Genomic DNA, 57,049 nt, shown 5'->3' with positions numbered 1-57,049 from the left:
ATCGGTGACGAAGTCGACGAGCCGCTCGACGGCCCCGATCAGATCGGACTCCAGATCACGGAACGAGCTGACCGAGGAACGCACGTGGATCCAGCCGTCCTGCGGCGTCCCCCAGCCAAGGGAGTCGCAGATCCCGGTCTTCCAGTCCTGCCCCATCGGGATCACCGGCCATTCCTTGATGCCGACCGCGCGCGGCCGCACCGCTTGCCAGATATCGACGAAAGGATGCCCAGTGACCATGACGTGCGGTCCGAGGTTCTGGGTCAGCCGAGCTTCCTTCGACCCGGACACCAGATGGTCGACGAGCACACCGACCTTGCGTTCCGGGCCGGGTCCGAACTCCGCGAGCCTCTCACCAAGGTTGTCCAGGCCGCTCAGCGGCTCGACGACGACACCCTCGATGCGCAGATCGTGGCCCCAGACCTTCTCGACGAGCTCGGCGTCGTGCACGCCCTCGACCCAGATCCGGCTCGCTCGCGCCGTCCGGGCCCGGGCATTCTCCACCCGCACCGAACCCGAAGCTGTGCGGCGCGGCCCCGCTGGACTCGTCGCGACGGGCCGCGTGAGGGTGACGCGCCGACCCTCGAACAGGAACCCGCCCTCGCGCATCCGGAACAGCCGCGTGCAGCGGGCCGCATCCTCGAGACGCACGAAGTCACCATCGTAAGTGCGCTCGAGCGCGACGATGGCGCCGCAGTATCCCGTTACCGGATCCTCGACGACCAAGCCCTTCTCGGCAGGCATCGTGGGGTAATCAGGCTTCTTCCGGCGCGCGTGGCCGCCCAGGATGTCTCCCGCGTATCTGTTGTCCACCACGAGGCCACACGGTAGCGGCCTGGCGGGAAATGGTGGAGGCTGCCACGCCGAACTATGCTGGTTTGTCATGTCCTCCCCCAGCGCTTCACTCGCCGTCTGGGCGTCGCACTGGCTCGCCGGTAGCGCCGCGCCCGATGATGTCGTGGATGCGCTGCACCTGTGGGCACCGCTGCATTTCGTCACCGCTGGCGAGCTCGTCGCGGGCGAGCGGATTCCGGGGGCTCCCGTCGCCGAGAAGTGGTTCGACGAGTCCGATGGCTCGGTGGTGCATCTCTTGCGAATGATGCGCACCGTTGGCGGGCGCTTCACCGTGGCGCTGCCGGTTCCTGGCGATGTTCGAGGCATCCCCGCTGGTGGAGACCTCGCGGCTGCCGCGCTTGAAGCCGGGGAGGCCGTCCTCATCGACTCGGCGGGCGGCGCGTTCGGGCTAGTGCCTGCCGAGGCCGGGGACGAGGCCCTCACGTGGACGGTCTATCCCCTTGCCGCCGGGTTGCCCCACGCGGACGCGATGCCTCTCGGCGAGGCCGAGTACTTGCTGCGCCAGGCCACTCGTGACGCAGCGGCGGCGCTGGCCACCTTGCAGTTCACCGATCTCGCCGGGCCACGGGAGGTCCGCCCGCTCATCGTCGAGGCGCTAGCGGACCTGACCATGCACCGCTTCCCGGATGCCATCCCCCCGCGCGCGGCCCGAGTGCTCGATACCGCCAACGAGGTCGATGCGATCCTTCGCGTCGCCGGCGAGCATGGCGCCCTGCAATCACTTTCGGCGACGGGCATCTCGCACCGCGACGAGGTGCTGCGCCCCCTCCTCGATACTGTGCGACAGGCCCGGATCGCGGCATTCACCGCGTGCGTGGCACCGCCGCGGGGGTAGGTTCCGTGGGCCCCACCGCCGGGGTAGGTTCCGTGGGCCCCACCGCCGGGGTAGGTTCCGTGGGCCACACCGCCGCCCCACCGCCGGAAGTGTGCAGTTTTGCACCCCATTCCGCGCTCGGGAGGGTGCAAACGTGCACACAACCGGCGGGGCGGGGCGGCAAAGAGGGCGGCACTGAGCCGGAGCGCAGTCCTACCCGCCAGAGCCAGAGCCAGAGCCCCGCACCGGCCGCGCAGGCATCTCGCAGCAGCCCACCGCGCAGGGTGCGCCGTTGGTGCTGGAGCCGCGCAGGGGGGCGCCGCCGCAGCGGGTTGGCGCTCGACCGCTCAGCGCCTCGTCGATGAGGTCGGCGATCATGGTGGTGAATCGCTCGTCGGTGCCGGGTGTGGCGGCGCGGGCGAGGGCGATGCCAAGCTTGTCGGCGGTCTCGCGGGCCTCGGTGTCGAGGTCCCACACGACCTCGAGGTGGTCGGAGACGAACCCGACGGGGCAGACGATGACGGCGGTCTCGCCGGCCTTGGCGAGTGCCTCGATGTGGTCGCAGATGTCGGGCTCGAGCCAGGGGATGCGGGCGGGCCCTGACCGGGATTGCCACACCACGTCGAACTCGTTGCGGCCAACCGCCCCGGCGCATAGCGCGGCAGCCTCGTGGACCTGCCGGCTGTAGAGGTGTCCACCTTCTTCTGGCAGGCCCGCGGCAGCGTCGGCGCTCTCGGGCACCGAGTGTGCGGTGAACACCAGCCGAGCCGTCTCCCCCAGCCCGGCGGGCAGCTCGTCGCGGGCGGCGCGGATGGCATCGGCGAACGCGTCGACGAGCAGGGGGTGGTCGTAGTAGTGCCGCAGCTTGACCAGTTCGATCCCGGGGCCAGCGGCGGCGAGGGCTCGTGCGATGTCCTCGTGGTACTGCCGGCAGCCGGAGTAGCCGCCCCATGCCGAGGTTGGGAAGACCAGCGCCCGCCGCACCCCGTCCTCGACCATGCGGGCCACGGCGTCCTCGGCCATGGGGTGCCAGTTGCGGTTGCCGAAGTACACCGGCAGATCGTGGCCGCGCCGCTTGAGCTCGCGCTCCACCCTGGCGATGATGTCGCGGTTGAGCGCGTTGATCGGCGAGATGCCCCCGAAGTGCAGGTAGTGCTGCTCCACCTCGTCGAGGCGCTCCGGGGGCACGTTGCGGCCGCGGGTCACGTTCTCGAGGAACGGTCGCACGTCCGCAGGCTTCTCGGGCCCGCCGAAGGAGAGGTAGAGCAAGGCATCGAAGGGCCCCGCGGAGGATTCATCCATGCCCACCAGTATCAGAAAGCCTGGGTGCTCGCGCCACCATCGACGTAGATCACGGTGCCGGTGGTCTTGGGCAGCCAGTCCGACAGCACTGCGCACACGGTCTGCGCGACAGGGGTGGGGTCGTCGGCATCCCAGCCGAGAGGGGCGCGCTCGTCCCACTTCTCGTTGATCTGCCGGATCTCCTCCCCCACTCCCGTGGCGGTGCCGGCGATGGCCTTCGCGGCGAGCGTGCGGACCGGGCCTGCCGCCACGAGGTTGGAGCGGATGCCCTGGGGACCGAGCTCGCGCGCGACGTAGCGGTTGATCGATTCGAGCGCCGCCTTGGCCACGCCCATCCAGTTGTAGAACGGCATCGCGTTGCGCGGGTCGAAGTCCATGCCCACGATGGAGCCTCCGGGCGACATGAGCGGCTGCACGGCCTTCGCGAGCGATGCGTAGGAGTAGGCGGATACCTCCGTGGCGACGGCGACGTCCTTCCACGGGGCATCGAGGAAGGGGCTGCCCAGGCAGGACGGGGGCGCGAAACCGATGGAATGCACCACGCCGTCGAGGCCGTCGACATGCTCGCGCACGCGGTCGGCCAGCGTCGCGAGATGCTCCTCGTTCTGCACATCGAGCTCGATGACCGGCGCGGGCTTGGGCAAGCGCTGCGCGATGCGCTCGATCAGCCGCATCCGCGCGAACCCGGTCAGGATCACCTCCGCGCCCTGCTCCTGCGCCGCCTTCGCGACGTGGAACGCGATCGAAGAATCGGTGATCACACCGGTGATGAGTAGGCGCTTGCCTGCGAGCAGACCGCTCATGTGTACCTCCAGGTAGGGATAAAGAATGGTTGCCGGGCCGGGGAGCCCGTGCGGTCGGGCTGGCTCAGTGCCCCATGCCGAGTCCACCGTCGACGGGGATCACTGCGCCCGAGACGTAGCGCGCATCGTCGGAGGCGAGCCAGCTCACGACGCCAGCGACTTCCTCGGGCTGCCCCGCGCGGGCCAGCGGCACCGCTCCCGTGATCATCTTCTTGTGGTCGTCGGCGAGTTCAGCGGTCATGTCTGTCTCGATGAATCCCGGCGCCACGACGTTCGCGGTGATGCTGCGCGAGCCGAGCTCGCGCGTGAGCGATCGTGCTATGCCGACGACTCCCGCCTTCGACGCGGCGTAGTTCACCTGGCCGGGACCACCGGCGAGCCCTACCACCGAGCCGAGGAAGATGAATCGGCCGAACCTAGCCCGCAGCATCGACCGCGTCGCTCGCTTGGCGACCCGGAACGCACCGGTCAGGTTCGCGTTGATGACGCGCTCGAACTGCTCGTCGCTCATCCGCATCAGCAACGTGTCGTCGGTGATGCCGGCGTTGGCCACGAGCACTTCCACTGGCCCCTGGTGCTGCTCGACCTCCGTGAACGCCGCGTCCACCGATGCCGTGTCCGTCACATCGCACTGCACCCCGAACAGGCCGTCGGGCACGCCCGAGCCGCGATGCGTCACGGCAACCTTGTGGCCGTCGGCTTGCAGGCGGCGCGCGATCGCCAGCCCGATGCCGCGATTGCCCCCCGTGACAAGAACCGAGCGCGCGACAAAACCCGAAGATGAATCACTAGACATGCCTGCCAACCTATCCCCTCGCCCGCGCGCGCGTGCCGCCGGCACGCGAATTCGCGCATCGCGCTGCTCACGATTCTTGTCGGTGCCGGGGTCGAGAATGAAGGCATAGTTGGTTCGGGCTCGTGAGGAAGCTGGTGGGTCATGGATCGGTCACAGCGATCCCCCGCAGCAGGGTTGGCGCGCAGGAGCGGCGAGGTGATCGGCGCGATCGTGCTGCTGCTCCTGACGACCACGATCATCGCGATGGGGGCGGGCGCGGCGAGGGAATGCGTGCCTGTCCGGGAGCAGGCGTTGCCCGGCCTGCTGTCTGTGTCGATGCGTGTCGGCACGAGCAATGGGGTGGTCGTTAACGCTGGCGGATCGCTTGGTGGGCCCCCGCGGGTGCTGAGGGTGGACGGCATGACGTATGTGCTCGCGGACGCTCCCTTGCGGGCGTGGCGACCAGATGAGATCGCGGGCTTGCGGCCAGGCGGCCTTGCCCGGGCGGGCGATGTCCTGGACTTGCCCGGTGGATCCAGCACGGCGCCGACCCTGCTTGATCCGCATCGTATCCTCCGCGTCGTGCGGCAGGAGGTGCCGTCTCGCAGGGATTTCTGGGCCTACGAGGTCCAGCCCGTCTCGATGAGCGAGGCGTTCGATGAGCTCATGGTGTCGGTCGGGCTCGATGAGGGCGCGGTGCGGGCGGCGATGCCGGTGCTGGATCGGGTCAATCCATTCCTCGACGGGTGCGTGACGGTCCTCGGATCGGCTCCCGATGCTTCCGGGGCATTCGACGCGACAATGGTCTCGGTGCGCAAGCTCGATGCGCGGTTCGACCTGGTTCGTGGTGTCTCGCGTGTCAACGCGCTGGTGAGCAGCGAGTGCACGAACTGCGGTGAGCTTGCCGTTCCGCTGGACGTCGGTCCGGACCTGTCATTGCGCATACTCCCTGGTGGCAGCAGCGCGGACAGCGAAGCAGGGCGCCAAGCGAGCTCCGGAGAGGCTTCGTCGCTCGAATGGTCGCGCGCTGCGGTGGCAGTCTCGATCGGGAACCTGTTGACCGTCGTGTCCGGGCCTGGTGAGGCTGCTTGGTCGACTGGTCCCGCGAACATTCTTGACGACGCCTAGCACTGGTCCCGGCCTCCGCCGGCCCGTGCCGCCTAGGGCTCAGGGGATGCGGCGACTGACGACGAGCGCGATGCCACCGGCGATGGCGATGAAGATGGTGCCGAGGATCAACCAGGGCTGGCTGGCGTCACCGCGCCGGATCTCGTAGCCGATCTGGGATTCAAGCGTCTCGTAGACCGCGGCCAGCTCCTCCTGCGACGCCGCGGCGTAGAACTCGCCCCCACTGATCGCGGCGATGTCGCGCATCGATGCCTCGTCCACGGGCACGGGGATGACCTGGTCCTCGATGACGACAGATCCGATCATGGTGCCGAAGGAGATGGTCGAGACGGGGATGTCGCGCTCCCCGGACAACCGTGCCGCGGTGAAGGCGCCGCGGGGCGCGTCAAGGTCGGCGGGAACGGTTTGCTTGCCGTCGGAGATCAGCACGATATGCGCCGGGGGTGGCTCGTCCTCGCCGGGGATGATCGCAGCGATGCTCTCGATGGCTTGCAGCGAGGTGAATATCGCTTCCCCGGTGGCGGTGCGCTCGGAAAGCTCGAGCCGGTTGATCGCGCTGGTCACCGGTGCTCGGTCAGTGGTGGGCGGGACGAGCACCGACGCCGTTCCGGCGTAGCTGACGAGTCCGAGATTGAGCCCCTCGGGCAGGCCCTCGGCGAAATCGACGGCGGCTTCCTGCGCGGCGACGAGTCTGGACGGCGTGACATCGGTGGCCTCCATCGACAGGGATGTATCGATGGCGAGGATCACGGTGGCCCGGTCGCGGGGGACGCGCTGCTCCTTCGTCGGCGAGGCCAGCGCGACGGTGAGCAGCGCGAGACCGACGAGCATGAGCACGGCGGGGATATGTCGTTCGGCGTGGGGCCGCCGGGGCGCGACGGTATTGAGCAGCGCGAGGTTGGTGAACTTCATGATGTTGCGCTCGCGGGCGCGCAGCGCGATCAGGTAGCCGACGACCAGGGCGGCGATGACCAGCAGGAAGAGCAGCCACCAGGGGCTGGTGAATCCGGTGAGGCTCACAGTGAACCTCCAGGCCGGCGACGGGCGGCACCGGCGGCGGGCGCGGAGAACTGGTAGCGGCGAGCGGCGACGAAGCGCACGATGTCGGCGATCCAGTCACTATCGGTGCGCAGGGTCAGGCGCGGGCAGCCACAGCGGCGCAGGGCGGTCTCGACCGCGGCGCGTTGTTGCTCGGCGGCGAGGGCGAAGTCGCGCCGGATGCGTCGGGTGGTGACGATCTCACGGGTCTCGCCCGATTCCGGGTCCTGCAGCACGACATGCCCGACATCGGGCAGTGACAGGTCACGGGGGTCGATGACCTCGATGGCGAGCAAGTCATGGCGGTGCGAGACGGCCCGCAGGGATCGTTCCCAATCGATGGGGCCAAGGAAATCACTGATGACGACGGCAAGGCCACGGCGGCGGGGCGGGCGGCGCAGGGCGTCGATGACGGCATCGAGGCTGCCGCGGGTGCCAGAGGGCGCGCGGGGGGTGGTCGCGATGCGCCGCAGTAGGACCTGCCGGTGGTGCAGGCCCGATCGAGCGGGGATGCGCGTGGTGGTCGCGCCATTGGAGACGAGCGCGCCGATGCGGTTCGCTCCCCCGCCGGTGAGGTAGGTGACAGCCGCGGCAGCAGCGACGGCGAGGTCCCGCTTGTCACTGCCCACGGTGCCGAAGTCGAGGCTCGCGGAGAGGTCGAGGATGATCCATGTCTCGAGCTCACGGTCGGCGACGGTTTGCCGCACATGCGGATGGGTGGTGCGGGCGGTGACGGACCAGTCCATCTGGCGCACATCGTCGCCTGGCTCGTAGGGGCGCGCGTCGCCGGGCTCGGAGCCAGGGCCCGGGATGAGGCCGAGGTGCTCGCCGTGGAGGATGCCGTCGAGCTTGCGCTTGACGGTGAGCTCCAGGGTGCGCAGCGCCGCGGCGAGCCGGGGGTCGCGCAGCTCGCCGCGCGCGAACGATGGCGGCGCTGGATGCTGGCCATGCTGCTCGCCGGAGGGAGGGTTAACCATCAAAGTCCTCGTGGCTGCCGGTTCACTGGCGGGCCGACGGTGGCTGGGCCGACGGGGGCTGGGTCATCGCGGGCTGGCTCGGCATCGACTGCGAGGTGACCTGGGGCAGCCCCACGGTGTGCAGGACGCGCTCGATGATCGTCTCGGTGGTGATGTCGTCGGCCAGAGCATCAAAGCTGAGGACCAGCCGGTGCCGCAGCACGTCGGGAATGATCTCCACGACATCCTGCGGGATCACGTAGTCACGGCCGCGCATCAGCGCGAGAGCACGGGCCGCAGCGATGATGCCGAGGGTCGCACGAGGCGATGCGCCGTAGGCGAGCCAGTTCGCGACGTCGTCGAGCCCGAGCGATCGTGGGTCGCGCGTGGCGGTGATGACGCGGACGACATAGTCGATGAGCGCGTGGTGGACAAAGACATTGCTCGCCGATCGCTGCAGGCGCAGGACGGACTCGGGGTCGAGGATCTGGCGTGCCGTGGGGGTGGTGACGCCCATCCGGTAGACGATCTCCCGTTCCTCCTCGACCGACGGGTAGTCGACGAGCACCTTGAACAGGAAGCGGTCGCGCTGCGCCTCGGGGAGCGGGTAGACGCCTTCGCTCTCGATGGGGTTCTGGGTGGCGAGCACGAGGAACGGCTCGGGCACCGGGAAGCGCTTGCCACCGATGGAGACGTGATGCTCGGCCATGACCTCGAGCAGCGCGGACTGCACCTTCGCGGGGGCACGGTTGATCTCGTCGGCGAGCACGAAGTTCGCCACGACCGGCCCGAGCTCGGTGTCGAACTGCTCGCGGCCCTGGCGGTAGATGCGGGTACCGATGAGGTCGGTGGGCACGAGGTCAGGGGTGAACTGCACGCGCGAGAAGCTGCCACCGATAACGGTCGAGAGCGTGGACACCGCGAGGGTCTTGGCCACGCCGGGCACGCCCTCGAGGAGGACGTGGCCCTTGGCGAGCATGCCGACGAGGAGCCGCTCGACAAGCCGGTCCTGGCCGACGATCACCCGCTTGATCTCGTGGGCGGCACGCTCGAGGAGCTGCGCGTCCTCCCGTGCCGAGGCCGCGCTGGGCCCTGCATCCGCCCCGGTCGGCGCGCGCCCGTCCTCCGGGTTGCCTGTCTGCTCGAACGTCACTGTCGCTGACCACCGTTGTCGCTCGTGCCGGGCGGGGCCCGGCGTGTCCAGTACTCCGACCACTATTGCAGGTTCAGCGGGGGAATGCCCGTGCCCTGGGCACGGAAGCGTCAGATCATGCGGACAGCGAACGGCAGGAGCCCCTCGCGGTCGAGCGAGGCGATCCGGACGTGACCTCCGGAATAGGGCGCCTCGAGCACCATCCCATCACCCAGGTACAGGGCAACGTGGTCGCGCCCCCCGTCGCCCCAGAACAGCAGGTCGCCGCGCTGCGCGGCCGCCACCGGCACCCGCGGTCCCGCATGGAGCATGTGGCCGCTGTAGCGGGGCAGTCGCACCCCTGCCCCGGCGAAGGAATACACCATCAGGCCCGAGCAGTCGAAGCCGATCTTCTCGAAGTCGCCATGCTCGTCGGCGATGCCTCCATCGCGCACGCCGAGGCCGGGCCCGTGCGCGCCGCCACCGCCCCAGGAGTAGGGGATGCCGATCTGGGCGCGTGCTCGCTCGACCACAGCCTCGGTCCGCCCGGCCCGCTCCGGCGATGACCACGGATCGGAGACCTCGATCGCCGAGAGCGCCGGGGGCGGATTGGCGATCGCGGTGCCTGCCGCCGGGCCCGCAAGAAGAAGCGCGGCGGCCACCAGCACGCGCATCGCCTGGTAGAGGATTCCTGTATTCCGCGCAGCACTATTGATCGGGCATCCTCGGGGCATCCGCGGCTTCCATTCGTCACGAGGTCAGGTATTGCGCGCGGAATCCTGGAAGCATTCAGGCAAGGGGCCAGCCGGGGATCCGTGCGATGTCGCTGCCCAGGCTAGGAGCCCCCGGCCTCGCGCGATCATCGATTCACCTAATCGTATCGAAGCTGAAATAGTGACACGACATTTTACGGTCTTGGCATGCGCTGATCGCCATTAATCCGCAATCTCGCGCTACACGAACCGCACCGCTACGGGCTGGATCCCGGACCAGTTGATCGGTGCAATACGTACGGTGGCACCCGAATAGGGCGATTCGATCACCATTCCGTTGCCGATATAGAGGGCGGCATGGTGGCTGCCGCCGGGGCCATAGAACAGCACATCGCCGGGCTTGCGCTGCGCGAGTGGCACGTGGGCCCCGGCCCGGAAGATGTCGCCACTGGTCCGGGGCAGGAATACCCCGGCTCCGGCGAAGGAGTACACGAGCAGGCCCGAGCAGTCGAAACCGATCTTGTTGAAGTCGCCATGCCGGTCCGCGACGCCTCCGTCCCGGATTCCCCTGGTGGGGCCATGGATATTGCCGCCACCCCAGGCGTAGGGCACGCCGACCTGGGATCGCGCGCGGTCGATGACCATCTGCGCGCGGGTTTGCGAGATGGGCGGCTGCTCGACGACCGGGGGCGTCACGGGCTTCTCCGCAGCGGGCGTCTCGGGTGGCGCGAGCGGAGTCTGCGGCGCGGGGCTCGACGGCGCGGGGGCGGGACCGGTGATGCTGCCGAACAATGGGTTGGCGACGGCGACGGGAGCGGCCGCCAGCAGCAGGGATGCGCTGGCCACCAGGGGCCAGAGTATTCGCGAAATGCGCACGCGCTTCTCCTCCTCGAACGTCAGTGGCGAGCGCCCGGGAAGAAGCACCGATAGCACAACAGCGCTAGCGGCGCATAGGTTTTCTCGTTCCCATGGATGTCCCACAAGCAGCCCGGTAGAAGGCAGGGCCAGGGATGCATCCATTGCGCACAACTTGGAAGGTACGTCACTTGAGGATTAAACGGACCATTTTTGAAGTATCACAAGCGGATAACTTCAGATCCGATCAACATGTGCACTGATGCGCATGATAGAACCGCACCCGTATACCTAATATGTACGCGGGATTGGCGGAATGGGGCGCGACCGCCCCGCTAACGCGTTATTGCTGGGCGAAGTACCCGCGCCGCGTCCACCAACGGAGCGCTGTGAGGCCGACCACAAGGGAGAGCAGGACCACCAGGGTCACGGTGGTCCACGGGAACCCCTCATCGGTCAATCCTTCGAGGAATGTCGACGCGGCGACGACCGGATCGCCCGGGTCCACCTCATGCTGGGCACCCTCGAGGGTGAAGCGATCAACATCGTCGCTGTAGGTTCCGACCGCGAACGGGCTCAGCGCCAGCACGGTGCCACTGTCGGCAGCTCCGATATCGTTGGCGAGATCACGCAGGCCGCTGCCATAAACGGGGTGGTAGGGAACGGCGACGATCTTGAGGTCGATGCCCTCTCCCGCCGCCTCGGCAACAATCTCCTGCAGCGCGTCGACGTCCGCTTCCGGGGCCCAGACGTTGTCATCGGACAGCCCTTCGAGCACCGCGCCGAGATCGAGCCCTGGTGGCACCTGCGCGTGCACTGCACCGATTCCCATGTGATGCCTGATCCTTCCACCCGTCCGAACCGTCCCAGTGAGGGTACTCGACACCACTCGCAGAACCCCGGGACCAGAGGCCTCGCGCCGGGGCCAGGAGATCCAGGCGCACCGGAACAGACCCGCCTGGTTCACAGTACGACCGTACTGTTAGACTAATTTCCGCCACCTAGCAGCGAACCGCACAACGGCCTGGCATCGTCTCAGATGGCGCGTTGTGCAGCAGCCCTGCAGATGGCGCGACCCGCCGGCTCAGCCCAGCTGGCGGAAGACTTATCGACGAGTGGAGCTGACGTGAGCACCAGCATTGATTCCTTTGGAGCGCGCGGAACACTGGAGGTTGGGGACAAGTCCTACGAGATCTTCCGCCTCAACCAGGTTCCCGGCACCGAAAAACTGCCCTACGCCCTCAAGGTCCTCGCGGAGAACCTCCTGCGCACCGAGGACGGGGTCAACATAACCAAGGACCACATCGACGCGCTCGCCAACTGGGACCCCAGTGACCAGCCGAACGTCGAGATCCAGTTCACCCCCGCCCGCGTGATCATGCAGGACTTCACCGGCGTGCCCTGTGTCGTTGACCTTGCCACCATGCGCGAGGCCGTCACCGCCCTCGGTGGCGATCCTGACAAGGTCAACCCGCTCTCCCCCGCCGAGATGGTCATCGACCACTCCGTCATCCTCGACGTCTTCGGCCGCGCCGACGCGTTCGAGCGCAACGTGGAGCTCGAGTACGAGCGCAACGGCGAGCGCTACCAGTTCCTGCGCTGGGGCCAGGGCGCGTTCGACGACTTCAAGGTCGTCCCGCCCGGCACCGGCATCGTGCACCAGGTCAACATCGAGTACCTCGCCCGCACGGTGATGGTCCGCAATGGCCAGGCCTACCCCGACACCTGTGTCGGCACCGACTCGCACACCACCATGGTCAATGGCCTCGGCGTGCTCGGCTGGGGCGTCGGCGGCATCGAGGCCGAGGCGGCCATGCTCGGCCAGCCCGTCTCCATGCTCATCCCCCGCGTGGTGGGCTTCAAGCTCACCGGCGAGATCCACCCCGGCGTCACCGCCACCGATGTCGTCCTCACCGTCACCGACATGCTGCGCCAGCACGGCGTGGTCGGCAAGTTCGTCGAGTTCTACGGCCAGGGCGTCGCCCAGGTGCCGCTCGCGAACCGCGCGACGCTGGGCAACATGAGCCCCGAGTTCGGCTCCACCGCGGCGATCTTCCCGATCGACGAGGAGACGATCAACTACCTGCGCATGACCGGTCGCGATGACGATCAGCTCGCCCTCGTCGAGGCCTACGCCAAGGAACAGGGCATGTGGCACGACGCGGACCACGAGCCGGAGTACTCCGAGTACATCGAGCTCGACCTCAGCACGGTCGTCCCGTCGATCGCCGGGCCCAAGCGCCCGCAGGACCGCATCGCGCTGACCGACGCGAAGACCGCGTTCCGCAAGGACATCCACAACTACACCACCGACGGCGACCACCAGGCCGACGCGACGCCGCACACCGACCTCGACGAGGCCATCGAGGAGTCGTTCCCGGCATCGGACCCGGCCGTCCTGTCGTACGCCGATGATGGCGCGGTGAGCGTTGACTCCGCCGCCAACGGTTCCACGGGCCGTCCCTCCAAGCCGGTGACCGTGAAGTCCGACGAGCTCGGCGAGTTCGTCCTCGACCACGGTGCCGTCGCTGTCGCGGGCATCACCTCGTGCACCAACACCTCCAACCCGTCGGTGATGATCGGTGCGGCGCTGCTCGCCCGCAACGCCGTCGAGAAGGGCCTCGCTTCCAAGCCCTGGGTGAAGACCAACATGGCACCCGGCTCGCAGGTCGTTTCGGACTACTACGAGAAGGCCGGCCTGTGGCCGTACCTCGAGAAGCTCGGCTTCCACCTCGGCGGCTACGGCTGCACCACCTGCATCGGTAACACCGGCCCGCTGCCCGAGGAGATCTCCAAGGCGGTCAACGACAATGATCTGACCGTCACCGCGGTGCTCTCGGGCAACCGCAACTTCGAGGGCCGCATCTCGCCCGATGTGAAGATGAACTACCTGGCCTCGCCGCCGCTGGTCATCGCCTACGCGCTCGCGGGCACGATGGACTTCGACTTCGAGACCGATTCCCTCGGCAAGGACACCGACGGCAACGATGTCTTCCTGAAGGACATCTGGCCCGCGCCGCAGGAGATCGACGACACCATCAAGTACGCGATCAACAAGGAGATGTTCGTCAACTCCTACGCTGACGTGTTCAAGGGCGACGAGCGCTGGCGCAACCTGCCCACCCCGGAGGGCAACACCTTCGAGTGGGGCGAGAACTCCACCTACGTGCGCAAGGCCCCGTACTTCGACGGCATGACGATGGAGACCACCCCGGTCTCCGACATCAAGGGCGCCCGTGTGCTCGCCCTGCTCGGCGACTCAGTCACCACCGACCACATCTCCCCGGCGGGCCCGATCAAGCCGGGAACCCCGGCGGCCCAGTACCTCGACGGCCACGGAGTGGCGCGCAAGGACTACAACTCCCTGGGCTCGCGCCGTGGCAACCACGAGGTGATGATCCGCGGCACCTTCGCCAACATCCGCCTGAAGAACCAGCTCCTCGATGATGTCTCCGGTGGCTACACCCGCGACTTCACCCAGGAGGGCGGCCCCCAGGCGTTCATCTACGACGCATCGATGAACTACCAGGAGGCGGGCATCCCCCTCGTCGTCATCGGCGGCAAGGAGTACGGCTCGGGCTCGTCGCGCGACTGGGCGGCCAAGGGCACGCGCCTGCTGGGCGTCAAGGCGGTCATCGTCGAGTCGTTCGAGCGCATCCACCGCTCCAACCTCATCGGCATGGGCGTCATCCCGCTGCAGTTCCCCGAGGGCGAGAGCTCCAAGTCGCTCGGACTCGACGGCACCGAGACGTATGACATCTCCGGCATCGAGGAGCTCAACAACGGGAGCACTCCGCGGACCGTGCACGTCACCGCCACCAAGGAAAGCGGCGACAAGGTCGAGTTCGATGCGGTCGTGCGCATCGATACGCCCGGCGAGGCGGACTACTACCGCAACGGCGGCATCCTGCAGTACGTGCTGCGCAACATGATCAAGGGCTAGCAGCTCCCGGTCCCCGCAGCAGCCAAGGGCCCGGGCAACCGATCCACGCATCGGTTCGACCCGGGCCCTTCGCGGCCCCACCGCGACGATCGAAGGGCTAGCAGTCGTGCCCAGAGTCAGTGAAGTCCACCTCGCTGCCCGGCGGGCCCAGATCCTCGACGGAGCCCGCCAGTGCTTCGCCAAGTTCGGCTACGAGGGCGCCACCGTCCGCAGGCTCGAGGAGACCACGGGGCTGTCCCGTGGTGCGATCTTCCACCACTTCCGCGACAAGGACGCCCTGTTCCTCGCGCTCGCCCACGAGGATTCCCAGCGCATGGCCGATACGGCCGCGGAGCAGGGCCTCGTCCAGGTGATGCGCAACCTGCTCACCCACCCGGAGGAGTTCGACTGGCTCGGCACGCGCCTCGAGATCACGCGCCGCCTGCGCACCGATCCCGATTTCCGCCGCGAGTGGGCCAAGCAGGCCGCTGAGCTCACCGAAGCGGCCACGCTGCGGCTCGAGCGGCAGCGCGCAAAGGGCCGCATCCGGGATGACATCCCGACGGCGGTCCTGCTGCACTATCTCGACCTGGTCCTTGATGGCCTCGTCGCGCATGTGGCCTCTGGCCAGGCAACCACGCATCTCGACGCGGTGCTCGATCTCGTCGAGGATTCTGTCCGCCGCAAGCCCTCGGGCGGCCAGGTGGCGGACTAGGCGGTGCGCTTGCGACGGTTGGCGCCGCCGCGCCCGCGCAGCGGCACATCCGATTCCACGAGCATCTTGTGGACGAATCCATAGCTGCGCCCGAGTGATTCGGCGAGCGAACGGATGCTCGCCCCGGACTCGTAGCGCTCACGTATCTCCGAACGGATCACATCCCGCGATTCCCCGGTTATCCGCGCCCCTTTGCTGATCCCCGCTGATGCTGCCATCTCCTCGACCTCCATTGAGCTCGGCACCGTGCGGTTCACCCGCATACACGCAGGTAAATCACTGATAAACTTCAGCGTAGACAATCGCGGGTCAACTATCCACAGGCACAAGGGCTCAACCTGCGCGGCACCACCTTTGACCGACCACCAGGGTGGCACGGGCAGCCGTGCCCACGGGATCATGCCAACGGGATCATGCCAGCGAGATCAGCTCCAGGTATTCCTCGGACCAATGATCCTCCGCGCCATCGGGAAGCATGATCACCCGCTCCGGGTTCAACGCCTCCGCCGCGCCCGGATCATGTGTCACCAGCACCACCGCGCCCTCGTAGGTGCGCAGCGCGTCGAGCACCTGCTCGCGCGAGACCGGATCCAGGTTGTTCGTCGGCTCATCGAGCAGCAGCACGTTCGCCGCCGAGGACACGAGCCCCGCGAGCGCGAGGCGCGTCTTCTCGCCGCCCGACAAGGTGCCCGCGGGCTGCTCGAGCTGCGGGCCAGTGAACATGAAGGCGCCCAGCAGGCTGCGCAGCTCCTGCTCCCCCGCGTCCGGCGACGCATGGCGAATGTTGTCCCACACCGAGGCAGCATCATCGAGCGTGTCATGCTCCTGCGCGAAGTAGCCCCGCTTGAGCCCCCGCCCCGGCTCGATCTCCCCAGTGTCCGGAGTCTCGACGCCCGCAAGGATGCGCAGCAGCGTGGTCTTGCCCGCGCCATTGAGGCCCAGGATCACCACACGGCTGCCCTTGTCGATCGCGCAATCGACGCCGGTGAAAACCTCCAGCGAGCCGTAGGACTTCGATACGCCGGTCGCGTGCAGAGGAGTGCGCCCGCACGACGCGGGCGACGGGAACTTGATCCGCGCCACCTTGTCAGCCACGCGCTCATCGTCGAGCTCCGCCATCATCCGGTCCGCGCGACGCATCATGTTCTTCGCCGCGGCAGCCTTCGTGGCCTTCGCGCCGAGCTTGTCCGCCTGGACCTTCAACGCGGCTACCTTCTTCTCCGCGTTGGCCCGCTCCCGGCGACGCCGTGCCTCATCGGTCGCGCGCGCGTCGAGGTAGCGCTTCCAGGTCATGTTGTACACATCGGCCTCGCCGCGCACCGCGTCGAGGAACCACACCTTGTTCACCACATCATCGAGCAGATCCACATCGTGGGAGATCACGATGAGCCCGCCATCATGGTTCTGCAGGAATCCCCGCAGCCAGGTGATCGAGTCCGCATCAAGGTGGTTAGTCGGCTCATCGAGAAGCAACGTCGTGCCGGACTTGCCGCCCGCGCCATCCGAGGCGGAGAACAGGATCCGCGCGAGCTCCACGCGCCGCCGCTGGCCACCCGACAACGTCCGCAATGGCTGCTCGAGGATGCGATCCTCCAGGCCCAGCGCGTTGCAGATCCGCGCCGCCTCGCTCTCGGCGGCGTAGCCACCCAGCGAGGAGAACCGGTCCTCCAGGTTGCCGTACTTGCGGATGGCCTTGTCGCGCTCGGCGACATCGCCCAGCTCCGCCATCTGCACCTGCAGCTTCTCCATCTTCGCGAGCAGCGTGTCGAGCCCCCGCGCGGACAGCACCCGGTTCTTCGCCAGCACCTCGAGATCGCCCTCGCGCGGATCCTGCGGCAGGTAGCCCACCTCGCTGGAGCGCGATACGGACCCTGCGTAGGGCTCGCCCTCCCCGGCGAGGATGCGCAGCGTGGTGGTCTTGCCCGCGCCATTGCGGCCCACGAGTCCGATGCGATCACCCGGCTGGACCCGCAACGCCGGGCCAGGTGCGCTCAGCAAGGTGCGCACCCCGGCCCGGACTTCCAGATCAGAAGCGGTAATCACATGAACTCCAAACAGCTCGACAACAAGACCTCAGGCATCGTGACCATCGCCAGGTCCGCGTCCACGCGTCACGCGATCAGCAGGTACCTGCCCCCGGTGCAAGCGCGGATGACCATCATGGCCCGCAGGCCGCCATCGGACGCGCGGCACGCACCGTGTCCTTCGAGCGCCAGGCCAGAGCGGCCAGCACCCGTCAGGGGCTCCGGCGGAACCGGGCTTGCATCGCGGAACACCACGCGGCAAGCCCGTGCGATATCAACCCATGACTCTACCGGTTCGCGCGCCAGGACGCGATGTCACGAAAACCACACGTCATGGCGACGAGCGCGACTCGAGCAGGCCGCCGATTGCCGGGCAACGCGCCCGCACCGCTACGGTGGTGGGATGACCACTCTCGATCTCGCTGGCCGCACCGCACTCATCACGGGCGCGAGCCGGGGCATCGGCAAGGCCATCGCCGCCGAGCTGCTCCGGCGCGGCGCCAACGTCGCCATCACCGCGCGCAAGCCTGGGCCGCTCGAGGAGACCGCCCACGAGCTCGCCGAGGTCGCGGGCCAGGCCGGGGTCGTCGCCTTCCCCAGCAACACCGGGGACCTCGAATCACGGCACGGCGTGGTCGCCGCCACGCTCGACCGCTTCGGCACCCTCGACATCCTGGTCAACAACACCGGCATCAATCCGGTCTACGGCTCCTTGATCGATGCGGATCTCGCCGCGGTGTCGAAGATCTTTGATGTGAACGTCGTCGCCGCTCTCGGTTTTGTCCAGGAGGCGCACGCGGCATGGATGGGCGAGCATGGCGGATCGATCCTCAACATCGCCAGCGTGGCGGGCCTGCGATCCACCGGCGTGATCTCGGCCTACGGCGCCTCCAAGGCGGCGCTGATCCGTCTCACCGAGGAGCTGGCCTGGCAGCTCGGCCCCAGCATCCGCGTCAATGCGATCGCGCCCGGAGTGGTCAAGACGCAGTTCGCCGAGGCGCTCTATGCGTCCGGCGAGGACAAGGCTGCCGCTGGATACCCGCTGAAGAGGCTGGGCACGCCCGAGGACATCGCCCGCGCCGCGGCGTTCCTGCTCTCCGATGACGCGTCCTGGATCACTGGAGAGACGCTACGCGTCGATGGCGGCCTCCTTGCCACCGGTGGGCTCTAGCAGCAGCACTGCGCCCGGTGGACCGCACGTGATCGCTGACCTCCTCGTCGCTGGCCTCGGCCCCGCTGGGCGAGCCCTCGCGCACCGCGCCTCGATGGCGGGCCTCTCCGTGGTGGCCATCGATCGGAACCCCGAGCGGGCTTGGACCGCGACGTACGGGGCGTGGCTCGACGAGCTGCCGTCATGGCTTCCACGGACAGCCATCGCGGCGCGGGCCCCGCAGCCCGTTGCCTGGGGACATCGGCAGCACACGATCGACCGGACATACGCCGTATTGGATACGCCCGCGCTGCAACAGCACCTCGCGCTCGACAGCACCACCGTGATCCGGGGCACCATCCACCAGCTCCATCGCCGTGGAGCCCAGCTCGGCACCGGCCAACAGGTCCGCGCGCGTGTGGTGGTGGACGCGCGCGGCATCCCGCGCTCCCCCCGGGCCGCGGAACAAACCGCGTATGGCCTGCTCGTGCCCGCCGCGACCGCCAAGCCTCTGCTGGATGGCGCGACGGCGCTGTTCATGGATTGGCGCGACCCCGGGCAGCGGATCGCTGGCGCGCCATCGTTCCTCTATGCCGTGCCCGTGGGCGGGGGCCGCTGGTTGCTCGAGGAGACGTGCCTAGCGGGGCGGCCCGCGCTCGGTATCAGCGAGCTGCGCCAGCGCCTCCAGGATCGCCTCGCGGGGCACGGCATCGGCCTTGATGGCACGGAACCCACCGAGACTGTGCGATTCCCCTTGCAGCCGGGCCGTGGCCTCGTCCCGCAAGGGGTGCTCGGGTTTGGCTCACGCGGTCGTCTCGGGCATCCGGCCACGGGCTACAGCGTGGCCGAGAGCGTGCAAGCCGCCGATGTGGTGACCAGGTCGCTGCTCGAGAGGTCCGATCCGTGGCGGGCGCTGCACCCGTGGCGAGCCCGGGCTGTCGCGGCGCTCCGGTCCAAGGGGCTCGCGAGCCTCCTCGCGCTTCCTCCACGCGAGCTGGTCGCGTTCTTCGACGTGTTCTTCGAGCTACCGATCGAGCACCAGCGCGCGTACCTCTCGGGCCGCGCTGATCTCACCGGCATGACCCGGGCAATGACCGCCCTGTTCACGCGGGTGCCACCCGGCACGCAGGCCCGGCTCGCACGATCGGTGCTCGCCTATCGCTAGCGTTGGCGGCGGTAGGCGCGGCGAGGCTCGCGAGCGCGGCGCCAAAAGCACTAGAAACAGCCAAACGCGATAGAAACCACGTGGTTTCCACGAGGGCTTCTATCGCGTTTGCGGTTGCTGTTCCAAGGTCCGGCGCCGCGGCGTGCTCAGACCGGGCAGAACTAGACGGTGAAGCCCAGCGCCCGCAGTTGCTCGCGGCCATCGTCGGTGATCTTCTCCGGCCCCCACGGTGGCATCCACACCCAGTTGATCTTGAGCTCCTCGACGAGGCCGCTCTTGATCAGCGCGGACCGTGACTGCTCCTCGATCACGTCGGTGAGCGGGCAGGCCGCGGAGGTGAGGGTCATGTTGAGGGTGGCGACGTTCTCCTCGTCAACGGTAATGCCGTAGACAAGTCCGAGGTCGACGACGTTGATGCCGAGCTCGGGGTCCACGACGTCGCGCATCGCTTCCTCGAGGTCGGCGAGGAACGCGTCGTCCGCGACGTTCACGGCTTCATCAGCGGCGGCCGTCTCCTCGGCGGGAGCCTCATCGGCAGCCAGTTCATCAGTGGCAGGGGTGGGAGTTTCGTTCTCGCTCATGCGTGCAGTTCCTTGGTCGAAGCGGTGTTATCGATGCGAACAACGGCGTCCTTGAATGCCATCCATCCGAGCAACGCGCACTTCACACGGGCGGGGTACTTGGCCACGCCAGCGAAGGCGATGCCGTCCCCGAGCAGTTCCTCGTCGCCCTCCACGGTGCCGCGGCTGCCGACCATCTCCTGGTAGGCGTCGACGATGCGCATGGCCTCGTCGATCGGCTGCCCGATGAGCTGGTCGGTGAGCACCGAGGTGGAGGCCTGGCTGATGGAGCAGCCCTGCCCGTCGTAGGAGATGTCGGCGACGACGCCGTCGGCGAGGTGCACGCGCAGGGTGATCTCGTCGCCGCAAGTCGGGTTGACGTGGTGCACCTCGGCGCCGTAGGGCTCGCGCAGCCCACGATGGTGCGGATGCTTGTAGTGGTCCAGGATCACTTCCTGGTACATCTGCTCGAGCCTCATGAAGCCGTCCCGAAGAATCGCTGGGCCCGGCGGATCGCGGCAGCGAGGGCCTCGACCTCGTCGAGCGTGTTGTACAAGTAGAACGAGGCGCGGGCGGTCGCGGCGATCCCGTAGCGCTGGTGCAGCGGCCAGGCGCAGTGGTGGCCGACCCGCACCGCTACGCCATCGTCGTCGAGGACCTGGCCGAGATCATGCGCATGGATCCCGTCCACGACGAAGGACACCGCAGCGCCACGTCGAGTGGCTTCGCGCGGGCCGACGATCCGCACGCCCTCGATGTTGCCGAGCGCATCAAGCGCTGCGGCGGTGAGCTGGTGCTCGTGCGAGGTGATCGCGTCCATGCCGATGCGCTGGAGGTAATCGACGGCCGCCCCGAGGCCTACGACCTGCGAGGTCATGGGCACGCCCGCCTCGAAGCGTTGCGGCGGCGGCGCGTAGGTGCTGGCGTCCATGCGGACCATCTCGATCATCGAGCCACCCGTGATGAACGGTGGCATGCTATCGAGCAGGTCAGCCTTTCCGTACAGCACTCCCACACCGGACGGCCCGAGCATCTTGTGCCCGGAGAACGCGGCGAGGTCGACGTCGAGCGCGGGGAAATCCACGGACATGTGCGGCACCGACTGGCAAGCATCGAGAACCACGAGCGCGCCGACCGCGCGAGCGCGGGACACCAGCTCCTCGACGGGGCTGATGGCCCCGGTGACGTTCGACTGATGGGTGAAGGACACCACCTTGGTGCGCTCGGTCAGCTCGAGGGAGTCGAGGTCGATACGACCATCGTCGGTGACGCCGTACCAGCGCAGCGTCGCGCCCGTGCGGCGGCACAGCTCCTGCCAGGGCACGAGGTTCGCGTGGTGCTCGAGCTCGGTGATGACGATCTCATCGCCCTCGCCCACCGCATGCGGGAAGCGATCGTCCCCAAGCACATGGGTAACGAGGTTCAGAGCCTCGGTGGCGTTCTTGGTGAAGACGATCTCGTTGTCGCGCGCGCCCACGAACTCCGCGATCAGCGCGCGTGCGCCCTCGTAGGCGTCGGTGGCTTCCTCGGCGAGCTGGTGCGCGCCGCGATGCACCGCCGCGTTCGAGGTAGTGAGGAACTCACGCTCCGCGTCGAGCACGTGCAGCGGGCGCTGCGAGGTGGCCCCGGAATCGAGATAGACGAGCGGTTTCCCGTCCCGCACCGTGCGGTGCAGGATGGGGAAGTCCGCGCGGATCGCGGCGACATCGAGCGCCGCGGGCCGCACCGCCGATGCCGTCATGCTCAGACCGCCGCTCGGGTGAACCGCTCGTATCCGTCCCGCTCGAGCTCGTCGGCAAGCTCGGGACCGCCGGACTCGACGATCTTGCCCGCCGCGAACACGTGCACGAAGTCAGGCTGCACGTAGCGGAGGATGCGCGAGTAGTGGGTGATCAGCAGGATGCCACCGTTCTCGCGCTCCTTGTAGCGGTTGACGCCCTCGGAGACCACGCGCAGGGCATCGACGTCGAGGCCGGAGTCGGTCTCGTCGAGGATGGCGATCTTGGGCTTGAGCACCGTCAGCTGGAGGATCTCGTGGCGCTTCTTCTCGCCGCCGGAGAATCCCTCGTTGACCGAGCGCTCGGCGAAGGACTTGTCGATGTCGAGCTCGTTCATCGTTTCCTTGACCTCCTTGACCCAGTGGCGCAGCTTGGGGGCCTCGCCACGGACCGCGGTGGCGGCGGTGCGGAGGAAGTTCGACATGGACACGCCCGGCACCTCGACGGGGTACTGCATGGCGAGGAACAGCCCGGCACGGGCCCGCTCGTCCACGCTCATCTCGAGGACATCCTTGCCATCGAGGGTGATGCTGCCCTGGACGATGGTGTACTTGGGGTGGCCTGCGATCGCGTAGGACAGGGTGGACTTGCCCGAGCCGTTGGGTCCCATGATGGCGTGGGTCTCGCCCGACTTGATGGTCAGGTTCACGCCGTTGAGGATCTTGATGGGCTCGGCCTCGCCGGTGTTGATCTCTACGTGGAGATCACGGATTTCCAGAGTCGACATGTGTTTCCTTTTGCGCTGAATGAGTTCTTGGGCTGGCGTCAGGCACCGACGGCCGCGAGCTCGGCCTCGATGGCGGCGTCGATGCGCTCGCGAAGCTCCGGGATGGTGATGCGGTTGATGAGCTCATGGAAGAAGCCCCGCACGACGAGTCGTCGGGCCGTGTCCTCCGGGATGCCGCGGGAGAGCAGGTAGAACAGTTGCTCGTCGTCGAACCGCCCGGTGGCGCTGGCATGGCCAGCTCCGAGGATCTCGCCCGTCTCGATCTCGAGGTTGGGCACCGAGTCGGCGCGCGCTCCATCGGTGAGGATGAGGTTGCGGTTCAGCTCGAAGGTGTCGGTCCCCTCCGCGGCAGCGCGGATGAGCACATCGCCGATCCACACCGTGTGGGCATCGCCCTTGCCGAGGCCGGCATCGCCCTGCAGCGCGCCCTTGTAGACGACGTTGGACTTGCAATGCGGCACCGCGTGGTCCACGAGAAGGCGATGCTCGATGTGCTGGCCGGCGTCGGCGAAGTACAGGCCGAGCAGCTCGGCATTGCCGCCTGGTCCGGCGTAGCGCACGTTGCTCGTCACGCGGGAAAGCTCACCGCCGAGGCTCACCGCGAAGTGGCGCAGCTCGGCATCGCGGCCCACCTGGAGGTGCTCGGTGCGGACGTGCACGGCATCCTCGGCCCAGTCCTGCACGGTGACGACGGACAGCTTGGCGCTGTCACCGACGATGATCTCGACGTTGTCGGCCATGATGCCGCTGCCGTGATGGTCGAGCACCAGGGTGGCGCGCGCGAATGGCTCGACACGGACCTGGATGTGCGTGTACGCGGTCTTGCCCTCGCCGGGACCGTTGAGGGTGATCGTGACCGGATCCGGGAGCTCCTGCTCCTTGCGGACGGTCACGATCGTGGCCTCGGTGAACGATGAGTAGGCCTGCGCGGCGACCCGGTCGGCAGGCGTTCCTGCCTCGCCGAGCCGCTGGTCATCGCGGCCGACCGTCTCCACGGTGATGCCCTCGACGCCAGTGACGTCGATGCCGACCCGGCCGTCAGCGGCATCGGTTCGGTTGTGCAGGCCGCGGAGCCGGCGCATCGGCGTGAAGCGCCAGATCTCATCGCGCCCCGAGGGGATCTCGAAGGCGTTGACGTCGAAGGAGGCGAAGAGCTCCCCCTTGTTGACCGCAGGGGTCAACGGGGCGGCCTCGCGGTTCTCCCCGGCGATAGCGTCCCGGACCCCAGCGGCTCCGGCACCAGCGGGTGTACTGGCAGTCACTAGCCCACGGCCCCTTCCATTTGAAGTTCGATCAGTCGGTTGAGCTCGAGCGCGTACTCCATGGGGAGCTCCTTCGCGATGGGCTCGACGAAGCCGCGCACGATCAGTGCCATGGCCTCGTCCTCGTCCAGCCCGCGGCTCATGAGGTAGAAGAGCTGGTCCTCGCTGACCTTCGACACAGTCGCCTCGTGGCCCATCGTGACGTCATCCTCGCGGATATCGACGTACGGGTAGGTGTCCGAGCGGCTGATCGTATCGACGAGCAGTGCATCGCACTTGACCGTTGATCGCGAGCCATAGGCGCCCTTGGCGACCTGCACCAGTCCGCGGTAGGAGGCACGGCCGCCACCACGAGCGACGGACTTGCTGATGATCGTCGACGACGTGTGCGGCGCGAGATGCAGCATCTTCGCACCGGTGTCCTGGTGCTGGCCCTCGCCCGCGAACGCCACCGAGAGAACCTCGCCCTTGGCGTGCTCGCCGGTCATCCACACGGCCGGGTACTTCATGGTGACCTTGGAGCCGATGTTGCCATCGATCCACTCCATGGTCGCGCCCGCCTCGGCCTTGGCGCGCTTGGTGACGAGGTTGTAGACGTTGTTCGACCAGTTCTGGATGGTCGTGTAGCGGCAGCGGCCGCCCTTCTTCACCACGATCTCGACCACTGCGGAGTGCAGGGAGTCGGTCTTGTAGATCGGCGCGGTGCAGCCCTCGACGTAGTGCACGTAGGCACCTTCGTCGACGATGATCAGCGTCCGCTCGAACTGGCCCATGTTCTCGGTGTTGATGCGGAAGTATGCCTGCAGCGGGATGTCCACATGCACGCCCGGCGGCACATAGATGAAGGAGCCACCCGACCACACCGAGGAGTTGAGCGCGGAGAACTTGTTGTCACCGGCCGGGATGACCGAGCCGAAGTACTCGCGGAACAGCTCCGGATGCTCGCGGAGCCCGGTGTCGGTGTCCATGAAGATGACGCCCTGCTGCTCGAGGTCCTCGCGGATCTGGTGGTAGACGACCTCGGACTCGTACTGGGCGGCGACGCCGGAGACCAGTCGCTGCTTCTCCGCCTCGGGGATGCCGAGCCGGTCATAGGTGTTCTTGATGTCCTCCGGCAGGTCCTCCCACGAAGCAGCCTGCTTCTCGGTGGAGCGCACGAAGTACTTGATGTTGTCGAAGTGCACGCCGGACACGTCCGCGCCCCAGCTCGGCATCGGCTTGCGCTCGAAGATCCGCAGGGCCTTCAGGCGCAGGTCGAGCATCCACTCGGGCTCGCTCTTCTTCGAGGAGATGTCGCGCACGACAGCCTCGGAGAGGCCACGCTTGGCGGCGGCACCCGCATCGTCGCTATCGGACCAGCCGTAGCTGTAGTGGCCGAGCGAGGCGATGGTGTCCTCTTGGCTCATCGGTTCCTGGCCAGGCTTCTGCGCGATGGCAGCATCTGGCAGGGCCGACTCGGATGTGACGGTCATGCGTGCTCCTCCCGGAGTCGTTGGGGGCCTGCTGCGGGCTGTGCAGCAGGACTCGACTGGGTCTGGTGAACGAGCTCTTCCTCGATGCCTGCGGGCTCCGATCGATCGCTGGCGCGCGCTGGCAGGGGTACGTGGGTGGTGCATGCGCAATCGCCGTTGGCGATCGTAGCGAGCCGCTGGACGTGGGTGCCGAGCACCTCGGCGAACACGGCCTGCTCGGCCTCGCATAGCTCGGGGAACTCCGCCGCGACGTGCGAGACAGGGCAATGGTGCTGGCAGATCTGCACCCCCGAGCCCACGCGGCGCGTCGATGCCGCGTAGCCGGCCGCGGTCAGCGCCTCGGCGATGCGTCCGGCCGTGTCCTCCACGGCCCCGGCACCGTCCCTATTGCTGATCGAGCCGATGATCGACCGCACGCGGCGATCAGCGAACTGCTCGATGACCTCGTTGCCTCCCACGGCGCGCAGCTCGCGCATCGCGGCGGTGGCAAGATCATCGTAGGCGTGGGAGAGGCGTTCCCGGCCCGCGGCGGAGAGCATGTACTGCTTGGCGGGCCTGCCTCGACCGCGCTGCTGGTACCGCGTGGTGGCCGCGACCTCGGCATCGCCGTTCTCGAGCAGTACATCGAGGTGACGGCGCACGCCCGCGGCGCTGAGGCCGAGGGTAGCGCCAATGGCTGACGCGGCGATGGGGCCTTGCTCGAGCAGCAGGCGGACCACCTCGGCCCGCGTCCGGCTCTCGTGCGCGAATCCGCCGGAAGACACCACGGCACTCGTGGCGCTGCCCGCGCCACGTCCTTGCCCTGGTAGTGCTCCCATTGTTTTCACAACACTAGTGTGACGGAATTCGACCAAGGCGTCTACCCAGGGCACCCTTAGCACGCCAGGGGCGCCCACGCGGGGCCCAGCGCCCAGTAGGCTGCTCTACTGTGCCGGCGAAAACCCCCGCGCCCCGCGACGATCCTGCCACGCCGCCCGTGCCCCCACCACGGCGACGGGGCCTCGCGCGCTTCGACGACCGGCTCGCCCACCTCCACGGCGACGAGGCTCCCCGCCCGGCGCTTGACGCCGCCGAGACCGCCCAGTTCCGATCCGTCCGCCGCTTCGGCGCGGCGGGCGCGATCCTCATGGCGATCGCCGCGCTTGGCGCCGGCGCGCAACCGGTCCTCCAGAACCCAGTGGCCGGGCTTCGGCTCCTCGGCCTGCCCGCCCGCATGCCCGCCGTGGCGCTGACCCTCGGCATCACCGGAACCGCCATGGTCATGCTGGCCTGGCTGATGCTCGGTCGGTTCGTCATCGGCAACTTCGTCACCCACAACGCTCCTCGCCGGCTGTCCCGCCCGCAGCTCGACCACACCTTGCTGCTGTGGATCGCGCCGCTGCTCATCGCCCCGCCCATGTTCAGCCGGGACGTCTACTCATACCTCGCGCAGAGCGAGATCGCCGCGCGCGGCCTCGACCCCTACGCCCTTGGACCAGCCCAGGCCCTTGGCGTCGACCACGTGCTCGCCCGCACCGTGCCCAATATCTGGCGCGAGACCCCTGCCCCCTACGGTCCCCTCTTCCTCTGGATGGGCGAGGGCATCGCCTCCATCACCGGCTACAACATCGTCGCCGGGATCCTGCTGCACCGCGCGCTCGCCGTCGCCGGGGTCCTCATGATCATCTGGGCCCTGCCCCGGCTCGCCCGGCGGTGCGGCGTCGATCCCGTGATCGCCCTCTGGCTCGGCGCCGCCAACCCCCTCCTGATCTTTCATCTCGTTGCCGGGGTCCACAACGAGGCACTGATGATCGGCATGATGGTCGTCGGCGTCGAGGTCGCCCTCAAGGCGATCGAGGGCACGGCGCCACTGCGCGGCCGGGCGCTGCTCCTGCTGCTCGGCGGCTGCATGATCATCGTCCTGTCCTCCACCATCAAGATTCCCTCCATCCTCGCCCTCGGCTTCGTCGGCATGGCCCTCGCTCGGCGCTGGGGCCGCGGATTAAGCTCCATCGCCGCGGCCGCGATGTTGCTCGCCATCCTCGCGGCCGCGGGAATAGCCGCGGCGTCCCTGGCGAGCGGGCTCGGCTTCGGCTGGGTCAATACGCTTGGCACCGCCAATGCCGTGCGCAGCTGGATGTCCATCCCCACCCTGCTGGGGCTCGGCACGGGGCAGGTGGGCGTGCTGCTCGGGCTCGGAGACCACACCACGGCCATCCTCAACGTCACGCGGCCCATCGCTGCGGTCGTCGCCGCGGTCATCGTGGTCCGGATGCTCTTCGCCACCCACGCCGGCCGCCTGCATCCCGTGGGCGCGCTCGGCGTCTCGCTCGCGGCGATGGTGTTCCTGTTCCCCGTAGTCCAGCCGTGGTACCTGCTCTGGGCGCTCATCCCGCTCGCGGCCTGGGCGACCCGGCCCGTGTTCCGCATCCCCGCCATCGCCATCTCCGCGATCATCAGCGTCATCCTGATGCCCAACGGGGCGGAGTACGAGCCGTGGGTCATCGTGCAGGCAGTCTTCGGCGCGCTCCTCATCCTCGGGGTGCTCGTCGCGGTGCTGCGCAGGCGCCCGGTATGGCGAGACGCACTGCCCGTTTTCCACAAACCCGCCCCGAGCGCCTAACCTGAGACGTCGTGAGCCACCCAGCACCGGAATCCCCAGAACCCGCCGTGGCCCTGCGCGGCGCGCGCAAGAGCTTCGGTGCCACGCAGGCCGTCGACGATCTCGATCTCACCGTCCCGCGCGGCAGCGTGCTCGCCCTGCTCGGGCCGAACGGCGCTGGCAAGACCACCACCGTGGAGATGTGCGAGGGATTCCTCGCCCCCGATTCCGGAACAGTGCGCGTCCTCGGGCTTGATCCCGTGACCCAGCGGGCTGAGCTAGCTCCCCGGATCGGCGTCATGCTCCAGGGCGGCGGCGCCTACCCCGGCGCGAGGGCCGCTGAGATGCTGCGGCTCGTCGCGCGCTACACCCGCAACCCGCTCGACCCGGACTGGCTGCTCGCCACGCTCGGTCTCACCGACGCCGCCCGCACGCCCTACCGCCGCCTCTCCGGCGGGCAGCAGCAACGCCTCGCCCTTGCCTGCGCGCTGGTGGGCCGCCCCGAGCTCGTCTTCCTCGACGAGCCCACAGCCGGGCTCGACGCGCAGGCCCGCCGCCTGGTGTGGGAGCTCATCGAGGCGCTGCGCCGCGATGGCGTCACCGTCCTGCTCACCACGCACATGATGGACGAGGCCGAGCACCTCGCCGATCACATCGTCATCATCGACCACGGCCGCGTCATCGATCGCGGAACCCCGCGCGAGCTCACCAGCCGGGGCGCCCATGGCCAGCTCCGGTTCACTGCCCCGCCCGGGCTCGACACGCTGCTGCTGCTCGCTGCCCTGCCGGAGGACTACCACTGCCACGAGCCATCCCCCGGCATCTATCTCGTCGAGGGAGACATCACACCGCCCGTGCTCGCCACCGTCACGAGCTGGTGCGCGCGCATGAACGTGCTCGCCACCAACCTGAGGGTCGAGCAGCGCTCGCTCGAGGATGTCTTCCTCGAGCTCACCGGACGCGAACTACGAGGCTGATATGACATCGACCCCAGCACGATCCAACCCAGCTTCAGCTGCCCCTGCCCCGTCCACCTCGGTGGGAGCCAGGTTCCCCGTCGGCACGTTCGCCCCCGCGCCCCAGGCGGCCCGGGCTCTGCCCATGCTAGCCGCCCAGGCCCGGCTCGAGCTGTTGCTCCTGCTGCGCAACGGCGAGCAGCTCCTGCTCACCCTGCTGATCCCCATCACCCTGCTCATCGGGTTCGCCATCCTGCCCGTCGGATCAGTCAGCGAGCCCCGCGCCGCAGCCATCATCCCGGGCATCCTCGCCCTTGCCATCATGTCCACCGCGTTCACCGGGCAAGCCATCGCCGTGGGGTTCGACAGGCGCTACGGCGCCCTCAAGCGACTCGGGGCGACGCCGCTGCCCACCTGGGCCATCATCGGAGGCAAGTCCGCTGCTGTCGTCATCGTCGTGGCGCTCCAGATGGTGGTGCTCGGCGCGATCGCCCTCGCGCTCGGATGGCGGCCCGCCCCGCTCGACCTGCTCGCCAGCATTCCCGCCGTCGCCATCGGCACGGTCGCCTTCGCCGCGCTGGGGCTGTTCCTCGGCGGCTGGCTGCGCGCCGAGATCGTCCTCGCCCTCGCCAACCTGCTCTGGTTCGTGCTCGCTGGCATCGGTAGCATCGTGCTCGCCGCGAGCATCTCCCCCAGCGCTGCCCCTGCTAGCAATGCCACCACCATCGCGGAGCTCACGCCGTCGGGCGCGCTCGTGGCCGCTCTCCAGGGCGGCCTGACCGGCCAGGCCGGGCCGCTCCCCTTGCTGATACTCGTCGGCTGGGCCGTGCTGTTCACCCTCGGCGCCGCCCGCACCTTCCGTTTCACCTGACCGGCGGCTGGCCCCGAGGCGAGCAGCTGGGCTGGACCGCTGGGGGCGAGGCGGCGATCACCCCGCCGGACCCTCTACCATCGTCATCGTGATACGTGCATACCTGAGCCTGGTCGAGCGCCTTCCCCTGCCGTCGCTGCGCGCCCAGAGGATCATCGCGATCCTCGTCATCCTCACCCAGGCAGGCATCGCCGTTACCGGCTCCATCGTGCGTGTCACCGCATCGGGCCTCGGCTGCCCGACCTGGCCACAATGCTTCCCGGGCTCGTTCACCCCTGTGGCTGTCGAGGAAGTCGCGACCGTCCATCAGGTCGTCGAGTTCGGCAACCGCCTGCTCACCTTCATCGTGGTGGCCGTCGCGATCGCTATCGTTCTCGCCGTCACGCGCGCCCACCGCCGGCGCGAGATCCTCGTCTACGCCTGGGTGATGCCGCTATCGACTGCCCTGCAGGCCGGCATCGGTGGGATCACGGTGCTCACCGGCCTGCTCTGGTGGACCGTAGCGATCCACCTGCTCGTCTCGATGGCGATGGTGTGGATCGCCGTGATTCTCTACGGCAAGATCGGCGAGCCCGACGACGGTGTGAACAGGGCCGTCGTGCCGGGGCCGTTGCGCGCGCTCACGGCGGTATCCGGCGCCGCGCTCACCGCCACGCTCCTTGCCGGCACCATGGTCACCGCAGCGGGCCCGCACGCCGGGGACAACTCCGTAGCGCGGCTCGAGATCGAGATCGTCAACCTCGCGCACGCCCACTCGCAGTTCACCGTGGCATACCTCGCCCTTGTCGTCGGGCTTGGCTTCGGCCTCGCTGCGGTCCGCGCGCCGCGGAACGTCCTCCGTGCGCTCGGGATCCTCATCCTCGCGATCATCGCGCAGGCGCTGCTCGGGGTAACCCAGTACGCGCTGCAGGTGCCCGCTCAGCTCATTCCGTTCCACATCGCGGGTGCCGCGCTCTGCACCGCCGCCACCGCCGCGCTCTGGAACACCATGACGGCACGAAAGGCACCGCTCCCCGCGCGTCCCGGCACCGGGGAACGCATCGCGCAGCCCGCCTAGCCGCCGTTGCGGCGGTCGACGGCGCTCCCCGGGTGCCGGACGACTAGGAGTTCGCCACCCAGCCAGCCATCCGCAACGCATGCCCGGGAGCCGGCGTCGCGACGGAGGTGAGCTCACGATCCCACTCGGCCTCCTCGAGGTCCGCGGTCTGTTCCACCAGCGCCTTCGCCGTCGCCATATCCGCCACGACCTGATCGCCGAGAATGCCGTCGGCGCCCACCAGCGTCACGCGCACGCCTATGCGGCCTAGCGGCTGGAGCACAGCCTTTGCGGAACCACCATGGGCACCGATGAACTCCTTCACCGCTGACGCCGCGCTACCGGGCACCGTGGCCTCATCCTGAATCTGGTTCTCACTCATAGCCACAGGTTACCGGCAGGCCCGTTCGCATGGACATCCGGAAGGGTGTAGAACACAGTTCATGCGCGCAATCCAGGTGAACCGGCACGGTGGTCCAGAGGTCCTCGAGCATCAGGAGCTGGCTGACCCGGCTCCGCGCTCCGGGGAGGTCCTCGTCCGGACCGACGCGATCGGTGTGAATTTCATCGACGTGTACTTCCGCACTGGCACCTACCCCACCGAGCTTCCCTACATCCCGGGGTCGGAGGCCACCGGCACCATCATCGAGGTCGCTGACGGCGTGCAGGGCCTCGCCATCGGCGACCGCGTCGCCTGGGCCGCGGCACCGGGCAGCTACGCCGAGCTCGTCCGCGTCCCGGCCAGCGCCGCGGTGGCCGTGCCCGATGCTGTGGAACCCGCCGTGGCCGCTTCGATCCTCCTGCAGGGCATGACGGCGCATTACCTCATCAACTCCGTGCACCCGGTCGAGGCCGGCGAGACCCTCCTCGTCCATGCCGGCGCCGGTGGCGTTGGCCTCCTGCTCACCCAGCTCGCCACCGCTCGCGGCGCGACCGTGATCACCACGGTCTCCACGGACGACAAGGAGCAGCTCTCCCGGGGTGCCGGTGCTGCACACGTGCTCCGATACGGGCCGGATCTCGCCCAGCGCGTGCGCGACCTCACCGACGGACGAGGTGTGGATGCCGTGTTCGACGGGGTGGGCCGCGATACCTTCGATGCCAGCCTCGCCAGCGTGCGGATACGCGGCACGGTCGCGCTCTTCGGCGCCGCCAGCGGTCCTGTCCCGCCGTTCGATCCCCAGCGCCTCAATCAGGCCGGATCAGTGTTCCTCGCCCGCCCCTCCCTTGGGCACTTCCTGCGCACCCGCGAGGAGCTCGAATGGCGGGCCGGGGAGATCCTCGGCGCGATCGCGGACGGCACCCTGGCGCCCCGCGTTGGCGCGACCTATCCCCTCGCGGAGGCGGCTCGGGCGCACGAGGATCTCGAGGGACGGCGCACCACAGGTTCGATCGTCCTGCTGCCGTAGCCGCGGTGGCCGGGCGGAAAGGCGCCGCGGTGGCCTGGCGGAAAGGCGCCGCGGTGGCCTGGCGCAGGCAAAAGCACCGGAAACGGTCAAACGCGATAGAAAATACTCGGCCAAATCAGCATCTTCTATCGCGTTTGCGGCCACCCCGGCCGTCCCGGCCACTCCGGCCGTCCCGGCCGTCGCGAGCTATCCGGTGAGGAGCTCGCTCATGGTGGCGAAGCCCAGCACGGAGTCCACGGCGAGGGCAAAGAACACGGCCGCGAGATAATTGTTCGACATGAGGAAGAGCTTGAGGGGCTTGACCGGCTCGCCTGCCTTGACGCCCGCGTAGAGGCGGTGGGCCATCACGAGGAACCAGATTCCCACGACGAGCGCCGCGATCGCGTAGATCACACCGGTCCACCATGCCAGCACCAGCGTGGTCAGCACGGTCGCCCAGGTGTAGAGCACGATCCGCTTGGTCACCCCGGCCTCGTCCATGACGACGGGCAGCATGGGCACCCCGGCGACGCGGTAGTCCTCCTTGTAGCGCATCGCGAGCGCCCAGGTGTGCGGTGGCGTCCAGAAGAACACGATGAGGAACATGACGAGGGCGGGCCATTCGAGGGTGCCGGTGGAAGCGGCCCAGCCGATCATGACGGGCATGCACCCGGCGGCGCCGCCCCACACGATGTTCTGCGACGTACGGCGCTTGAGGATCATCGTGTAGATGAAGATGTAGAACAGGATCGTCGCGACCGCGAGCACGCCCGCGAGCAGATTGGTGGCCCACCAGAGCCACGCGAAGGATCCCACGCCAAGCAACAGGCCGAATACCAGGGCGTGGGAGGTGGGGACCGCATCGCGGGCCAGGGGCCGCCGGGCGGTCCGCTTCATCACCTTGTCGATGTCGGCGTCGACCACGCAGTTGAGGCTGTTGGCGCTCGCTGCTGCCATCGTTCCGCCGAACAGCGTGGCGAGGATCAGCAAAGGATCAACGGTGCCGCGAGAGGCGAGCAGCATCGCCGGGATGGTCGTGACGAGAAGGAGCTCGATTACGCGCGGCTTGGTCAGCGCCACGTAGGCCATGACCTTGCTGCGAGCCTGGCCAAGCATGCCGCGAGGCGCCCCGGCGTGGTCGGAGCCCGATTCTCCGGGTGCCTCGTGCGCGCTCTGGGCGAAGCCATGCCCGTTGCCTGCTTGCGCCCTCATCCGCACTTTGTCTCCTAGCGATACCTGGACTCACATTGCGTGATGGCGTGCCCGCGCGCAGGGGCCGCTCGCCAGGATCCTCGTTTCGTTCCGGTGCCTACAGACCATGATGGTAGTCGGAGCGGTCGAACCTGCCGAATCACGGTATCCCATGATCCTGTCCCGCGACTCGCTGGCTCGGGATTCGCCGCTAGGGTGGCGGGGATGGCACCATTGAGCAGGGATACCATCGGTCCACAACTGTTCCAGCATTCCAGGAGAAGCCAACCAGTGTCGGCAGCAGACGAGATCCGCACCTTGACAACCCCTCACCTACCTGATGACTGGACCGAGCTCGACACTCGTGCCGTCGACACGATCCGGGTGCTGGCAGCCGACGCCGTGCAGCACTGCGGGAGCGGGCACCCCGGCACCGCCATGAGCCTCGCCCCGCTTGCCTATGTCCTGTACCAGCGGATCATGCGTCATGACCCGACCGACCCCGAGTGGGTCGGCCGCGACCGGTTTGTCCTTTCCTGCGGTCATTCGAGCCTCACCCAATACATCCAGCTGTATCTCTCGGGCTACGGCCTCGAGCTCGATGACCTCAAGCAGCTGCGCAAGTGGGGAAGCCTCACCCCCGGCCACCCGGAGCACGGGCACACCGCGGGAGTCGAGATCACCACCGGCCCGCTCGGCCAGGGCCTCGCGTCCGCCGTGGGCATGGCCATGGCGGCTCGTCGCGAGCACGGCATGCTCGATCCGTCCACCCCGGTCGGCGAGAGCCTTTTCGATCACAACGTCTACGTTATCGCCTCCGATGGCGACATCGAGGAAGGCGTCACCTCCGAGGCTTCCTCGCTCGCGGGCGTCCAGCAGCTCGGCAACCTGATCGTGTTCTACGACGCCAACGAGATCTCGATCGAGGATGACACCGCCATCGCGCTCGGCGAGGATGTGGCCAAGCGCTACGAGGCCTACGACTGGCACGTCGAGCAGGTCCAGGGCGGCGAGAACGTCACCGGCATCCTCGAGGCGGTCGAGCGCGCGCAGCAGATCACCGACAAGCCGTCCATCATCATCCTGCGCACCATCATCGGCTACCCCGCGCCGAACAAGATGAACACGGGCGCGTCCCACGGTGCCGCCCTCGGCGCGGACGAGGTCGCAGCGGTCAAGACGGCGCTCGGCTTCGATCCCGAGGCGAGCTTCGACGTGGATCCCGCGGTGATCGATCACGCCCGCGAGGTGGTCAAGCGCGGGCAGCAGGCCCACACCGAGTGGCAGCAGCAGTTCGATGCGTGGGCCGCCGCGAACAGCGAGGCCAAGGATCTCTTCGACCGGCTGCATGCCGGTCGCTTCCCCGAGGGCTGGGAATCGCACCTGCCGACCTGGGAGCCCGACGAGGCTGGCATTGCCACCCGCAAGGCCTCCGGCAAGGTCCTCGCAGCGCTCGGCCCGATCCTCCCCGAGCTGTGGGGCGGCTCCGCGGACCTCGCCGAGTCGAACAACACGACCATCCCCGGCTCGCCCTCGTTCGGCCCGGAGAGCATCTCCACCAGCCATTGGAAGGCGCAGCCGTTCGGCCGCACCCTTCACTTCGGAGTGCGCGAGCACGCGATGGGATCGATCCTCAATGGCATCGTGCTGCACGGGCCCACCCGCGCCTACGGTGGCACCTTCCTCGTGTTCAGCGACTACATGCGCCCCGCCGTGCGGCTCGCCGCGCTGATGCAGGTGCCCGCGCTGTACGTGTGGACGCATGATTCCATCGGCCTCGGCGAGGACGGCCCCACCCACCAGCCGATCGAGCATCTTGCCGCCCTTCGCGCCATCCCGAACATGTCGGTGGTGCGGCCCGGCGACGCGAACGAGACCAGCTTCGCGTGGAAGGCCGCTCTCGAGCACCGCACCGGCCCCACCGCGCTCGCGCTGACCCGCCAGAACGTGCCCGTCCTGCAGGGGACCAGCGAGAAGGCCGCCGCCGGAGTTGCCCGCGGAGCATATGTGCTGCACGATGCCGAGGCATCGGACCTGCAGGTGGTCCTGCTGGGCACCGGTTCCGAGCTGCACCTCGCGGTGGCTGCCCGCGCCGCCCTCGAGGCCGAGGGCATCGGCACCCGCGTTGTCTCGGTGCCCTGCCTCGATTGGTTCGAGCAGCAGGATGCCGACTATCAGGAAAGCGTGCTGCCCGCTGCGGTTCGCGCTAGGGTCACGGTAGAGGCAGGCATCGCGATGCCCTGGCATCGTCACCTCGGCTCCTATGGCAAGGCCGTGTCGATCGAGCACTTCGGTGCCTCGGCCGACTACAAGACCTTGTTCCGCGAGTTCGGGATCACCACCGAGGCTGTCATCGATGCGGCTCGCGCCTCGCTTGCCGCTGCCCGATAACCACACATCAGACTCCCCACCGCGGTGCCACGGTCTGCCTGGGCTCCGGCCGAGGCAGCACGTGGCACCGCTTGATTTCCAAGGTTGGCTACCGTGCCCGATACCCAGAACAGCAACCTGGCCCAGCTCAGCGCCGCTGGTGTCTCCGTCTGGCTCGACGATCTCTCCCGCGAGCGGCTCGATTCGGGGAACCTCGCCGAGCTGATCGACACCCGCAGCGTCGTCGGCGTCACCACCAACCCCACCATCTTCCAGGGCGCGCTCACCAAGGGCGATGCCTACCAGGCACAGTTCACCGAGCTCGTCGGCCGGGGCGCCGACGTCGACGAGGTCATCCGTGTGCTGACCACCGATGATGTCCGGCGCGCCTGCGATGTGCTCGCCCCCGTCTATGAGGCAAGCGGAGGCATCGACGGCCGCGTCTCCATCGAGGTCGATCCGCGGCTCGCTCATGACACCATCTCCACCGTCGCGCAGGCCCTCGAGCTGTGGAAGATCGTTGATCGGCCCAACGTGCTGATCAAGATCCCCGCCACCGAGGCCGGGCTGCCCGCGATCACCCGTGTCATCGGCGAGGGTGTCAGCGTCAATGTCACCCTGATCTTCTCCGTGCACCGCTACGAGGCCGTCATCGGCGCTTTCCTCGCCGGGCTCGAGAAGGCCCGCCACATCGGGCGCGACATCTCGCACGTGCACTCGGTCGCTTCCTTCTTCGTCTCCCGCGTCGATACGGAGATCGACAAGCGCCTCGAGGAGATCGGTAGCGACGAAGCTCTCGCGCTGCGCGGCAAGGCAGCGCTGGCCAATGCGCGACTCGCCTACGCCCTGTTCGAGCGGGTGTTCGGCGGCTCCAACGACCTGTGGAACACCCTCGCCGACGCCGGAGCGCACGCGCAGCGCCCGCTCTGGGCCTCCACCGGCGTGAAGAATCCCGAGTATCCCGACACCCTCTACGTCACCGAGCTCGTCGCGCCGCAGACCGTCAACACCATGCCGGAGAAGACGCTGGAGGCCACCGCCGATCATGGCCCGGTGCATGGCGACACCATCAGCGGCACGGCTGCCGAATCGCAGCAGGTATTCGACGCGCTCACCGCAGTCGGCATCGACCTCGACGATGTGTTCGCGCAGCTCGAGACCGAGGGTGTCGACAAGTTCGAGAAGTCGTGGGGCGAGCTGCTCGAGGCGATCGAGGCGCAGATCCGCGACGCGCGAGCGCAGGGCTGACCGGACCGGGCCCATGGCCACGCCAGAGATCCTCGTCCACCCCGATGCCACCACCCTGGCCTGCGCCGCTGCGCAGGACCTCTCCGACGCCATAGCAGCAGCGCAGCGCCGCTACGGCAGTGCCAGCATCGTTATCACTGGCGGCAGCACGGGCATCGCGGTGCTCGAGCAACTGCGCGATCACCAGAGCATCGACTGGCAGCGCATCGACATCTTCTGGGGCGATGAGCGCTTCCTGCCCACCGGGGACCCGGATCGCAACGACACCCAGGCCGATGAGGCGCTGCTCGCCCATATGCCGCTCGATGCCGCACGGATCCACCGCATGCCCGCCAACGAGGGCGAGTTCGCTGGCGATCCGGCGAGGGCCGCGCTGGCCTACGAGGAGCACCTGCACCTACTAGGCAATGGCGGGTTGCCCCGGTTTGATGTGCACCTGCTCGGGATGGGCCCGGACGGGCACATCAACTCCTTGTTCCCGCACGACCCTGCCGTTGCCGAGCATGATCGCCACGTGGTGGCCGTGACCGCATCGCCCAAGCCTCCCGCGCAACGACTCACTCTCACCTTCCCGGCGGTGCAGCACAGCGAAGAGGTGTGGTTGCTGGTCTCTGGCGCGGGCAAGGCGAGCGCTGTTGCCGCGGCTCTCCATGGCGCGCCAGTGCAGGAATGCCCCGCAGCCGCCGCGACGGGCGCCCTGCGCACCACCTGGTACCTCGACCAAGACTCAGCACAGGAACTGCCATGAAGCGGCATGAGATAGTCAACCTGGCCGCGTTCCTCGCGCTCGCTGGCGGACTGTGCTTCCACGCGGCGCTGCTCTGGCCAGACATCCCGGGAAGCGTCGGGGCGTGGCGCCGGGTCGGCGTGCTCTCCTGCGTGGCGCTCCTCGTTCCGGCTGCGATCTGGGCGGCACGGAGCTACCGGGGCAGGGCATCCCGGTTCCTTGGCCGCGCCTACGTGATGCTCGCTGGCGCCGGGATCGGCATCGACCTGCTAGCTGGCCGTCTCTGGGAAGCGCTCTCCAGTGCCCTGGGCGTGGTCGTGGTTCTCACAGCCATCCTCGTGCTCAGTGTGGCACCGTGGATCGATCGCATCACCCGCTCCCCCGGATCCGCCCCGGCGAAGGCGGCGCTGGAGAACTCAGCCCTGGCACGGTCGAGCGAGGACATCATCGTGCCCACGCGGCACTTCTCGCGCCGGGAAGTGATCAATGTGATCGCGAGCACGATCCTCACCGTCACAGCGGCCCTCATGACAGTGACGCGCTGGCTGGACCTCGACCGCCCCGAGGGCGTGTCGCTCGGCGCGTACTGGCAATCGTGGGTGCTGGTTTCGTGCATCGTCACGATCACCGCGGTCAGTGTGTGGGCGGCCCGCAACTACTGGCGCCCCACAGTGCCGTTTCTCTCTACGCTCTATGCAAGCCTCGGCATGGTGGCAGTGCTGGGCTATCTCATGACGGCCGACTACGTGAACGCGGCGAGCATCGCGATCGCCACACCGATCCTCATCGTGCTTGTGCACCGGCCGCGCATCCGCGCATGGATCGAGAACCACACCGAACCGTCTTCGAGCACCAGCGCGCTCGTCGCCTAGCGAGACGGGGCCAGATCGAGAAGGATCAGCCGTAGCGGACCTGCAGGCCCATCCCCACGATCGCCACGGCCCAGACTATCGCCACGTACACCGTGAATCTGTTGAGGTTCTTCTCGGCAACAGTGGAACCCGCCAGGCTCGACTGCATGCCACCACCGAACAGCGATGACAGTCCGCCGCCCTTGGCGCGGTGCAGCAGCACCAGCATCACCATGATGATGCTCGTACTGACCAGCAGGATGTCCAGGAACAGTGACATGGAACTCTTTCTCGCAGGTGTGTGGTTTCCCGACGCGCCCGGAGGCCATCGGGGCGGTACTGGCTCGTTGTCTGGCGTGAGCTTACCCGGCTGGCGATCCGGTTTCGAATCGCCAGACCGGCAAGCATCATCGTGGCAGCACCGCTGAGCGGCGGCGGTGGCCATAAGCGGCGCCTGGAAGCGTGTTCTAGAACGGGCCGCCCGCAGCGATGGCGCATAGCTGGGCGAAATCATCGGACTTCAGCGAGGCTCCTCCGACAAGGGCACCATCGACATCGGATTCCGCGACCAGTGAGCGAACGTTCTTCGAGCTGACCGATCCGCCATACAGGATCCGCATCGCGCCCGCGGTCTCCGGGGAGGCAACGCGCGAGAGCTCCGAGCGGATCGCCGCGCATACTTCCTGCGCGTCGGCGGCCGAGGCGACCTTGCCGGTGCCGATCGCCCACACCGGCTCGTAGGCGATGATCACCTTGGGCAGGTCCTTGCTGCTGATCCCCTCGAGCGAGCCGCGCAGCTGGGCGAGATTGTGCTCGACGTGCTCTCCGGCTTCCCGGATATCGAGGCCCTCGCCGATGCAGATGATCGGGATGAGCCCGTGCGTGAGCGCGGCCTTGGCCTTGCTGGCCACGAGCGCATCATCCTCGTGATGATGGGTGCGCCGCTCGGAGTGCCCGACCACCGCGTACGTGCAACCAAGCTTGGCGAGCATGGGTCCGCTGATCTCGCCGGTGTAGGCGCCGGAATCGTGCACGGAGATGTCCTGCGCCCCGTAGCGGAGCTTGAGCTTGTCGCTATCGATGATCTGCTGCACGCTGCGCAGGTCGGTGAACGGCGGGAGCACCGCGACATCGACCTTGCCGTAGTACTTGCTGGGAAGGGCGAACGAGATCTTCTGGACGAGCGCGATGGCCTCCAGGTGATTCATGTTCATCTTCCAGTTGCCCGCGATCAGCGGTGTCCGTGGCATCGATCAGACCCCCGTCGGCTCGCTGAGCACCGTGATACCAGGCAGGTCCTTGCCCTCGAGGTACTCCAGCGAGGCGCCACCACCGGTGGAGATGTGCGAGAAGCCACTCTCGGGAAGGCCCAGCGCGCGCACCGCTGCAGCGGAATCCCCGCCGCCGACAACCGTGAACGCGCCCTTGCCGGTGGCCTCGATGATGGCCTCGGCCACTCCGCGCGTGCCGAGGGCGAACTTCTCCATCTCGAACACCCCCATCGGGCCGTTCCAGAAGATGGTGCGGGACTCGGCGAGGACGGCCGCGAAGTGGCGCACTGATTCCGGCCCGATATCCAGGCCGATCCAGTCATCCATCATGGCGGTGGACGCGACCGAGTTCGAGTCGGATTCCTCGTTGAACTCGGTGGCGACCTCGATGTCGGAGGGAAGGTGGATCACATCGCCATAGCGATCGAGCAGATCCTTGCAGGTGTCGATCATTTCTTCCTGCAGCAGCGACGAACCGACCTGCAGGTCCTGCGCGGCGAGGAAGGTGAAGCACATGCCGCCGCCGATGATGAGCGAATCGACCTTGGGCGCGAGAGCCTCGATCACCGCCAGCTTGTCCGAGACCTTGGATCCACCGAGCACCACCGTGTAGGGACGCTCGGGCGATTCGGCGAGGTTGGCCAGCACCTCGACCTCGGCCGCGACAAGACCACCGGCGTAGCTTGGCAGCAGCGCGGCAATGTCAACGACGGAGGCCTGCTTGCGGTGCACAACGCCGAATCCATCGGAGACGAACGCCCCGTCCGGTCCGGCGAGGGCAGCGAGGTCACGGGCCATGGCCTGGCGCTCGGCATCATCCTTGCTGGTCTCGCGCGGATCGAAGCGAACGTTCTCCACGAGGAGCACATCGCCCTCGGTGAGCCCCGCGGCCCTCTCCTGGGCGTCCTGGCCAACGACGTCACCGGCGAGCTGGATGTAGCGGTCGAGCTCGTCGCCGAGCCGCTGGGCCACGGGCGCGAGGGACAGAGCGGGATCCGGGCCACCCTTGGGGCGCCCGAGATGGGCGGTGACGATCACGCGTGCCCCGGCGTCGGCGAGCGCGCCGATCGTGGGGGCCGAGGCGATGATGCGGCCCGCATCGGTGATCACGCCGTCCTTGAGCGGCACGTTCAGGTCCGACCGGACGAGGACGGTTCGACCATCCACGCCAGCCTCGAGCAGTTCCTTGAGCGTCTTCACAGTCATAGCGTATGTTCCTAGTCCCTCACAGCGATGCACCGACCATCCTGACGAGGTCGGCGAGGCGGTTCGAGTAGCCCCATTCGTTGTCATACCAGCTGACCACTTTCACGTGGTCGCCGATTACTTTTGTCAGCGGTGCATCAAAGATCGACGAATGCGCATCGGTCACGATATCGCTTGACACTAGCGGTGCATCGCTGAACTTCAGGATTCCCCGCAGCCGCCCCTCGGCCGCCGCCGCCCGGTAGGCCTCGTTGATGTCGTCGATGCTCGCGCGGGCACGCACCACCGCGGTCAGGTCGGTGATCGACCCCACCGGCACGGGAACGCGCAGCGCGTACCCGTCGAGCTTGCCGTCGAGGTGCGGGATCACCCGTCCGATGGCCTTTGCCGCGCCGGTGGAGGTGGGCACGATGTTCATCGCGGCGGCACGGCCCCGGCGCAGGTCGCGGTGGGGCCCGTCCTGGAGGTTCTGGTCCTGCGTGTAGGCGTGGATGGTGGTCATCAGCCCATGCTCGACGCCGAACTCGTCGTCGAGCACCTTGACCAGCGGGGCGAGGCAATTGGTGGTGCAGGACGCGTTGGAGATGATGTCCTGGCTGCCGTCGTACTGGTCCTCGTTGACGCCCATGACGACGGTGAGGTCGTCACCCTTGGCCGGGGCGGAGATGATGACCTTGCGTGCCCCGGCGTCGAGGTGGCCCCGTGCCTCTGCCGCATCGGTGAACCGGCCCGTGGACTCGATCACCACATCAACGCCGAGATCGCCCCAGGGCAGCGCCTTGGGACCCTCCTTGATCGACAACGCGCGTATCCGCCGACCATCAATGACGAGGGCGTCGTCCTCCACCACGACCTCCCCCTGGTAGCGGCCCAGGATAGTGTCGAAGCGCAGCAGGTGGGCGAGGGTCTCGTTCTCGGTCAGATCGTTGATCGCCACGATCTCGATGTCGTCCCCACGGGAGGCCCGGAGCTCGTCGACGGCGCGGAAGAGGTTGCGGCCGATCCGGCCGAAGCCATTGATGCCAACGCGGACTGTCATGGTGGGCTCCTTCGCTTGCGATGTGCATGATCATCGACGAGGTTGCCCACCACAGTAGCCGCGCGAGGCGAGGAAGTCCGCTGCCGAGCGGACCTTTCGCGCCGTCCTAACCGGGGAAACTTGCTTGTAACCCGCGCTCGTGGCTAGGCGTCCTCGAGCAGCTCCGGGGTGACAGCCGATTCGGTATCGGGCATGCCCATCTCGCGGGCGCGCCGGTCCGCCATCGACAGCAGGCGCCGGATCCGACCCGCTACCGCATCCTTGGTCAGGGGCGGATCAGCGAGCTGGCCAAGCTCCTCGAGGGACGATTGCCGGTGCTCGATGCGCAAGCGGCCAGCGGCGGCAAGATGCTCGGGCGCCTCCTCGCCGAGGATGTCCAGCGCGCGCTCGACCTTCGCGGCGGCCGCGACCGCGGCGCGCGCGGACCGGCGCAGGTTCGCATCATCGAAGTTCGCGAGGCGGTTCGCGGTCGCGCGGACCTCGCGGCGGATGCGCCGCTCCTCCCACACGAGCCGGAGATCCTGCGCGCCCATCCGGGTCAGGAGTGCACCAATGGCATCACCATCGCGGACGACCACGCGATCAGCTCCCCGCACCTCGCGGGCCTTCGCGGTGATGCCCATGCGCCGTGCGGCACCGACGAGCGCCATGGCAGCTTCCGGACCGGGGCAGCCGATCTCGAGCGCAGCTGATCGACCCGGCTCCGTCAGGGAGCCGTGCGCGAGGAACGCGCCACGCCACGCGGCCTCGGAGTCCGCGATGCCGCCCCCCACCACGTGCGCGGGCAGTCCACGCACCGGTCGGCCACGCAGGTCGAGCAGTCCGGTCTGCCGCGCGAGCGCCTCGCCATCCTTCGCGACGCGCACGACGTAGCGGGTGTTCTTGCGTATGCCAGTCGCTCCGATGACATGGATCTCGGACGGGTAGCCATAGAGCTCATGGATGTCGCGCCTCAGCCGCCGTGCCACCGAACCGGTATCGACGTCTGCCTCGACGACCACGCGCCCCGCCACGATGTGCAGCCCGCCGGAGAACCGCAGCAAGGAGGAGACCTCCGCCTTGCGGGCGCTCACTTGGGTGATGGACAGCCGGCTCAGCTCATCCTTGACCTCCGCAGTCATTGCCACGGTGTCGTTTCCTTCCGATCGTTCCTCGGGTCAGTTCCTAGGCGCGATCGCACGAGCCATCCCGCTGGGCCGCGAGCCCGGGCGTCATCCGGCGAGAACATCACCGAGAACCGCGCCGAGCTTGCCGACGTCATGCTTGCTGGTCCCATGCACGGATACATCGGCGTATCGCACCTCGGCACCTAGTTGGGCGGCCGCCCGGGCGAGATGAGCGCGCTCGCTGCCCGGGGGCACGGTGCCGCTATCCACGATGATCTGGTCGACGCGAAAACTAGGTGCGTGTTGCGAGAGTACGTGAAGATGCCGCTCAGCGGAGAATCCTGCGGTCTCCCCAGCCTGCGGCCCGAGATTGAGGACTAGCGCCCGCCGCGCCCGGGTACGGATGAGCGCCTCCCGCTGCTCGGGGACGAGGACGTGCGGGATGACACTGCTGAACCATGAACCCGGTCCCAGCACAACAAGATCCGCATTGTCGATCGCCTCGACGGCTTCCGCGCAGGCCATGGGGCTTCCGGGGAGCAGCCGCACGCGGCGTACCCTGCCGGGCGTCGTGGCTACCGCGACCTGTCCGCGAATGACACGACTGATGCGGGGATCCTCCTCGAGCCCGACGACATCAGCCTCTATCTGCAGCGGGATCGTCGCCATGGGCAGCACGCGCCCGTCGAGCTGCAGGATGCGGCCAAGCTCATCGAGCGCGGCGATGATGTCATTCTTCACCTCCGCGAGCCCAGCGAGGATGAGGTTCCCGACGGCATGGCCGGCGAGGGCGCCGGTGCCCCGGAACCGATGCTGGATGACATCGCGCCACAACAGGGCGTGCTCGTCGTCCCCCGCGAGAGCAGCGAGCGCCATGCGCAGGTCGCCCGGCGGCACGAGATTCAGCTCGGAGCGCAACCGGCCGGAGGAACCACCATCATCGGCGACCGTCACGACAGCGGTGATGTCCTTGGTGAGCGTGCGTGCAGCGGTGAGCGTGGCGTACAGCCCGTGCCCTCCGCCGAGCGCGACGACGGCCGAGCTCATTCCTTGCCCAGATCCCGGTGGCGGGTGCGCACCGTCAGCTCGGCATCCTCGGCGAGCATCGCGGCGAGCGCCTCGGTCATGGCGACGCTGCGATGCTTGCCGCCCGTGCAGCCCACGCCGATGGTCATGTACCGCTTGCCCTCGACGCGATAGCCCCGCAGCACTGGCTCGAGCAGCTCGCGGAACGTGCCGAGGAACTGCTTGGCCCCATCCTGGGACAGCACGTAGTCGCGCACGCCCGCGTCCTGGCCAGTATTGCTGCGCAGCTCGGGCACCCAATGCGGGTTCGGCAGGAAGCGCACGTCCACCACCATGTCCACATCGAGCGGCAGCCCGTACTTGAACCCGAACGACACCACCGCGACGCGGATGCGGGCACTATCGGGATCCTCGAACGCGGGCTCGAGGAGCGCGCGGAGATCATGGACCGACAAGTTCGACGTGTCGATGACGATATCGGCCATGCCACGCACCGGCGCGACGAGCTGCCGCTCCGCGGCGATGCCCTCGAGCAGCGTCCCGTCGCCCTGCAGGGGGTGGCTGCGGCGCACCTGCTCGAACCTCTGCACGAGCGCCGCATCAGAGGCCTCGAGGAAGACGATCCGGGGGCGGATGCCACGCTCGGCGAGCTCGCGGGCCACCGTCTCCAGGCCGCCAGCGAAGGCCCTGCTGCGCACGTCGAGCACCACCGCTAGACGACGGATCGGGTTCTCGGCGTTGCGTCCGAGGTCGATGATCTCCGGCACGACCTCGGCCGGGGCATTGTCCACGACATACCAATCAAGATCCTCGAGGACCTTCGCCGAGGTGCCCCGCCCTGCCCCGGAAAGACCCGTGACCAGGGCAACATCGATGTCGGGTGGACTGCTGTGCTCGCTCACGCCATGCCGTCCTTGTCGTAGTTCGGTATCGTGCCATGCTGCTGCCCCGGCGTCCGCAATCGCCGGGGCAATGCCGCAGGATCTATGCCCCAGAGGCTATTCGACTGGAGCGGCCCGTGGGGAGTCCTGCGCGGGATTTTCCCCGTTGAGCGCCTCGTGCACCGCGCGGGCGATCGTCTCGCCGATGCCCGGCACTCCCGTGATCTCCTCGATGCTTGCCGCCCGCAAGCGCGCCACCGAGCCGAAGTGTGTGACCAGCGCGGTCTTGCGGGCGCTGCCGAGACCGGGAATGGCATCGAGGGCCGAGGCTGTCATGCGCCGGGAACGCTTCGACCGGTGGAAGGTGATGGCGAAGCGGTGCGCCTCATCGCGAACGCGCTGCAGCAGGAACAGCGCATCGCTGCCCCGCGAGAGGATCGCCGGGTACGGGTCGTCAGGGAGCCACACCTCCTCGAGGCGCTTCGCCAGCCCGATCACCGCCACATCGGTCACGCCAAGCTCGTCGAGGACCCTGGCCGCTGCGTTGACCTGCGGCGCTCCCCCGTCAACGATGTAGAGGTTCGGTGGATAGGCGAACCGGCGCGGTCGGCCGGTCGCGGGATCGATTCCCGGCGCAGGCCCCTCGCTCGCCCCGCCGTCCCCGTTCTCCCCGGCTTCCGCTGGATCGCTCGGCGCTTGGTCGGCGGCGTGGCGCGCGAACCGGCGACGCGTCACTTCCGCGATGCTCGCGACGTCGTCGGAACGACCGTCCCCAGCGGCCTCCTTGATCGCGAAATGCCGGTAGTCGGACTTCTTGGCGATGCCATCCTCGAACACGACGAGCGAACCCACCACATCGGTGCCCTGCACATGGCTGATGTCGACACATTCGATGCGCAACGGCGCGGAATCGAGATCGAGCGCCTCCTGCAGCTCCTGCAAGGCCGCCGACCGGGCGGTGAGATCGCCCGCGCGCTTGAGCTTGTGCTGCGCCAGGGATTCCACGGCGTTGCGCTGCACCGTATCGGCAAGCGCGCGCTTGTCACCGCGCTGCGGCACCCGCACCGTCACGCCTGATCCGCGCTGCTGGGCGAGCCAGCGCTCCATGCTCTCGGGATCCGGGGGCATGGATGGCACCAGGACAAGCTTGGGAATCGCTCCCGCTGTCGCGGCCTGCGAGTCCGGGGCGGCCTGCGCCAGCGACCACTGCTCCCCATAGAACTGCGTGAGGAACTCCTCGACGATCTCACCCTCGCTGGCGTCCTCCACCCTCTCGTTGACCCAGCCGCGCTGGCCCCGAACCCTGCCGTCCCGCACATGGAACACCTGCACCGAGATCTCGAGGTCATCGTGGGCGAACGCGATCACATCAGCATCAGTGCCATCTCCGAGCACCACCGCCTGCTTCTCGAGGGCGCGGCGCAGCGCGCCGACATCATCGCGCAGGCGCGCTGCCTTCTCGAAGTCCAGCTCCTCGGCAGCGGCGCGCATCTCCTGCTCGAGCTGGCGGACCAGGCGGTCAGTGCGCCCGGCCAGGAAGTCGCAGAAATCCTCCACGATGCGGCGATGCTCCGCGGCGGAGACCGTTCCCGTGCAGGGCGCGGAGCACTTGTCGATGTAGCCGAGCAGGCAGGGCCGACCAAGCTGCTGGTGGCGGCGCAGCACGCCGGCCGAGCAGGTGCGGGCCGGGAATACCCGCAGCAACAGATCGAGCGTCTCGCGGATCGCCCAGGCGTGCGAGTAGGGCCCGAAGTAGCGGACTCCCTTGCGCCGGGGGCCCCGGTAGACGAACAACCGCGGCAGCTCCTCGTTCAGCGTGACCGCGAGGACCGGATAGGACTTGTCGTCCCGGTATCGCACATTGAACGGCGGATCGAACTCCTTGATCCAGTTGTACTCGAGCTGCAGCGCCTCGACCTCCGTGCCCACGACCGTCCACTCGACGCCGGTCGCGGTGGTGACCATGTTTCGGGTGCGCGGCTGCAGGCCAGTGAGGTCGGCGAAATAGGAGTTGAGCCGGTTGCGCAGGTTCTTCGCCTTGCCCACGTAGAGCACGCGACCGGTGCCGTCGCGGAACCGATACACCCCGGGGTCGGTCGGGATGGTTCCGGGAGCGGGACGGTAAGTCGAGGGATCAGCCACAGCAACCAGGCTAGCGATCAGCTCCGACAGTGGAATCGTCGCCGGTGGCGCGGTAGCGCGCCTCGAGCCGGTAGTACTGCTCCATCGCACGGATCGCGCGCTCGCCGTCCGTCGCCTGAACGGCCACGAGCGGGATGTACTCGTCGTCCGGAAGCTCGAGGCGGGCCCAGCCGCCACCGGGCCGCAGCCGGGCGCCCAGCACCTCGTTCCACGGCACGAGGCGCTCCGAGAAGAAGTTGCGCACGCCCACGCCCTGCTCGCCGACGCGCAGGCGCGGCCGCGTGAGCAGGAGGAAGAGAGAGGCCAGCACCGCGCCGATCACGATCATCGCGACCTTGTCCTCCGGGCGGAAGCTGATCCCGGTATCCGACGTGCCCAGCAGCACCGTCAATGCCACGAAGATGCTGAAGACCAGGGCGGCCACCGCGATGCCCATCCAGGGCATCTTGCGCGGACGGTGCACCAGCTCCCAGCCAGGACTGCTGCTAGACGCCATCATGCCTCCCTGCGCAGGCGGCGCAGCGTCACCGCGACATCAAGAGCAGCGCCGCAGGCCTGGGCGCCCTTGTCCTCGGCGGAGCCAGGCAGCCCCGCCCGGTCCCGCGCCTGGGCCTCGGTGTTGACGGTGAGCACGCCATTGCCCACCGGTGTGCCTTCATCCAGCGAGATGCGGGTGAGCCCGTCGGTGACCGATTGGCAGACGTAGTCGAAGTGCGGGGTATCGCCGCGGATGACCACGCCGAGCGCCACGACGGCGTCGTGAGTGCGGGCAAGCTGCTGCGCCACGACGGGAAGCTCCATCGAGCCCGCCACCCGCACGAGGGTCAGCTTCCGCACCGCACTGCGCTCCGCGACGCGCTGCGCGCCCGCGATCAATGCCTCGGCGATCTCGCTGTGCCACTGCCCGGCCACGATCGCCACGGAGACGTCGCTGGCATCGTCGAGCTGCAGCTCCGGCTGCCCCTCGCCGCTCATGAGGGCGAGCCCCCGCCGAGCGCGTTGAGATCATCAAGATCATCGAGACCGTCGAGCTCGTGCCCCATCCGGTCCCGCTTGGTGCGCAGGTAGCGGATGTTCTCCTTGTTCGCCCGGATCGGCATGGGCACCCGCTCGACGATCGCAAGCCCATATCCATCGAGGCCGACCCGCTTGGCGGGATTGTTCGTCAGCAGACGCATTGTGGACACGCCCAGATCGACGAGGATCTGCGCGCCCGTTCCATAGTCGCGCGCATCCGCGGGCAGCCCGAGCTGCAGGTTCGCATCGACGGTATCCGAGCCCGCATCCTGCAGCTGGTATGCCTGCAGCTTGTGCATGAGACCAATGCCCCGGCCCTCGTGGCCCCGCATGTACAGCACGATGCCCCGGCCCTCCTCGGCGACCATCCGCAGCGCGGCATCGAGCTGGGGTCCGCAATCGCAGCGCAGCGAGCCAAAGATGTCGCCGGTCAAGCACTCCGAGTGCACCCGCACCAGCACGTCCGTGCCCGCGCCATCGGGACTCTGCACGTCGCCCATCACCAGTGCCACATGCTCGACATCGTCATAGATGCTGCGATAGCCAACAGCACGGAACTCGCCGTACGGGGTGGGGATGCGCGCCTCGGCGATGCGCACCACGTGCTTCTCGTTCTTGCGGCGCCACGAGATCAGGTCCGCGATAGAGATCAGGGAGAGGCCATGCTCATCCGCGAAGACCCGCAGCTCATCGGTCTGGGCCATGTGGCCCTCGTCCTTCTGGCTGACGATCTCGCAGATCGCCCCGGCCGGGCGCAGGCCCGCGAGCCGGGCAAGATCCACAGCCGCCTCGGTATGGCCGGGGCGGCGCATCACGCCACCCTCCTTGGCGCGCAGCGGCACCACATGGCCTGGACGGGAGAAGTCCTCCGGGCGCGAGGCAGGATCCGAGAGCAACTGCATGGTCGTGGCGCGATCCGCGGCGGAGATGCCAGTGCCTACGCCTTGCCGCGCGTCCACGGTGACGGTGTAGGCCGTCTGGTGCTTGTCCTCGTTGACCGCATACATCGGCAGCAGGCCAAGGCGGTCGCAATCCGCGCCGTCGAGGGGCACGCACAGGTACCCCGAGGTGTAGCGCACCATGAACGCCACGAGCTCTGGGGTCGCCATCTCGGCCGCGAAGATCAGATCGCCCTCGTTCTCGCGATCCTCGTCGTCCACGACAACGACTGCCTTGCCCGCGGCGATATCGGCGATCGCCCTCTCGACACTGTCGAATCTGACCACAGCTACTGCTCCTCGGCCCGGCTGCCCGGGGCACCGGGTTCGTCGGCCGCGAGATCACGCGGCCCTTCCTGGGCGAACGCCGTGAGGCGCTCGACATACTTGGCGATCACATCGACCTCTAGGTTCACGACGGTGCCGACCGGGCTGCGCCCGAGGATCGTCAGGTCCAGTGTGGTCGGTATGAGGGAAACTTCAAAATAGCTGCCGTGGACATCGACGCCCACCGCCGAGACGGTCAGTGATACGCCATCCACGGTGATCGAGCCCTTCTCGACGACATATCGGGCGATGCGGTCCGGCAGCGAGACCCGGACGATCTCCCACTTGTCCGCGCTGGTGCGGGTGAGGACTGTTCCGGTCGCGTCCACATGACCCTGCACGATGTGCCCGCCGAGCCGCGCACCGAGCGCCATCGCGCGCTCAAGGTTGACGGCGCTGCCCTCGCCGAGCTTGCCCAGGCTCGTGCGGTCCAGGGTCTCCCCCATCACGTCAGCAGTGAAGGCGCCCTCGGACAGGACGTCGACCACGGTCAGGCAGACGCCATTGACCGCGATGGAGTCCCCATGCCGGGCATCCGAGGCGACCAGCGGCCCGAGAACGGTCAGTCGGGCAAAATCACCCATGGTGTCGATCGCGGCGATCTCGCCACGTTCCTCCACGATTCCTGTGAACACTCGCGCTCCTGTCCGACGGTCGGCCTCCACGTTATCGCGGCACGAGGCTGATGAGCACATCCTCCCCGAGCATCTCGACGCTCTCACAGTCAAACCGGTGCGCCCGAGCGATATTCCCGACGCCAGCATCAACGACCGCGGGCGTGCCAGCACCGAGGATCATCGGCGCGACATAGGCAGAGATCCGATCGACAAGCCCGGCCTTGAAGAAAGCGCCCGCGAGGTGCGGCCCGCCCTCGAGGACCACATCGGTGCGATCGCCGAGCGAATCGATGACCTCGGCGATATCCCGCGACCGCACGAGGATCGTCGGCGCGGCATCATCGAGCACCCGCGCCGTCGGCGGCAGCTCGCGAGTACCCACCACCACGCGCGCCGGTTGATGGTCGGCGAGGCTTCCATCGGGAAGCCGCGCGGTCAGCCACGGATCATCGGCGAGCACCGTGCCAGTGCCCACGATGATCGCATCGATCCGCGAGCGCTCGAGCCGGTCCCGCGCCCGGGACGCCACGCCAGAGATCCACTGGCTCGAGCCATCTTCGGCAGCACAGCGGCCGTCGAGGGACGCAGCGTACTTGTAGGTGACGTGCGGGCGCCCCGTGCGCTGGCGATGCAGCCACGCCCGCAGCGGGCCACGCGTCACCGCGCTGGGGTCATACCAAGTAGTGACCACGACCCCGGCTCGTCGAAGCGTCCGCGCGCCGCCGCTGGCCATTGCCATCGGATCGTCCACCGCATAATGGACCTGCGCGATGCCCGCGTCGATCACTGCCTGGCTGCACGGCGGCGTCCGCCCATAGTGATCGCAGGGCTCGAGCGTGACCACCATGGTCCCACCGAACGCACGCTCGCCCGCCTCGCGCAGGGCCATCACCTCGGCGTGCGGGCCCCCGGGCGGCTGCGTGGCGCCGACACCAACGATCATTCCCGCGACATCGAGCACGACCGCGCCCACCGGTGGATTCGGGCTGGTCCGGCCACGCGCCTGCTCGGATGCCTCGACGGCCTGGCGCATCGCCTCGTCCAGGTGCACGCGCATCGCAGGCCCCTGGCTAGCTGGCGCAGCGCGGGTCCGCGGCGCGGGCACGCGCGCGCAGCTGGTCCACTGCCGCCGCCGGATCGGCCGCGCCGTAGACCGCTGATCCGGCCACGTAGCAATCCACCCCGGCCGCTGCGGCCTCATCGATCGTGTCGAGCGCGATGCCGCCGTCGATCTCGATCATGAGGTCGAGCTCGCCGGAATCAACGAGCCTGCGAGCCGTGCGGACCTTGTCGAGCACCTCGGGCATGAAGCTCTGGCCGCCGAATCCGGGCTCGACGCTCATGACCAGCAGCACATCGAACTCCTTGAGGATCTCGATGTAGGGCTCGAGCGGGGTGCCCGGCTTGATGGACAGGCCAGCCTTGGAGCCTGCCGCGCGAAGTGCGCGGGCGACCGAGACGGGATCGTCGGTGGCCTCGGCATGGAACGTCACGTTGTAGGCACCAGCCTCGGCATACGGCGGGGCCCACCGCTCCGGGTTCTCGATCATCAGGTGGCAATCGAACGGCTTGCTCGACGCCTTCATCAGGCTCTTGACCACGGGGAGGCCGAAGGTCAGGTTCGGCACGAAATGGGCGTCCATGACGTCGATGTGCAGCCAGTCGGCATTGTCGACAGCACGGGCATCGTCAGCCAGGTGCGCGAAATCGGCCGACAGGATCGAGGGGGCGATGATGGGGGCGGTGGGGTGAGCAGCCATGATGCGAGTGTAAGAGGTGCGAGTGCTAAAGTCCGAACGCGATGAACACGACCCTTGCCCTCACGATCACCGCGCTCGCTCTCGCGGGCATGCTGTGGACGTTCATCAAGGTGATCGCGGGCAGTCCCCTCGACCCCGCCCGGCGCTCCGACAAGGTCCTGCTCGGCGCCCTTGTCCTCGTCGAACTGCTGACCATCGCGCAATCGGTTCTTGGCGTGGTACTGCTGATCTCGGGCGATCGCGACATCGACACGTTGACGTTCGTCCTCTATCTCATCGGTGTGCCGCTGATCCTCCCCATCGCAGTGTGGTGGGCGCTCGGTGACCGGACTCGTGCCGGTGCCGGTGTACTGACCATCGCGTTGATGTCCGTGCCGATCATGGTGCTGCGCATGTATGCGCTATGGGTCGCCCCCGAGAGCGGGCTGGCGCCGTGAGCCCTGCCACCCCGGCCCGTCCCCACGACGAGGAGCAGTTGCGCGAGCGCACCCGAACCGGCGGGGGGCGCGTGCTCATCGCCCTCTACGCAGTGTTCAGCCTCGCCGCCGCGGCGCGCTCGTTCGTGCAGATCGTGCAGCGGTTCGACGTCGCTCCCATCGCGTTCAGCCTCTCCGCGGTAGCCGCCGTGTTCTACATCGTCGCCACCTTCACGCTCGCGCGCGCGAGCACGGTCTCCCGTCGCCTCGCTGCGTGGTCGTGCCTCATCGAGTTCGCCGGGGTTCTCATCGTCGGCACGGTCAGCCTGGTAGTCCCGGAATGGTTCCCGGAGCCGACAGTGTGGTCGCACTACGGGTCCGGGTACCTGTTCATCCCGCTCGTGCTGCCGCTGCTCGGCCTGTGGTGGCTGCGCCACACCGCTCGCGGCTGACGCTGGCGGGTGACGCGGGCGGAGCCGTCGGGCGGGAACCGAACCAGGGACAAAAGCACGGGAAACTATCAAACGCGATAGAAACTACCCCGCCATTTCCACGGCTTCTATCGCGTTTGCCGGGTCTCACCACGTCGGGGGCTCACCACGTCGGGGGCTCACCACGGCCGGGTCTCACCACGACCGCGGCAACGGCCAGGCGCCGATGCGCCAGCGACTAGCCAGCCTGGATGCGCCGCCACGGCCTCGCTTGCTCGATCTCCATCGCCACCTCCAGCAGTGCTCGCTCCCCTCCGAGCGGGGCGGAGAGCTGCACGCCGATCGGCCTGCCATCGCTGGTCGTGCCAGCGGGCAGCGAGATCGCGGGGTTCCCGGCCGCATTGTTGAGCGGCGTGAAGGACACATAGGTCTGCAGCCGCTCGATCAGCTCCTCGAAGGGATGGTTGGGCGAGAGGTACCCGATAGGTGGCGTTGTGTGGCCCACCACGGGGCTCAGCACGATGTCCCACGGCTCGAACCACTCCTGCACCACCGCGGACGTGCCACGCAGGCGACGCAATACAGCCGGGGTGTGGAACGCCTCGCGCCAATACCGCTGGGCAAGCCCGAGCGTCAGCGGATCGAGGCGCGCCCGGTTGAACTCGCGGCCATGCATCCAGCGACCGGGGGCGGTGAGGATCACCGACAGCATTCCCCAGTAGTGCACGAAGTCCCGCGCGAATCCGGGCCCCACCGGCAGGGTGGCATCGCTCACGTGGTGGCCGAGGCCGGCGAGCAGGTCCGCGGTCCCGCGCACCGCGCTCGCTGTCTCGGGATCGGTGGCGCGGTCCACCACGGAGTTGATGACGATTCCGATGCGCAGCCGTTGCTCGCCCGGCGCGCGGATATCCCCGATGGGCGGCAGCGACTTGTTGCGGAACACGCGCTCGGCATCCGAGTGGAAGGCGGCGACATCACGGACGGAGCGAGCGACCACGCCATCGGAGATGATGCGGACGGGCAGCGCGTCCTGCACGGGCTCGGTGCGCATGCGGCCGCGGCTTGCCTTGAGCCCGACGAGCCCGCACGCGGCGGCCGGGATGCGGATCGAGCCGCCGCCGTCGTTGGCATGGGCGATGGGCAGCGCGCCGCTGGCAACCAATGCTGCCGCGCCGCCCGAGGAAGCTCCGGCCGAGTAATCCAGGTTCCAGGGATTGCGGGTGGGCTCGGAGCTAGCGAACTCGGTGGAGGCATTGAAGCCGAACTCGGGCAGGCGCGACTTGCCGAGCGGCACCAGCCCCACCGCCAGGTATTGCTCGACGAAGCGATCGGTATGGCGGACGGGGCGCGCCGGAACGGCCAGCGATCCCCGCGTGGTCGGCTGCCCGGCGAGATTGACGTTGTCCTTCAGCATCGAGGGCACGCCCGAGAGAGCACCGGGAGCTCCAGGCGGCAGCATGCGCGCCATCTCGCGGGCACGTTCGAAGTCCGCGAGCTGCAAGGCATGAAGGCGGGGCTCGACCTCGGCGACACGCGAGATCGCGGCCTCGACCGCCTCGGCCGCGGAGATGCTGCCATCCCGGATCGCGGCGGCGATCCCTACCGCATCGTGATCGCCAAGCGCGTCATCGCGGAAGGCATGCACCCGCGCCTCTGGTACCGCCGGGGGCATGTCGGTGTCTCGCACCGGGCCGATAGTACGCCGCTCGGCCACGCCCCGCCCAGCGAGCTAGCGGCCCCGCCAAGAGCCAGGCGCGGCTACTCGGGCTTGCGCAGCACAGCGATGAACATCGCATCGGTCCCGTGCCGGTGCGGCCACAGCTGCACGAACTCGCCTGCAGGGCCAGCAGCAGCGCGGGGCACCTCGGGCAGCGCCTCGCCCGCGGGGATCGCCTCGACGCCACGCTTGCGGATCGCTTGGGAGACAACACCGATCGTCTCTGCCACATGTGGCGAGCACGTCGAGTACACCACGATCCCGCCGGGCCGCACGAGATCGATCGCGGCATCAAGGAGCTCCCGCTGGAGCCGTGCCAGTTCCGCCACGTCGCTGGATTGCTTGCGCCAGCGTGCTTCCGGCCGCCTGCGGAGCGCGCCGAGGCCCGTGCACGGGGCATCGACGAGAACGCGGTCATAGCCTGGCTCGAGGCCGCTGTCCCGGCCGTCGGCCTCGAGGACAGCGACCGGGAGCCCCTTCACGGAGGCGCGGACCAGCTCGGCCCGGTGCGTGGAGATCTCGACCGCGTCGAGCCGGGCGCCATCGATCGCGGCGATCGCGCCCATCAGTGCTGCTTTTCCGCCCGGGCCCGCGCAGAGATCCAGCCAGCGTCCCCCGTCAGCCCCGGAGACCGGTGCGCGCAGGGCCGCGAGCGCCACGAGCTGGCTACCCTCGTCCTGCACCGTTGCGAGGCCCTCGCGGACCGGATCGAGGTCTCCAGGATCGCCCGACTCCAGGTATGCGGCATACGGCGAGTAGGTGCCCTCCGTGCCCCCGGTGATGAGAGCGAGCTCCTCGCCAGTGATCTCGCCAGGCCGGGCGACGAGGTGGATCGTGGGCCGCGCGTCGTCGGCGGCGAGCGCCTCATCGATCTCGTTGGCGCTCGCGCCGAGAGCGTCAGCGAAGGCCTGGCCGATCCAGCGCGGGTGGGCATGGGTGAACGAGGCCCGGCCGATCGGATCGGTCGGCGCGAGCTGCGCGACCCACTGCTCCTCGGTCTTCTCCGAGACCCGGCGCAGCACCGCGTTGACGAAGCCGGTGATGCGCTCGCCGCCCTCGGTCCGGGCCATCGCGACGGCGGTGCTCACCGCGGCATGCGGCGCCACCCTGGTGCGCAACAGCTGGTAGGCGGCGAGCCGGAGGATATCGAGGATCGTGCCGTCGATCTCGGCCGCGGGCCGGCCCGCGGCGGCAGCGATGATCTCGTCGAGCAGTCCCTGCGCGCGGCATGCGCCATAGGTGAGCTCGGTGGCGAAGGCTGCATCGCGGCCGGTGATCCGGCGATCGCGGAGCAGCTTCGGCAGCATGAGGTTCGCGTAGGCCGAGCGATCACGGACCGCGCGCAGCACATCGCGGGCGGCTATCCGGGCGGGGTCCAGCGCGGCATCGGCAGGCGGCTCGGCCCGGGCTGGACCGCGGCGCCCGGACTCGCGGTGCGGGGGCTTGGGACCAGGCCTGCTGCCTCCCCTGCCACCGCGCCGCGGGTTGTGGGCGGGCCCGTGCCTGGATGGTTCGGAGGGAGTCACTGAGCGGTCGCTCCTTCTGCGAGTCGCGCGCCCCGAGCCCAGTCGGCGGCGCGCATGGCTTTCTTGCCCTGGGGCTGTACGGTGTCGAGCTGTAGCGCTCCGGTGGCCGTGCCCACGAGCACGGTGTTCTTGGTCGCTCGGATCTCGCCCGGAGCAAGGATCGTGGCCTCGTCCACGCCTGCGCTGGCGATCTTGACGCGCAGGTCACCGACCATGGTCCACGCGCCCGGTGCGGGTGTCATGGCGCGGATGTGCCGGTCCACGATATGGCCCGGCTGGTCCCAGCGCGCTCGTGCCGCCTCGACGGTGACCTTCGGGGCGTGCGAGATGCCATCGGTTGGCTGTGGAAGGGCGGTCAGCGCACCGTCCTCGAGCCCGTCCATGGTGTGCTCGAGCAGCACCGCGCCCGCGCTTGCGAGCCGCTCGAGCAGCACGCCGGAGGTGTCGGTCGGGCGGATGCGCACGGTCATCGTTCCCAGCACGTCGCCGGTATCGAGGCCCTCGTCGATGCGAAATGTCGTGGCGCCGGTCATTCCGTCACCCGCGGCGATGGCGGCCTGCACGGGCGCGGCCCCGCGCCAGGCCGGCAGCAGGGAGAAGTGGAGGTTGATCCAGCCCAGGCGAGGAATCTCGATGACCTCGCGGGTCAGCAGCGCGCCGTAGGCCACGACCGGGCAGCAATCGGGGCCGATAGCCCTGAGCTGCTCCAGGAACCCGGGATCCGAGGGGCGGTGCGGGGCGAGCACCGGGATGCCATGCTCGTCGGCGAGCTGTCCCACCGGGCTCCGGCGCGCGCGGCGGCCACGTCCGGCGGCCGCGTCGGGGCGCGTGACCACGGCCACCACCTCGTGGCGGGAGCTTTCGATCAGGCGGCGCAGGGCCGGCACTGCCGGTTCGGGGGTGCCTGCGAAGACGAGCCGCATGGATCTCCCTCTGGTGGTGGATGGTCGTTCGACTGGACCAGTCTATTGATCTGGCGCCCGGCCGCGAACTTCGCTCAGCTGTTGCTCGCGACGAAGGTCTCCACCAGGCCCACGCCGGGCGCCATCATCTGGCATGCGGCGCTCGGCTCGTGCCGGGGATCGAGCGCGCCGAGCACCAGGTCGTGAACGGTCAGGTTGTAGAGCAACTGGAAGTGCCCGCTCATGTCGAGGGGGCACAGGTCCTGGAGGATGATGCCGCGCGCGCCCGGTCCGCGCAGCGCCGCGTTCTGCAGGGGCTGGATCACCTCGTCGTGCCGGGTGTTGATCGTGGTGTAGGAAAC

General features: G+C 68.3%; 56 protein-coding genes (2 of these 56 cut by a window edge). 17 read left to right on the top strand and 39 right to left on the bottom strand.

Translation table 11 applies throughout. The features are described from left to right. Positions 1-744, bottom strand: partial view of a DUF3097 domain-containing protein gene (locus tag QC765_RS03765; RefSeq protein WP_373876664.1) — the 5' portion only. Its footprint begins 12 nt before the window's first position; the window shows 744 of its 756 coding nt (coding positions 1-744); its start codon is at positions 742-744; the stop codon falls past the left edge of the window. 139 nt (positions 745-883) lie between these two features. Here QC765_RS03765 and QC765_RS03760 point away from each other — a divergent pair, with 139 nt between their 5' ends. Beyond that, entirely contained in the window at positions 884-1,690 is an 807-nt protein-coding gene (locus tag QC765_RS03760) for an Rv1486c family protein (protein WP_278313066.1), read from the top strand. Between the two features lie 192 nt (positions 1,691-1,882). Here QC765_RS03760 and QC765_RS03755 read toward each other — a convergent pair whose 3' ends face one another. The 3 genes from QC765_RS03755 to fabG1 all read right to left on the bottom strand — a co-directional run bounded on the left by QC765_RS03755 (position 1,883) and on the right by fabG1 (position 4,570). After that, positions 1,883-2,971 carry a ferrochelatase gene (locus tag QC765_RS03755; RefSeq protein WP_278313065.1) on the bottom strand — a complete coding sequence of 363 codons (1,089 nt, stop codon included), beginning with the start codon at positions 2,969-2,971 and terminating at the stop codon, positions 1,883-1,885. Positions 2,972-2,982: 11 nt separating this feature from the next. Continuing rightward, positions 2,983-3,774 (bottom strand): NADH-dependent enoyl-ACP reductase InhA, encoded by a 792-nt coding sequence (gene inhA / locus QC765_RS03750; RefSeq protein WP_278313064.1) that lies wholly within the window; start codon positions 3,772-3,774, stop codon positions 2,983-2,985. 64 nt (positions 3,775-3,838) lie between these two features. Continuing rightward, positions 3,839-4,570 (bottom strand): 3-oxoacyl-ACP reductase FabG1, encoded by a 732-nt coding sequence (fabG1, locus tag QC765_RS03745; protein ID WP_278313063.1) that lies wholly within the window; start codon positions 4,568-4,570, stop codon positions 3,839-3,841. Positions 4,571-4,711: 141 nt separating this feature from the next. Here fabG1 and QC765_RS03740 point away from each other — a divergent pair, with 141 nt between their 5' ends. Then, positions 4,712-5,677, top strand: coding sequence for a hypothetical protein (locus tag QC765_RS03740; RefSeq protein WP_278313062.1), 966 nt, complete (start codon positions 4,712-4,714; stop codon positions 5,675-5,677). Between the two features lie 39 nt (positions 5,678-5,716). Here the strand turns inward: QC765_RS03740 and QC765_RS03735 are convergent, their stop codons facing one another. From QC765_RS03735 to QC765_RS03710, 6 genes are all read right to left on the bottom strand, one after another. After that, positions 5,717-6,697, bottom strand: coding sequence for a VWA domain-containing protein (locus QC765_RS03735; protein ID WP_278313061.1), 981 nt, complete (start codon positions 6,695-6,697; stop codon positions 5,717-5,719). Then, positions 6,694-7,692, bottom strand: a complete 999-nt coding sequence (locus QC765_RS03730; RefSeq protein ID WP_278313060.1) for a DUF58 domain-containing protein — start codon at positions 7,690-7,692, stop codon at positions 6,694-6,696. The genes QC765_RS03735 and QC765_RS03730 overlap by 4 nt, the downstream gene beginning before the upstream one ends. Positions 7,693-7,714: 22 nt before the next feature. Continuing rightward, positions 7,715-8,824 (bottom strand): AAA family ATPase, encoded by a 1,110-nt coding sequence (locus QC765_RS03725; RefSeq protein WP_278313139.1) that lies wholly within the window; start codon positions 8,822-8,824, stop codon positions 7,715-7,717. A gap of 110 nt (positions 8,825-8,934) precedes the next feature. After that, positions 8,935-9,537 (bottom strand): C40 family peptidase, encoded by a 603-nt coding sequence (locus QC765_RS03720; RefSeq protein ID WP_278313059.1) that lies wholly within the window; start codon positions 9,535-9,537, stop codon positions 8,935-8,937. A 219-nt stretch (positions 9,538-9,756) separates the two neighbouring features. Beyond that, entirely contained in the window at positions 9,757-10,362 is a 606-nt protein-coding gene (locus QC765_RS03715; protein ID WP_278313058.1) for an NlpC/P60 family protein, read from the bottom strand. A 352-nt stretch (positions 10,363-10,714) separates the two neighbouring features. Continuing rightward, positions 10,715-11,203, bottom strand: a complete 489-nt coding sequence (locus tag QC765_RS03710) for an Rv1476 family membrane protein (RefSeq protein WP_278313057.1) — start codon at positions 11,201-11,203, stop codon at positions 10,715-10,717. 294 nt (positions 11,204-11,497) lie between these two features. Here QC765_RS03710 and acnA point away from each other — a divergent pair, with 294 nt between their 5' ends. Both acnA and QC765_RS03700 read left to right on the top strand, forming a co-directional pair. Then, on the top strand, positions 11,498-14,314 hold the full coding sequence (gene acnA, locus QC765_RS03705; protein ID WP_278313056.1) for an aconitate hydratase AcnA: 2,817 nt from the start codon (positions 11,498-11,500) through the stop codon (positions 14,312-14,314). Positions 14,315-14,420: 106 nt separating this feature from the next. Beyond that, positions 14,421-15,008, top strand: coding sequence for a TetR/AcrR family transcriptional regulator (locus tag QC765_RS03700; RefSeq protein ID WP_278313055.1), 588 nt, complete (start codon positions 14,421-14,423; stop codon positions 15,006-15,008). Here QC765_RS03700 and QC765_RS03695 read toward each other — a convergent pair. Together QC765_RS03695 and QC765_RS03690 are read right to left on the bottom strand one after the other, a co-directional pair. Further along, a complete protein-coding gene (locus QC765_RS03695) occupies positions 15,005-15,226 on the bottom strand; it encodes a helix-turn-helix domain-containing protein (protein ID WP_149359760.1) in 222 nt (73 codons plus the stop codon). The genes QC765_RS03700 and QC765_RS03695 overlap by 4 nt on opposite strands. Before the next feature lie 193 nt (positions 15,227-15,419). Further along, positions 15,420-17,051, bottom strand: coding sequence for an ABC-F family ATP-binding cassette domain-containing protein (locus QC765_RS03690; RefSeq protein ID WP_278313054.1), 1,632 nt, complete (start codon positions 17,049-17,051; stop codon positions 15,420-15,422). Between the two features lie 384 nt (positions 17,052-17,435). Here QC765_RS03690 and QC765_RS03685 point away from each other — a divergent pair, with 384 nt between their 5' ends. Then, positions 17,436-18,203 (top strand): SDR family oxidoreductase, encoded by a 768-nt coding sequence (locus tag QC765_RS03685; protein WP_278313053.1) that lies wholly within the window; start codon positions 17,436-17,438, stop codon positions 18,201-18,203. Positions 18,204-18,231: 28 nt separating this feature from the next. Beyond that, positions 18,232-19,347, top strand: coding sequence for a lycopene cyclase family protein (locus QC765_RS03680; RefSeq protein ID WP_278313052.1), 1,116 nt, complete (start codon positions 18,232-18,234; stop codon positions 19,345-19,347). Between the two features lie 161 nt (positions 19,348-19,508). Here the strand turns inward: QC765_RS03680 and QC765_RS03675 are convergent, their stop codons facing one another. From QC765_RS03675 to QC765_RS03645, 7 genes are all read right to left on the bottom strand, one after another. After that, complete coding sequence (locus QC765_RS03675; RefSeq protein ID WP_278313051.1) at positions 19,509-19,928, bottom strand: metal-sulfur cluster assembly factor; 420 nt, start codon at positions 19,926-19,928, stop codon at positions 19,509-19,511. Then, complete coding sequence (sufU, locus tag QC765_RS03670) at positions 19,925-20,386, bottom strand: Fe-S cluster assembly sulfur transfer protein SufU (RefSeq protein WP_278313049.1); 462 nt, start codon at positions 20,384-20,386, stop codon at positions 19,925-19,927. The genes QC765_RS03675 and sufU overlap by 4 nt, the downstream gene beginning before the upstream one ends. Further along, on the bottom strand, positions 20,383-21,648 hold the full coding sequence (locus tag QC765_RS03665) for a cysteine desulfurase (RefSeq protein ID WP_278313047.1): 1,266 nt from the start codon (positions 21,646-21,648) through the stop codon (positions 20,383-20,385). Before QC765_RS03665 ends, sufU begins: the two co-directional genes overlap by 4 nt. Positions 21,649-21,650: 2 nt before the next feature. Next, positions 21,651-22,412, bottom strand: a complete 762-nt coding sequence (gene sufC / locus QC765_RS03660) for a Fe-S cluster assembly ATPase SufC (RefSeq protein WP_278313046.1) — start codon at positions 22,410-22,412, stop codon at positions 21,651-21,653. A gap of 38 nt (positions 22,413-22,450) precedes the next feature. Next, on the bottom strand, positions 22,451-23,674 hold the full coding sequence (gene sufD / locus QC765_RS03655; RefSeq protein ID WP_373876649.1) for a Fe-S cluster assembly protein SufD: 1,224 nt from the start codon (positions 23,672-23,674) through the stop codon (positions 22,451-22,453). After that, entirely contained in the window at positions 23,674-25,080 is a 1,407-nt protein-coding gene (gene sufB / locus QC765_RS03650) for a Fe-S cluster assembly protein SufB (protein ID WP_444979974.1), read from the bottom strand. The genes sufD and sufB overlap by 1 nt, the downstream gene beginning before the upstream one ends. Before the next feature lie 62 nt (positions 25,081-25,142). Further along, positions 25,143-25,964, bottom strand: a complete 822-nt coding sequence (locus QC765_RS03645) for a helix-turn-helix transcriptional regulator (RefSeq protein WP_278313044.1) — start codon at positions 25,962-25,964, stop codon at positions 25,143-25,145. A 158-nt stretch (positions 25,965-26,122) separates the two neighbouring features. Here QC765_RS03645 and mptB point away from each other — a divergent pair, with 158 nt between their 5' ends. From mptB to QC765_RS03625, 4 genes are all read left to right on the top strand, one after another. Then, positions 26,123-27,748, top strand: coding sequence for a polyprenol phosphomannose-dependent alpha 1,6 mannosyltransferase MptB (gene mptB / locus QC765_RS03640; protein WP_278313137.1), 1,626 nt, complete (start codon positions 26,123-26,125; stop codon positions 27,746-27,748). Positions 27,749-27,759: 11 nt separating this feature from the next. Then, positions 27,760-28,704 carry an ABC transporter ATP-binding protein gene (locus QC765_RS03635; RefSeq protein ID WP_278313043.1) on the top strand — a complete coding sequence of 315 codons (945 nt, stop codon included), beginning with the start codon at positions 27,760-27,762 and terminating at the stop codon, positions 28,702-28,704. 1 nt (position 28,705) lies between these two features. Next, a complete protein-coding gene (locus QC765_RS03630) occupies positions 28,706-29,554 on the top strand; it encodes an ABC transporter permease (RefSeq protein ID WP_278313042.1) in 849 nt (282 codons plus the stop codon). Between the two features lie 85 nt (positions 29,555-29,639). Then, positions 29,640-30,611: a COX15/CtaA family protein gene (locus QC765_RS03625; RefSeq protein WP_278313136.1), complete on the top strand. Its 972-nt coding sequence runs from the start codon at positions 29,640-29,642 to the stop codon at positions 30,609-30,611. A gap of 43 nt (positions 30,612-30,654) precedes the next feature. Here QC765_RS03625 and QC765_RS03620 read toward each other — a convergent pair whose 3' ends face one another. Then, positions 30,655-30,957 carry a hypothetical protein gene (locus tag QC765_RS03620; protein WP_278313135.1) on the bottom strand — a complete coding sequence of 101 codons (303 nt, stop codon included), beginning with the start codon at positions 30,955-30,957 and terminating at the stop codon, positions 30,655-30,657. Positions 30,958-31,033: 76 nt separating this feature from the next. Here QC765_RS03620 and QC765_RS03615 point away from each other — a divergent pair, with 76 nt between their 5' ends. After that, positions 31,034-31,999, top strand: a complete 966-nt coding sequence (locus tag QC765_RS03615) for a quinone oxidoreductase family protein (RefSeq protein WP_278313041.1) — start codon at positions 31,034-31,036, stop codon at positions 31,997-31,999. A gap of 186 nt (positions 32,000-32,185) precedes the next feature. Here QC765_RS03615 and QC765_RS03610 read toward each other — a convergent pair whose 3' ends face one another. Further along, the gene (locus tag QC765_RS03610; protein ID WP_278313134.1) at positions 32,186-33,094 is read right to left on the bottom strand and encodes a heme o synthase; all 909 of its coding nucleotides are present in this window, start codon (positions 33,092-33,094) and stop codon (positions 32,186-32,188) included. A gap of 366 nt (positions 33,095-33,460) precedes the next feature. Between QC765_RS03610 and tkt the strand changes: the two genes are divergently transcribed. The 4 genes from tkt to QC765_RS03590 all read left to right on the top strand — a co-directional run bounded on the left by tkt (position 33,461) and on the right by QC765_RS03590 (position 38,386). Continuing rightward, positions 33,461-35,560: a transketolase gene (gene tkt / locus QC765_RS03605; RefSeq protein ID WP_278313040.1), complete on the top strand. Its 2,100-nt coding sequence runs from the start codon at positions 33,461-33,463 to the stop codon at positions 35,558-35,560. 93 nt (positions 35,561-35,653) lie between these two features. Next, positions 35,654-36,787 (top strand): transaldolase, encoded by a 1,134-nt coding sequence (gene tal, locus QC765_RS03600; RefSeq protein ID WP_278313039.1) that lies wholly within the window; start codon positions 35,654-35,656, stop codon positions 36,785-36,787. A 13-nt stretch (positions 36,788-36,800) separates the two neighbouring features. Further along, positions 36,801-37,535 (top strand): 6-phosphogluconolactonase, encoded by a 735-nt coding sequence (gene pgl / locus QC765_RS03595; RefSeq protein ID WP_278313038.1) that lies wholly within the window; start codon positions 36,801-36,803, stop codon positions 37,533-37,535. Next, the gene (locus QC765_RS03590; RefSeq protein WP_278313037.1) at positions 37,532-38,386 is read left to right on the top strand and encodes a hypothetical protein; all 855 of its coding nucleotides are present in this window, start codon (positions 37,532-37,534) and stop codon (positions 38,384-38,386) included. The genes pgl and QC765_RS03590 overlap by 4 nt, the downstream gene beginning before the upstream one ends. A 25-nt stretch (positions 38,387-38,411) precedes the next feature. Here the strand turns inward: QC765_RS03590 and secG are convergent, their stop codons facing one another. From secG to rpe, 14 genes are all read right to left on the bottom strand, one after another. Beyond that, positions 38,412-38,645 carry a preprotein translocase subunit SecG gene (secG, locus tag QC765_RS03585; RefSeq protein WP_278313036.1) on the bottom strand — a complete coding sequence of 78 codons (234 nt, stop codon included), beginning with the start codon at positions 38,643-38,645 and terminating at the stop codon, positions 38,412-38,414. Positions 38,646-38,832: 187 nt separating this feature from the next. Then, positions 38,833-39,615, bottom strand: a complete 783-nt coding sequence (tpiA, locus tag QC765_RS03580) for a triose-phosphate isomerase (RefSeq protein ID WP_278313035.1) — start codon at positions 39,613-39,615, stop codon at positions 38,833-38,835. 3 nt (positions 39,616-39,618) lie between these two features. Next, positions 39,619-40,842, bottom strand: coding sequence for a phosphoglycerate kinase (locus QC765_RS03575; protein ID WP_278313034.1), 1,224 nt, complete (start codon positions 40,840-40,842; stop codon positions 39,619-39,621). Between the two features lie 19 nt (positions 40,843-40,861). Beyond that, positions 40,862-41,881, bottom strand: coding sequence for a type I glyceraldehyde-3-phosphate dehydrogenase (gap, locus tag QC765_RS03570; RefSeq protein WP_278313033.1), 1,020 nt, complete (start codon positions 41,879-41,881; stop codon positions 40,862-40,864). Positions 41,882-42,024: 143 nt separating this feature from the next. Continuing rightward, on the bottom strand, positions 42,025-43,008 hold the full coding sequence (whiA, locus tag QC765_RS03565; protein WP_507762897.1) for a DNA-binding protein WhiA: 984 nt from the start codon (positions 43,006-43,008) through the stop codon (positions 42,025-42,027). An 84-nt stretch (positions 43,009-43,092) separates the two neighbouring features. Then, positions 43,093-44,034 carry a gluconeogenesis factor YvcK family protein gene (locus QC765_RS03560; RefSeq protein ID WP_278313032.1) on the bottom strand — a complete coding sequence of 314 codons (942 nt, stop codon included), beginning with the start codon at positions 44,032-44,034 and terminating at the stop codon, positions 43,093-43,095. Continuing rightward, on the bottom strand, positions 44,031-44,915 hold the full coding sequence (gene rapZ / locus QC765_RS03555; protein WP_278313031.1) for an RNase adapter RapZ: 885 nt from the start codon (positions 44,913-44,915) through the stop codon (positions 44,031-44,033). Before rapZ ends, QC765_RS03560 begins: the two co-directional genes overlap by 4 nt. Positions 44,916-45,011: 96 nt before the next feature. Further along, on the bottom strand, positions 45,012-47,036 hold the full coding sequence (gene uvrC, locus QC765_RS03550; protein WP_278313030.1) for an excinuclease ABC subunit UvrC: 2,025 nt from the start codon (positions 47,034-47,036) through the stop codon (positions 45,012-45,014). A 10-nt stretch (positions 47,037-47,046) separates the two neighbouring features. Continuing rightward, positions 47,047-47,532: a PH domain-containing protein gene (locus QC765_RS03545; RefSeq protein WP_278313029.1), complete on the bottom strand. Its 486-nt coding sequence runs from the start codon at positions 47,530-47,532 to the stop codon at positions 47,047-47,049. Further along, positions 47,532-48,011 (bottom strand): 6,7-dimethyl-8-ribityllumazine synthase, encoded by a 480-nt coding sequence (ribH, locus tag QC765_RS03540; protein ID WP_278313028.1) that lies wholly within the window; start codon positions 48,009-48,011, stop codon positions 47,532-47,534. Before ribH ends, QC765_RS03545 begins: the two co-directional genes overlap by 1 nt. Then, positions 48,008-49,279, bottom strand: a complete 1,272-nt coding sequence (locus QC765_RS03535; protein WP_278313027.1) for a bifunctional 3,4-dihydroxy-2-butanone-4-phosphate synthase/GTP cyclohydrolase II — start codon at positions 49,277-49,279, stop codon at positions 48,008-48,010. The genes ribH and QC765_RS03535 overlap by 4 nt, the downstream gene beginning before the upstream one ends. A gap of 2 nt (positions 49,280-49,281) precedes the next feature. Beyond that, a complete protein-coding gene (locus QC765_RS03530; protein WP_278313026.1) occupies positions 49,282-49,953 on the bottom strand; it encodes a riboflavin synthase in 672 nt (223 codons plus the stop codon). A 31-nt stretch (positions 49,954-49,984) separates the two neighbouring features. Next, a complete protein-coding gene (ribD, locus tag QC765_RS03525) occupies positions 49,985-50,992 on the bottom strand; it encodes a bifunctional diaminohydroxyphosphoribosylaminopyrimidine deaminase/5-amino-6-(5-phosphoribosylamino)uracil reductase RibD (RefSeq protein ID WP_278313025.1) in 1,008 nt (335 codons plus the stop codon). 13 nt (positions 50,993-51,005) lie between these two features. After that, positions 51,006-51,695, bottom strand: coding sequence for a ribulose-phosphate 3-epimerase (gene rpe, locus QC765_RS03520; RefSeq protein WP_278313024.1), 690 nt, complete (start codon positions 51,693-51,695; stop codon positions 51,006-51,008). A gap of 41 nt (positions 51,696-51,736) precedes the next feature. Between rpe and QC765_RS03515 the strand changes: the two genes are divergently transcribed. Further along, positions 51,737-52,132 (top strand): hypothetical protein, encoded by a 396-nt coding sequence (locus QC765_RS03515; protein ID WP_278313023.1) that lies wholly within the window; start codon positions 51,737-51,739, stop codon positions 52,130-52,132. Beyond that, positions 52,129-52,563: a hypothetical protein gene (locus QC765_RS03510; RefSeq protein WP_278313022.1), complete on the top strand. Its 435-nt coding sequence runs from the start codon at positions 52,129-52,131 to the stop codon at positions 52,561-52,563. Before QC765_RS03515 ends, QC765_RS03510 begins: the two co-directional genes overlap by 4 nt. 217 nt (positions 52,564-52,780) lie before the next feature. On the opposite strand, the gene QC765_RS03505 is transcribed toward QC765_RS03510, so the two are convergent. From QC765_RS03505 to QC765_RS03490, 4 genes are all read right to left on the bottom strand, one after another. Next, positions 52,781-54,214 carry an amidase gene (locus QC765_RS03505; RefSeq protein ID WP_278313132.1) on the bottom strand — a complete coding sequence of 478 codons (1,434 nt, stop codon included), beginning with the start codon at positions 54,212-54,214 and terminating at the stop codon, positions 52,781-52,783. A gap of 86 nt (positions 54,215-54,300) precedes the next feature. After that, positions 54,301-55,785, bottom strand: coding sequence for an RsmB/NOP family class I SAM-dependent RNA methyltransferase (locus QC765_RS03500; protein ID WP_373876648.1), 1,485 nt, complete (start codon positions 55,783-55,785; stop codon positions 54,301-54,303). Next, positions 55,782-56,708 (bottom strand): methionyl-tRNA formyltransferase, encoded by a 927-nt coding sequence (gene fmt / locus QC765_RS03495; RefSeq protein ID WP_278313021.1) that lies wholly within the window; start codon positions 56,706-56,708, stop codon positions 55,782-55,784. The genes QC765_RS03500 and fmt overlap by 4 nt, the downstream gene beginning before the upstream one ends. Before the next feature lie 74 nt (positions 56,709-56,782). Next, positions 56,783-57,049: the end of an esterase/lipase family protein gene (locus QC765_RS03490; protein ID WP_278313020.1), read on the bottom strand. 825 nt of this gene lie beyond the right edge of the window; only the last 267 of its 1,092 coding nucleotides appear in the window; its start codon lies beyond the right edge, outside the window — the gene reads right to left on this strand; the stop codon is at positions 56,783-56,785.

This window comes from Hoyosella levis, from assembly GCF_026008515.1.
Lineage (GTDB): Bacteria > Actinomycetota > Actinomycetes > Mycobacteriales > Mycobacteriaceae > Lolliginicoccus > Lolliginicoccus levis.
The sequence above is the reverse complement of the archived record's forward strand: the minus strand, read 5'-3'. Positions and strand labels throughout refer to the sequence as shown.

Excerpts from the sequence above, each read along its gene's own strand:
- QC765_RS03760 (WP_278313066.1), top strand. The coding sequence starts at position 884 with ATGTCCTCCCCCAGCGCTTCACTCGCCGTCTGGGCGTCGCACTGGCTC.
- QC765_RS03755 (WP_278313065.1), bottom strand. The coding sequence starts at position 2,971 with ATGGATGAATCCTCCGCGGGGCCCTTCGATGCCTTGCTCTACCTCTCC.
- inhA (WP_278313064.1), bottom strand. The coding sequence starts at position 3,774 with ATGAGCGGTCTGCTCGCAGGCAAGCGCCTACTCATCACCGGTGTGATC.
- fabG1 (WP_278313063.1), bottom strand. The coding sequence starts at position 4,570 with ATGTCTAGTGATTCATCTTCGGGTTTTGTCGCGCGCTCGGTTCTTGTC.
- QC765_RS03740 (WP_278313062.1), top strand. The coding sequence starts at position 4,712 with ATGGATCGGTCACAGCGATCCCCCGCAGCAGGGTTGGCGCGCAGGAGC.
- QC765_RS03730 (WP_278313060.1), bottom strand. The coding sequence starts at position 7,692 with ATGGTTAACCCTCCCTCCGGCGAGCAGCATGGCCAGCATCCAGCGCCG.
- QC765_RS03720 (WP_278313059.1), bottom strand. The coding sequence starts at position 9,537 with ATGCCCCGAGGATGCCCGATCAATAGTGCTGCGCGGAATACAGGAATC.
- QC765_RS03710 (WP_278313057.1), bottom strand. The coding sequence starts at position 11,203 with ATGGGAATCGGTGCAGTGCACGCGCAGGTGCCACCAGGGCTCGATCTC.
- QC765_RS03695 (WP_149359760.1), bottom strand. The coding sequence starts at position 15,226 with ATGGCAGCATCAGCGGGGATCAGCAAAGGGGCGCGGATAACCGGGGAA.
- QC765_RS03685 (WP_278313053.1), top strand. The coding sequence starts at position 17,436 with ATGACCACTCTCGATCTCGCTGGCCGCACCGCACTCATCACGGGCGCG.
- QC765_RS03675 (WP_278313051.1), bottom strand. The coding sequence starts at position 19,928 with ATGAGCGAGAACGAAACTCCCACCCCTGCCACTGATGAACTGGCTGCC.
- sufU (WP_278313049.1), bottom strand. The coding sequence starts at position 20,386 with ATGAGGCTCGAGCAGATGTACCAGGAAGTGATCCTGGACCACTACAAG.
- QC765_RS03665 (WP_278313047.1), bottom strand. The coding sequence starts at position 21,648 with ATGACGGCATCGGCGGTGCGGCCCGCGGCGCTCGATGTCGCCGCGATC.
- sufC (WP_278313046.1), bottom strand. The coding sequence starts at position 22,412 with ATGTCGACTCTGGAAATCCGTGATCTCCACGTAGAGATCAACACCGGC.
- sufB (WP_444979974.1), bottom strand. The coding sequence starts at position 25,080 with ATGAGCCAAGAGGACACCATCGCCTCGCTCGGCCACTACAGCTACGGC.
- QC765_RS03645 (WP_278313044.1), bottom strand. The coding sequence starts at position 25,964 with ATGGGAGCACTACCAGGGCAAGGACGTGGCGCGGGCAGCGCCACGAGT.
- QC765_RS03630 (WP_278313042.1), top strand. The coding sequence starts at position 28,706 with ATGACATCGACCCCAGCACGATCCAACCCAGCTTCAGCTGCCCCTGCC.
- QC765_RS03615 (WP_278313041.1), top strand. The coding sequence starts at position 31,034 with ATGCGCGCAATCCAGGTGAACCGGCACGGTGGTCCAGAGGTCCTCGAG.
- QC765_RS03610 (WP_278313134.1), bottom strand. The coding sequence starts at position 33,094 with ATGCTTGGCCAGGCTCGCAGCAAGGTCATGGCCTACGTGGCGCTGACC.
- pgl (WP_278313038.1), top strand. The coding sequence starts at position 36,801 with ATGGCCACGCCAGAGATCCTCGTCCACCCCGATGCCACCACCCTGGCC.
- QC765_RS03590 (WP_278313037.1), top strand. The coding sequence starts at position 37,532 with ATGAAGCGGCATGAGATAGTCAACCTGGCCGCGTTCCTCGCGCTCGCT.
- secG (WP_278313036.1), bottom strand. The coding sequence starts at position 38,645 with ATGTCACTGTTCCTGGACATCCTGCTGGTCAGTACGAGCATCATCATG.
- tpiA (WP_278313035.1), bottom strand. The coding sequence starts at position 39,615 with ATGCCACGGACACCGCTGATCGCGGGCAACTGGAAGATGAACATGAAT.
- QC765_RS03575 (WP_278313034.1), bottom strand. The coding sequence starts at position 40,842 with ATGACTGTGAAGACGCTCAAGGAACTGCTCGAGGCTGGCGTGGATGGT.
- gap (WP_278313033.1), bottom strand. The coding sequence starts at position 41,881 with ATGACAGTCCGCGTTGGCATCAATGGCTTCGGCCGGATCGGCCGCAAC.
- QC765_RS03560 (WP_278313032.1), bottom strand. The coding sequence starts at position 44,034 with ATGAGCTCGGCCGTCGTCGCGCTCGGCGGAGGGCACGGGCTGTACGCC.
- QC765_RS03545 (WP_278313029.1), bottom strand. The coding sequence starts at position 47,532 with ATGGCGTCTAGCAGCAGTCCTGGCTGGGAGCTGGTGCACCGTCCGCGC.
- ribH (WP_278313028.1), bottom strand. The coding sequence starts at position 48,011 with ATGAGCGGCGAGGGGCAGCCGGAGCTGCAGCTCGACGATGCCAGCGAC.
- ribD (WP_278313025.1), bottom strand. The coding sequence starts at position 50,992 with ATGCGCGTGCACCTGGACGAGGCGATGCGCCAGGCCGTCGAGGCATCC.
- rpe (WP_278313024.1), bottom strand. The coding sequence starts at position 51,695 with ATGGCTGCTCACCCCACCGCCCCCATCATCGCCCCCTCGATCCTGTCG.
- QC765_RS03515 (WP_278313023.1), top strand. The coding sequence starts at position 51,737 with ATGAACACGACCCTTGCCCTCACGATCACCGCGCTCGCTCTCGCGGGC.
- QC765_RS03505 (WP_278313132.1), bottom strand. The coding sequence starts at position 54,214 with ATGCCCCCGGCGGTACCAGAGGCGCGGGTGCATGCCTTCCGCGATGAC.
- fmt (WP_278313021.1), bottom strand. The coding sequence starts at position 56,708 with ATGCGGCTCGTCTTCGCAGGCACCCCCGAACCGGCAGTGCCGGCCCTG.